We start from the raw sequence: 55,353 nt of genomic DNA, 5'->3' as shown, positions 1-55,353 counted from the left end.
GTACATGGCGACCGGTAGGGTCGTGGTGCCAGGCGTGGCGACGAAGACCGTCATGGTCAACTCGTCGAAACTCTGGATGAAGGCGAGCAGCCAACCACCGACCACGCCGGTGCGGATCCGCGGCAGGATCACCCGCCAGAAGGTCTGCAGCCGATTGGCGCCCAGGGATAGCGCCGCGTGTTCCGCGTCGCGTTCCAGGCCAATGGTGGACGCCAGCGTCAGGCGCAAGGCATAGGGCAGCACGACGATGACGTGGGTGATGCTTAGCGCCCACAGCGAGCCGCCTACCTGGGTGAGGGAAAAGAAGCGCAGGAAGGCGATCCCCAGCACCACCGAGGGAATCATCAGCGGCGACATCAGAAAGCCGGTGATCGCCCCGTGTCCGGGAAAGTCGTAGCGACTGATGGCCAGCGCCGCGGGGACCGCCAGCAGGGTGGCGACCGTCGCCGACACCAGGCCCAGCTTGAGCGACAGCCAGAAGGCGTCGACCATTTCCTGGTTGGCCCACAGCGCCTCAAACCAGCGCAGCGACAGGCCACCAGAGGGCAGCGAGATGAAGCCTTCGCCGGTAAAGGACACCGCCATCACCACCACCAGCGGCGCGACGATGAAGGCGATGAAGAGCGTATGAAAGGCAAGAGAGAAGAAACCGTTTCGGTACATGGCGATCACTCGAAGACGTGTTTGAAACGGCGCTCGGCCAACCGACTGCAGCCCACCACGATCACCAGGTTGGCGATCAGCAGCAGCACGGCGATGGCAGCGCCCAGCGGCCAGTTCAGCGAACCGAGGAACTCGTCGTAGGCGGCCGTGGCGACCACCTTGAGGCGACGTCCGCCGATGATCGCGGGGGTGGCGAAGGCCGAGGCCGCCAGAGCGAAGACGATGATCGAGCCCGAGAGGATTCCCGGCACGATCTGCGGCAGCACCACCCGCCTGAAGGTCGTCATCCGCGAGGCGCCCAGCGACAGGCCGGCCTGCTCCACCTGCAGATCGAGCTTTTGCAGGCTGGCCCAGACGGCGATCACCATGAAGGGCACCAGCACATGGGTCAGCGCCAGCACGACCCCGAACTGGGTGAACATCATGCGGATCGGAAAATCGATGATGCCCAGCGCCTGCAACGCCTGGTTGATCAGCCCGTTGTTGCCCAGCAGGATGGCCCACCCCAGGGTGCGCACGACGACCGAGATGAGCAGCGGACCGAGCACCACCAGCAGGAACAGCGACCGCCAGGGTGCGCGCATGCGGGCGATAATGAGGGTCTCCGGCACGCCGATCAGGACCGAGCAGACGGTGACGGCGAGCGCCATGCCGCCGGTGCGCAGGAAGATCTCGTGGAAATAATCGTCGCCGAACACCTCCAGGTAGTTGGCGAGCGAGTACACCGGGATCACGCCCTTCGTATCGCTGAACAGGTTCAACGACAGCATGGCCGTGAGCACCAGTGGGGCCGCCAGCAGGGTCAGGAACACGAGGAGCGCAGGCCCGGTCAGCAGCCAGGGGGCGCTGCCGACGCGCTCGGCATCATAGGTGGCCATGGGACACCTCCCGGCCGAGCAGCCGCAGGTCGTCGTCCAGCCAGGTCAGGCCCACCTGCTCCCCTTCCAGCGGCGGTGGCGCACCGAGGTTCGGTTGCGTCAGATTCACCGGCCCCAGGGGGCTCTCGACACCGATCAGCCAGAGGTTGCCCAGGAACACCCGCATGCGCACCGTGCCGCGCAAGCGCGCTTCGGCAGGATCGGTCAGGCGGATCTTTTCCGGACGCAGGTAGACGTTTACATCGCCGTCGAACTGATGCCCCTCATGAGGGACATGCAGCATCAGGCCATCGACCTTGACTTCGTAGCAGCGTGGCTTGCGGTTGTGGACGGCACCGGGGAAGGCATTGGTCTTGCCCAGGAAGCTCGAGGCGAAGGGCGACTGGGGTCGCTCGTAGGTCTCGAACGGCGAACCTATCTGCACGATGCGCCCGCCGTGCATCACCGCGATGCGATCGCTCATGGTCATCGCCTCCACCTGGTCGTGGGTGACCAGGATGGTGGTGATACCCAGGTCGCGCTGGATGGCGCGCAACTCGATGTGCATGTCCTCGCGCAACTTGGCGTCGAGGTTCGACATCGGCTCGTCCAGCAGCAACAGGTCCGGGCGGATCGCCAGCGCGCGGGCGATGGCCACCCGCTGACGCTGCCCGCCGGACAGGGCCTTGGGATAGCGCTCGCCCAGGCCCTGCAGCCGAACCATATCGAGCGCCGACTTCACTCGCTCCCCTCTGTCGCTACGCGACACGCCGCGCATCTCCAGGCCGAAGCTGACGTTCTCGGCCACGGTCATGTGGGGGAACAGGGCATAGCTCTGGAACACCATTCCCAGTCCGCGCTTCTCCGGGCGGACATGGGTGATGTCACGCCCGTCCAGCACGATGCGCCCGGCTGTGGGCTGCACGAAGCCGGCAACGCTCTGCAGCGTCGTGGTCTTGCCGCACCCCGAAGGGCCGAGCAAGGACAGAAATTCGCCTTTCTCTACCGCGAGGTCGAGCCCGGCGATGGCGGTGAAGTCACCATAGGTTTTGACGAGGCCGTCGAGGATCAGGAAAGCCATGGGCATGCCTCCGGCGCTCACGAGGGCGTGATCGCTGTTCGTCCAAGGGAGGTGGGAGCGACCGGTTTCTAGGGAAAAACCAGCCACTCGATCATTGAGCGAGTCGGAACCGGACGATGGCGAAATGGACTCACGGCTTGTTGCTGCAGCAGGTAGAGAAGTAACCCGAAGGCGCCCTCCTCTCCAGTTGCAATCCCGCTGTCACTTCATCGCCGTCTGGCCGATACGCCTTTTACCGCTCGATGGTCCTGTTCCAGCGCGTCGTCCACTCGGAACGCTTCTGGTTGATGGTGTCCCAATCGACCTTGAGCAGGCTGTCGACCTTTTCCTGTCCGTAGGGCATACGGTCAGCCAGTTCTGACGGCAGCTTCACCGTGCGATTCACCGGCGCGAAGCCGTTGCTTTCGGACTGAATCTTCTGGATTTCCGGCGACAGCACGTACTGAATGAATTGCTGGGAGAGTTCGGACTGCGCATTGGGCGTGACGGCGCAGGCGGCGACCTGGAGGGCTACGGCGCCCTCCTTCGGATAGATGAACTTGAGCGGAAAGCTGGTGTTCTGCAGCGCTACCGCACGGCCACTGCCGTACACCGCCATGAGCACATCACCGTTCTGCATCATCCCGTCCATCTCGCCCGGCGCACTCACCCAGGCCAGCACGTTTGGCGCGATCTTCTTCTCGAACACCGCGAAGCCCGGATCGATGTCTTTCTCGCCGCCGCCATTCAGCCGCGCCATCTCGATCAGCGAATGCAGGCCGTAGGTATTGGTGATCGGCGGCATGCCCAGCAGCTGCCGGTACTTCGGATCTTCAAGATCGGTCCAGGACGTCGGAGCCGCCCAACCGCGCTTCTTGAAGGCTTCTTCGTTGTAGCCGATCCCCGTGGCGACCATACCCACTGCCGTGGCCTCGGGACTCAGACGCGCCAGGGGATACAGGTCCTGATAGACAGGCGCATCCGTGAGCTTTTCGCAGAACCCTAGTTGCAGTGCCTGGTACATGGGGCCATCGTCCATCATGGCGACGTTGATCTGCTGCCGCCCTTTCTGCGCCTGCAACTTGGCCAGCGTTTCAGTCGAGTTGCCCGATACATACACGACCTTCACCCCATGCGCCTTTTCGAAGGCGGGAATGACGCGGGTCTTGTACATCTGCTCGGTTGAACCGCCGACGCCCGCGACATACAGCGTCGTTTCGGCGTGAGCGGGAAGCGTCATGCCGGTGCCGGCTGCGGCCAACAGCAGCGCGGACAGACCCTGACGCAAGGAGATGGATGAGGTACGGGCGAGATACGGACTGGTCACGGGCAATGCTCCCTTTTTTGCGTTGCGGCAGATCGAGAACGTCGTGAGGACACGACCGGAAGATCTAGGCATCCGCCTCCGAGGACATCGCGGTAACCGCCATTCGGAAACGCTTTCTTTTTATGGGGCCATTTGGCTTGTGACCGAGTATTGTCAGCCTAAACCCATAGGGTCAAATACGAAGGTACGGGTTAAGTATTCATATTTGATATGGAGAGCTCGGTTGAATCTCAGACAGATCGAGGCCTTTCGCAGCGTGATGCGTCTAGGCTCCATGACCGCGGCCGCCGAAGCCCTGCACACCTCGCAGCCCAACGTCAGCCGTCTGATCGCGCAGCTGGAGCTGAGTACCGGACTCAAATTGTTCGAGCGCGCCGGGGTAAGGCTAATACCCACAAAAGAAGGCAGCGCCTTCTTCCAGGAAGTGGAGCGGGCCTATGTGGGGCTGGATAGCCTGCGCCAATCGGCCAAGAACATCCGCAACCTTGGTACCGGCCGACTGCGTATCGCCGCTGTGCCGTCCACCGGACTCACGCTCATCCCACACGTTATCAAGGACTTCGTCGCGACCCGCCCAGAGTTGACCGTTTCCCTGCACATGAACGCCTCGCCCACCGTGGTGCAGTGGGTGCAGTCTCAATTTTGCGATCTAGGCGTAGTAGTCCAGCCCAGCGACGCCGGTCCTCTGGAAACGCTGCTCATCACCCGGCTCCGCGCCGTCTGCGTCCTGCCGCCAGGCCATCGCCTAGCGTCACGAGAGGTCATCAACGCTCAGGATCTCCACGGCGAGAACTTCGTCTCCCTCTGCCATGGCGACGGCACTCGCGAGCAGATGGACAGGGTCTTCGAACAGGCCGGTGTCGAACGCAAGCTCGCCGTGGAAGGCCAGTACAGCTCCATCACCTGCGAGATGGTCGCCGCCGGCATGGGCGCCGCCCTCATGAGCCCGAACGTCGCCCAAGACTTCTTGCACAAGGGCATCACCATCCACCGTTTCGAGCCTGAGCTGCTGTTTCCGGTCTACGTGGTTGCTCCCGCGGGGACAGGTCAAACGCCGCTGGCGACAGACTTTATTCAGGCATTACAAAAGCACTATGCAACGCACTATCCACACTGAGGGCTGATTTCAATACACCTCTACTCACCAGTGGGAGCATCTTGGTCGCCATCGTGAGTATCGCCAAGCGCACCAAGCTGCTTAACAAAACTCGTGTTGGTTTGCCATAAATAGTCAGCAGGATATGAGGCCATTCATTCGACTAGCTGCTGCTAATGACCTATTGCAGAGTTGGACGTCATAGACAGACCGAGGGAGGGACAGCTTTAAACCCCTTTCCCAACAGCTAGACGCTTGGTTCTGCGGCTGCACGCTCTTGCATGGGACAAAGGCCGATGGCCGCGGCACAAAAATAGTAGGCACAAAATCAAGTGTCCTTGAGTGGCTGACCCATACTGCAGTTGAGCTAGAGCGACCTAACGCTCGTGCTTCGAACATCGAAGTACGGCAAAGGCCCGCAATCCGCGCATAAGGATGCTCCAAAAGATGTTTGGCACCTGCCTCGCAGGCACTGGCCATTCTCAATGACGGTCATAACCTTTGCACACACACGAGGAGACCACATGGCTATCAATGCAGAACTCAAAGCTGAAATCTTGCGCCGCCTGTATCACTCGCATCCGGAAGGCCTGGGTAACGAAATTCTCGACAACCATCACGGCGAAGAGGCCGTCATGGATGTCCTTCAGGACCTGCAAGAACATGGACTTATCCAGAAAGGCCATCTGTCGGTAGACACTCAAGGACAGCGTGCTCTAACGCCGCCCATAAAGCTGACGTCTGCGGGGGCGGATGTAGCAAAGGACATTGAGTGATCAGAAGGGCCCAACCCTATCGTGGGCCCTTCTCCATCAAGCGTGCTCATTCAGCAAGAACGTCTGATCGAAAATGACTGGCCGCCTGATCGCTGCACGGGCTCTGGGATACTTCCTAACCTGGCATCGACGGCAGTTAGGCTTCAGCAGAGAAAAGAAGGTATCAGCAGACGCAGCGACACCGCGCCTCGGAGGCTTTTCTGCACTTTACGGACCTTCAAGATTTAGCAGGACTCATGCGCCTGGTCGACTTAGCTACCAGCCGGCAGCCTCATCTCAGACCCGGATTCTGGTTGGCCCCATGCGTGACCGCCTGGATATGAACACAACCACTGATAGATCTTATCTCAGCGCAGAAACGAAAAAGGCCCAAGCCACTAAGTGCTTGAGCCTTCTCGTTAATTTGGTCGGGACGGAGTGATTCGAACACTCGACCCCTTGCACCCCATGCAAGTGCGCTACCAGGCTGCGCTACGCCCCGACTGTGTTCCTCTAGGGAACGGCGTGCATCTTACTGCAACGCTTTGATTAGTGGAAGCTTTTTTTCACTTCTTCAGTACGACGAGGACTTCTTCGAGTTCGCTGATCATCTGGCGGATGAGCTGGTGGTACTGCGAACCCTCGTCGCGGGTCTCGTCGCCCTGGGTGAGACGCTGCCGCGCCCCGCCAATGGTGAAGCCTTCGTTGTACAGCAGCGAGCGGATCTGGCGGATCATCAGCACGTCGTGGCGCTGGTAGTAGCGCCGGTTGCCGCGGCGCTTCACCGGGTTCAGCTGGGGAAATTCCTGTTCCCAGTAGCGCAGCACGTGCGGCTTGACCAGGCAGAGATCGCTCACCTCACCGATGGTGAAGTAGCGCTTGCCCGGTATAACCGGCAGTTCGTCATTATGACTTGGTTCCAGCATAGGCCTCGACCCTGGCTTTGAGTTTCTGCCCGGGGCGGAAAGTCACCACACGGCGCGCCGTGATGGGTATCTCCTCCCCTGTCTTGGGATTGCGTCCGGGGCGCTGGCGCTTGTCGCGCAGGTCGAAGTTGCCGAAACCGGACAACTTGACCTGCTCGTTGCTTTCGAGCGCATGACGAATTTCTTCGAAGAACAGTTCGACCAATTCCTTGGCTTCACGTTTGTTCAGACCGAGCTCCTCAAACAGACGTTCGGCCATCTCAGCTTTCGTCAGGGCCCCCATGCGCTATTTCCTTAAGGTGGCGTTGAACCTTCTTTCCAGAGAAACGAGGATTTTCTGCGTCGTTTCGTTGACTTCTTCATCGGTTAATGTGCGCGATGGATGTTGCAAGGTCAAGCCGATGGCGACGCTTTTTCTATGTGGATCAATGCCTTTGCCTTGGTAGACGTCGAACAGACGCAGCTCCTTGAGGCCTTCTCCCGCGTTTTCGCGGATGTCAGCCAGGAGGTCGCCTGCGGCTACGGTTTCGTCCACCACCAGCGCCAGGTCACGCCGCACTTCGGGGAAGCGCGACAGCTCGCCGAAGCGCGGCAGTCTGCCGGTGGTCAGGGCATCCAACACCAGCTCGAAGAGGAACAGCGGACGATCCACGTCCAGTTCGCGTGCCACTTCCGGATGCAGGGCGCCCAGGTAGCCCACCGGCTGCCCTGCCCTTTCGATCAACGCGGTCTGCCCCGGGTGCAATGCCGGATGTTCGCCTGCGACGAAGCGGAAGTCAGTACCCGCACCCGACTGGGCCAGCAGCGCTTCGACATCGGCCTTGACGTCGAAGAAATCCACCGCCTCACGACCGGACGACCAGCTCTCCGGCAGACGCGAACCACAGACCGCGCCAGCCAGGACATTTTCCTGCACCAGGCCTTCCAGCTGACCGACGAATCTCAGCCCCGACTCGAACAGCCGGACGCGGTCCTGCTGACGGTTGAGGTTGTACTGCACGGCCTTGACCAGCCCCGGCCACAGCGACGAGCGCATGGCGGCCATGTCGGTGGAGATGGGATTGGCCAGCATCACCGGCTGAGCTTCAGGGGCGAACAGACGGAAGGTCTTTTCGTCGATGAAGCTGTAGGTGATGGCTTCCTGGTAACCGCGGGCCACCAGCAGGCGACGCAGTTGGCTCAGCTCGCCTTTGCTCTCGGGCAGGGGCTGCGGCGCCAGGCGTGCCTGGGGGAAGCGAATCGGCAGCTGGTTGTAGCCATAGAGGCGCGCCAGTTCTTCGATCAGGTCCACTTCGATGCTAATGTCGAAACGGTGGCTGGGTACGCCCACCTGCCAGCGACCGGCCTCCAGGCGGGCCACGGCCAGGCCGAGGCCGCTGAGCAGACGCTCGACCTGGGCGTCCTCCAGGGTCAGACCCAGGACGCGCTCGATGCGCTCGGCACGCAGCAGGATCGGCTCGACCTGTGGCAGGTGCTCGGCACTGACCGCCTCGATGACCGGACCCGGTTCGCCGCCCACGATGTCGAGCAGCAGACGGGTCGCTCGCTCCATGGCCTTGCGCGCCAGCTCGAAGTCTACGCCCCGCTCGAAGCGGTGGGAGGAATCGGTGTGCAGGCCATAGGAACGGGCCTTGCCGGCCACGGCGATGGTGTCGAAGAAGGCGCTTTCCAGGAACAGGTCACGGGTCCCGGCGGCCACACCGCTGTGCTCGCCCCCCATGACGCCGGCGATGGCCAGGGCGCGTTCGTGGTCGGCGATCACCAGGGTGTCGTTGCGCAGTTCGATGTCCTGGCCATCCAGTAGCACCAGGCGCTCGCCGGCATCGGCCAGGCGCACGCGGATGCCGCCCTTGATCTGGTCCAGATCGAAGGCATGCATGGGCTGGCCCAGTTCGAGCATCACGTAGTTGGTGACGTCGACGGCGGCGTCGATGCTGCGCACGCCGCTGCGGCGCAGGCGCTCGACCATCCAGTCCGGGGTCGGGCGGGACAGGTCGACGTTCTTGACCACGCGACCCAGGTAGCGCGGGCAAGCCTGGGGAGCCAGCACCTCGACCTCACGGGTCTCCTGGTGCGTAGGCGCTACGGCCTCGACCTGCAGCGGCTCCACTTGAGCGTTGTACAGGGCGCCCACTTCCCGAGCCAGACCGGCGATGGACAGGCAATCGCCACGGTTCGGGGTCAGGTCAACGTCGATGATGGCGTCGTCCAACTGCAGGTAGCTGCGGATGCTCTCGCCCACCGGCGCCGCGGCCGGCAGCTCCAGCAGACCGCTGTTGTCGTCGCTGATGTGCAGTTCGCTGGCCGAGCAGAGCATGCCGTGGGATTCCACGCCGCGCAGCTTGGCCTTCTTGATGGTGAAGTCGCCCGGCAGCGTGGCGCCGACGGTGGCGAAAGGCACCTTCAGGCCTGCGCGCACATTGGGCGCACCGCAGACCACCTGGAAGGATTCCTGACCGTTGCTGACCTGGCAGACGTTGAGCTTGTCGGCATCGGGATGGCGCTCGACGGAGACGACCTCGCCGACGATGACGCCCTGGAAGCGCCCGGCCGCCGCTTCGACGCCGTCCACCTCCAGGCCGGCCATGGACAGCCGGGCAACCAGATCCTCGTGCGTAGCCGCAGGGTTCACCCAGCTACGCAGCCATTGTTCACTGAATTTCATAGGACTCCCGTCTGGCAGCTAGCGGAATTGCGCCAGGAAGCGCAGATCGTTGTCGAAGAAGAGGCGCAGGTCGTTGACCCCGTAGCGCAGCATGGCCAGGCGCTCGGCGCCCATGCCGAAGGCGAAGCCCTGGTACTTCTCCGGATCGATGCCGGCCATGCGCAGGACATTGGGGTGCACCATGCCGCAGCCCAGCACCTCGAGCCAGCGCGAAGCCGGTTCGCCATCGCGACTCGGGCGGCGGATGTCCACCTCGGCCGACGGCTCGGTGAAGGGGAAGTAGGAGGGACGGAAGCGGACTTCCAGCTCTTCCTCGAAGAACTCGCGCAGGAAGGTCACCAGGGTGCTCTTGAGATCGGCGAAGCTGACTTCCTCGTCGATCACCAGGCCTTCGACCTGATGGAACATCGGCGAGTGGGTCTGATCACTGTCGCAACGGTAAACCCGACCCGGGCAGATGATGCGGATCGGCGGCTGCTGGCTCTCCATGGTGCGGATCTGCACCGGCGAGGTGTGGGTGCGCAGCAGCATGTTGGCGTTGAAGTAGAAAGTGTCGTGCATCGCCCGCGCCGGGTGGTGGCCGGGGATGTTGAGCGCTTCGAAGTTATGGTAGTCGTCTTCGATCTCGGGACCGGTGGCGACGCCATAGCCGATGTTGGCGAACAGGCGCTCGATGCGCTCCAGGGTGCGGGTGACCGGATGCAGGCCACCGGAGGCCTGACCACGCCCGGGCAGGGTCACGTCGATGCGTTCCGCGGCGAGGCGAGCGGCCAGGGCGGCCTGCTCCAGCGTCGCCTTGCGGCTGTTGATTGCGTCCTGGACACGTTCCTTGGCGGCGTTGATCAGCGCGCCAGCCTGGGGACGCTCCTCCGCCGTGAGGTGGCCCAGGGTCTTCATGATCTGGGTCAGTTCACCCTTCTTACCCAGGTAGTTGACCCGGAGCTGTTCCAGGGCATTGGTGTCTTCGGTGAGCCGCACGGCCTCCAGGGCTTGGGAGACCAGCGCATCCAGGTTTTCCATCTAGGGACTCCAGATACAAAATAGGGGAAGAGCTATGAGGCTCTTCCCCTATTGATAACGTTGCTTCGCGCCAGAGGCGCGAGATTGCCGGGGGGCTTAAGCCAGCGAAGCTTTAGCTTTCTCGACAATCGCAGCAAACGCCGCTTTTTCGTTCACGGCCAGATCGGCCAGTACCTTGCGGTCGATCTCGATGGCCGCTTTCTTCAAGCCGGCGATCAGACGGCTGTAGGACAGACCGTTGATACGAGCACCAGCGTTGATACGAGCGATCCACAGAGCGCGGAACTGACGCTTCTTCTGACGGCGGTCACGGTAGGCGTATTGGCCTGCCTTGATTACCGCTTGCTTAGCGACGCGGAAGACGCGCGAACGGGCACCGTAGTAGCCTTTTGCGAGCTTCAGGATTTTCTTGTGACGGCGACGAGCGATAACGCCACGCTTAACACGAGCCATGAGTAACTTCCTTTAAATTCTTAACCAGGATTAACGAAGGCGCAGCATGCGCTCGACCTTTTGGACGTCGGATGCATGCATCAGCGACGTACCGCGCAGCTGACGCTTACGCTTGGTGGTCATCTTGGTCAGAATGTGGCTCTTGAAAGCGTGCTTGTGCTTGATGCCACCAGCAGTTTTCACGAAGCGCTTTGCAGCGCCGCTTTTGGTTTTCATCTTTGGCATGTTCGGATACTCCGCATTGAGTGATTACGCATAACAGCAAGGCCTGCCAGTGCCCTGGTAGTTACTTTTTCTTCTTGGGGGCGATGACCATGATGAGTTGGCGTCCTTCCATCTTAGGATGCTGCTCAACGGCGCCGTGTTCGACGAGGTCAGCTTCGACCCGCTTCAACAGCTCCATGCCCAGCTCCTGGTGGGCCATCTCCCGGCCGCGGAATCTCAACGAGACCTTGGCTTTGTCCCCCTCGGTTAGGAAACGTACCAGGTTGCGTAGTTTTACCTGGTAATCCCCTTCTTCCGTCCCTGGACGAAACTTGATTTCTTTGACCTGAGCCTGCTTCTGGTTCTTCTTCGCCGCCGCGACTTGCTTCTTCTTCTCGAAGACGTGCTTGCCGTAGTCCATGATCCGGCAGACCGGAGGTAGGGCGTCGGCAGTGATTTCCACCAGATCCAGCTTGGCGTCTTCAGCAGCCTGCAGGGCCTCCTGGATGGAGACGATGCCTACTTGCTGACCATCGGCGCCAATAAGGCGAACTTCCCGGGCGGTGATATTTTCGTTGATCGGTGCCCGGGGGGCGGCTCGCTTGTCTTGTCTCATGTCACGCTGCTTGATAGTGATTACTCCGAATCTTGCCGGCCACGCCGGGAAACCGCTTGCGTGAGCAGCTCGCGGAAACGTTCGACGGGCATGGAGCCCAGGTCAACGCCCTCACGGGTACGCACGGCAACGGATCGTGTCTCAACCTCCCGGTCTCCAATAACCAGGAGATAGGGAACCTTGAGCAAAGTATGCTCGCGGATTTTAAAGCCGATCTTCTCGTTTCTCAAGTCGGCTTTGGCTCGGAAGCCCTCAGCGTTCAATTCGCCGACGACCTGCTGGGCAAAATCGGCCTGCTTGTCGGTGATATTGAGCACCACCGCCTGGGTCGGGGCGAGCCACGCCGGGAACAGACCGGCATAGTGCTCGATGAGCATGCCGATGAAGCGCTCGAAGGAACCGAGGATGGCGCGGTGCAGCATCACCGGACGCTGACGGCTGTTGTCCTCGGAGATGTAGCTGGCGTCGAGGCGCTCCGGCAGGTTGGGATCGTACTGCAGGGTACCACACTGCCAGTTACGGCCCAGGCAGTCCTTGAGGGTGAATTCGATCTTCGGTCCGTAGAAGGCGCCCTCGCCCGGCTGGTATTCCCACTCCAGACCCGAGGCATCCAGCGCATCCGCCAGGGCCTTCTCGGCGCGATCCCACAGCTCTTCGGAACCGACGCGCTTGGCCGGGCGCGTGGAGAGCTTCATGATCACGTCAGTGAAGCCGAAGTCGGCATAGACCTGCAGGGTCAGCTTGATGAAATCGGCCGCCTCCTTCTCCACCTGTTCTTCGGTGCAGAAGATATGGGCATCGTCCTGGGTGAAGCCGCGCACGCGCATGATGCCGTGCAGGGCGCCGGACGGCTCGTTGCGGTGGCAGGCACCGAACTCGGCCAGGCGCAGCGGCAGGTCGCGGTAGGACTTCAGACCCTGGTTGAACACCTGCACGTGGCAGGGGCAATTCATGGGCTTCACCGCGAAGTCGCGGTTTTCCGACGCCGTGGTGAACATGTTCTCGGCGTAGTTGGACCAGTGACCCGAGCGCTCCCACAGGATGCGATCGACCACCTGGGGCGTCTTGATCTCCTGGTAGCCGTGCTCGCGCTGGACCTTGCGCATGTACTGCTCGAGCACCTGGTAGACGGTCCAGCCGTTGGCGTGCCAGAACACCATGCCGGGCGCTTCTTCCTGCAGGTGGAAGAGATCGAGTTGCTTGCCGATGCGGCGATGGTCGCGCTTCTCGGCTTCCTCGATGCGCTGGATGTAGGCCGCCAGCTGCTTCTTGTCCGCCCAGGCGGTGCCATAGATGCGCTGCAGCTGCTCGTTCTTGGCGTCGCCACGCCAGTAGGCGCCGGACAGCTTGGTCAGCTTGAACGCCTTGAGGAAGCGAGTGTTGGGGACGTGCGGGCCCCGGCACATGTCGACGTATTCTTCGTGGTAGTACAGGCCCATGGCCTGCTCCTCGGGCATGTCATCGATCAGGCGCAGCTTGTACTCCTCACCCCGGGCCTTGAACACCTCGATGACCTCGGCGCGCGGCGTCATCTTCTTGATGACGTCGTAATCCTTGTCGATCAGCTCGCGCATCCGCGTCTCGATGGCCGAGAGGTCATCCAGGGTAAAGGGACGCTCGAAGGAGATGTCGTAGTAGAAGCCTTCGTCGATCACCGGGCCAATGACCATCTTGGCGGTCGGGAACAGCTGCTTGACCGCATGACCCACCAGGTGGGCGCAGGAGTGGCGGATGATCTCCAGACCGTCCTCGTCCTTGGCGGTGATGATCTGCAGGTTCGCATCCTGCCCGATGAGATCGCTGGCATCGCGCAGTTGGCCGTCGACACGACCGGCGATGGTGGCCTTGGCAAGACCGGCACCGATGGACTGGGCGACTTCGGCTACGGTGACGGGCTTGTCGAATGGACGTTGGCTACCGTCGGGGAGAGTAATGACAGGCATGGCGCCTCCTCAACTCAGTGGTGACCCATACCAAGGGCCACATGGTGGGATTGGCCAGTAAGCAGCCGCACCGCTGGAAATCCCGCCGCACAGTGGCAGGGCCGCAAGGCATTCCGGGCGACGCGAAAGGATCACTGGAAAGTTTGGGACGGAAATCCTTTCAGAAACTGAGACCTAGCGCAACCTCGCAAGGGGCTGTCGTCTCCCTAGCGCGCCGCGTCGGGATACTTCTTGAGGAACTGCTTCTGCATTTCCTGGCAGTTTTCCATCAGCGCCTGGCGATCCGCCGGCGAGGTGTCCGCGGCGTTGGCCCGCGCCAGGCACTGGTCGATGGCCTGTTGCTCGTTGGCGCGGCTGACCGGCGTCGCATTGTGGCGATAGACGTAGATGATGGAGCCGAAGACCACGACCGCGAACAGGATCGACAGCAGGATCAATCCCAGGCAACCACCCTTGCCGATCTGCCGGCCTTCACCACCCTGCGTCATCACTCGCTCCTCGCGGTAACGGGCCCTGCTCGCGCCTGGCGAAGCAACAAAGCCCCAAGAAAAAATCGTCCGCCAGTCTACGTGAAAACCCAGGGCCTCACGACCGAGGCAAGCGGTCACACCCCTACCCGAGAGCTCCGCAGAAGATCGACCCGGACTTCCGGAAAGTTCTACCGCGCCAAACAAACTCATGCCGGACTCGATCAAATATTTATCTTGATCAGGCACGGCAAGATCACCCGAATTCATCCACGCAAACTTGTTCAGCGGCTATTCAAGAAAAGCCCCGCCCTTATTAATTTGGTGTTAAGCGATACGACGGAGTATCGATTCCAGGCACTGCAGAACCTGGTTCTGGTACCTGAGCGATAGCCTTACTTCAATTGCATATCCGCTGGAGGCAGCAAATGAACGTCAAGAACACACTGGCAAAGAGCATGCTGGTCGTCGCCATCGTAGCCGCCTGCTCGTCTGCGGTCATCGCCGCGAACCAAGCCCCCTCGGCAAACGAGCTGGGCAGCTTCCAGGCCCTGTCCACCCAGGGGCAACGGGCCTTCACCGACATCTCTACCGCACGCCTGGAACTCTTCCAGGGGCAAACCAAGCAAGCGGTGTCCCACGTCAAGGACGCTCAACAGGCACTCAAACTTGCGCAGTCGGATAATACCGCATTGAAAAAAGCCGCAAGTGAATTGCAGGTCAAGGACAATCAGGGCAAGGCCGATACCAGTACTGCCGTAACGGCCTGGCTACCGATCTGGGGCGATACCGTGGTGCAGGACAGTTATATGGCCAGTCCGCAGAAAGTTAAGGCAGTGGCCGATGCCAATAACAAACTCAAACAGGGCGACGCCAAGGGTGCTGCAGAGACCTTGCGCCTGGCCGATGTGGACATCGATACGGCCATTGCCCTGGCACCGCTCAAGCAGACCATGACGGACGTCGACCAGGCGGCCAAGCAACTGGCCAGCGACAAGTTCTATGAGGCCAACCTGACGCTCAAGCAGGTTCAGGATGGCGTGCGCTATGCCTCGACGGCCCTGGACTTCACGGCGAACAAGCACGGCCTGCAGCCGGCAGGCTCCTTCACCGAGACCGTTACCCCAGGCAGCTGATGGCTTGGGACGCAAACAGGGTGATCGCAAGGTCGCCCTATTAAAAAACCGATGCCCAGCAAGTCCGCCTCGATCAGAGCGTGCAGAACGGGCAAACACGAAAAGGGCGACCGCTCGGATCGCCCTTTTCCATTACCTGTCACCGATGCAGATTTCGTTTGCCAGGCCCGACGGGGCCCAAACCCATACCCCTCCGGCAAAAGGCCCTGGTGAGACCTGCTCACAGTCGCTGGCGCCCAAGACATCAAGATGCCCAGACAGAGGCTGCCGCCGCAGGAGAGGCCATCGGTTTGTGGCTGCACCCAAGTCTGTCGGCGCGTTGAAGCTCCGCTCCACCCACGGATTCGCATCGGTCTTCACCCACCCTCCCTGCAGGCAGAGCTACCGGGTACTGCGATACCTCGACGCCAGGCGGCTGCCACCGCGCTCTGATCAGGCATGGCCGTCCAGCTCTACGCATACAGCCTTAAGTGCACGATTTTGCGCACTCTTGCTTAATCATGCATGATCAGCTAAGACTGGTATGAGGTGCGATCACCTCTACAGCCGCCTTATCTTGGAGCCGCCAATGCAACACGTGCAATTCGCCATCAGACAGCCTTCGGGAGCGATCGAGCAATGGGCAACTCGCGCAGGCTTTTTGATTGCAGGTTCTGCCATGGCCGCGTGGGCACCCCTGGTGCCCGTCGCCAAGGCCAGGATCGGCGCCGATGATTCGACGCTTGGCCTTCTACTGCTTTGCCTGGGCCTGGGATCCATCGTCGCGATGCCCATCGTCGGCATCCTTGCCAGCCGCCTAGGATGCCGCGCGGTTATCGCGGCCAGCTCGGTGGCTCTGGCCCTCGTGCTGCCGCTGCTTGCCGTCGCCGATTCGATTTTCGGCATGGCCCTAGCGCTGGCCCTGTTCGGAGCAAGCGTGGGCGCCCTGGACGTCGCGATCAACATTCAGGCCGTGATGGTCGAAAAGGACAGTAGTTGCAACATGATGTCCGGCTTCCACGGCCTGTTCAGTGTCGGCGGGATCGTCGGCGCTGGCGGCATGAGCGTTCTGCTGGGGGCTAGAATCCAACCGCTGATTGCGACCCTGGTGTTCAGCGTGCTGCTGATCGCTCTACTCGCGGCTTCAATCAAGGGTCTGCTGCCCTACGGCAATCATGACGCCGGGCATACCCCGCTGTTCACGCTGCCGCGCGGGATCGTCGCCTTCATCGGCCTGCTCTGTTTTCTGATCTTTCTCGGCGAAGGCGCGATCCTGGACTGGAGCGCCCTGTTCCTGATCGATGCGCATGACGTCGATCCGGCGCAGGCCGGCTTCGGCTATACGGTATTCGCGTTGGCGATGACCATTGGCCGCCTGATCGGCGACCGGATCGTGAAGGCACTGGGCGGCCTGAAGGTCGTCGTAGGCGGCGGTCTAGTCGCCGCGGCAGGCTTTCTGATGGCGGTTCTGGCACCTAGCCAGCCCTTTGCCTTCGCAGGCTTTCTACTCGTGGGCCTTGGAGCTTCCAACATCGTCCCCGTGCTCTTCAGTGCCGCCGGAAGGCAGACCCGGATGCCTGCAAGCCACGCCATCGCAGCGATTACCACCATCGGCTACGCCGGCATTCTCATCGGTCCGGCCGCGATCGGCTTCGTCGCGCAGCATTGGAGCCTGAGTGCAGCGCTGCTGCTGGTAGGTGGCGGAATGGCGTTCGTCGCGCTCACGTGGCCGATGACCGCCCGCCAGCCAGCCGCCTAATGCTTCGCCTTCCTGGGGGCGAAGACCCTAGCCCAGCGACACGCCGTGAGGGCCTGGCGGCCATTCAAGGACAGCGGGCGACGGCGGAATGGCCGAGCCGCACTATTGGTCATCGAATCCCAAATCGCCAGGACGGATCTGAAGCCCTGACCACTGGGCACTTTCCCAATCCATCCCCAAACGAAAAAAGGCGACCCTTTCGGATCGCCTTTTTTCTTACCCGCCAGCAGTGCGGGTTTTGTTTGGTAGGCACGATTGGATTCGAACCAACGACCCCCACCATGTCAAGGTGGTGCTCTAACCAACTGAGCTACGTGCCTGCTGTGGGTGCGCATTCTACAGCGCGGGACTTTAGCGTCAAGCCCTTTTTTCAGCTAAACGCCTGAAAACGTGAAATTTTTTTGAAAGCTAGGACACCCGCCGGGCTGGACGCCGCGGATAGAGCAGGATTGAAAGCCAGAGCGCGAGGGTTTCCACCGTCACCGCCAAGGCCAATCCCAGCCCTATCCCCCAGCCGATGGCTTCGGGGGTAAGCACTACCTGATAGCGATACTGCCGCAGGGTCTCGTCGCGCAGTTCGCTGTTGGGCGACACCAGGATGTGCCAGGCCCGCTGGTACCAGGGCCCCTGCAGCGCCTGCCATTCCTCGTTGAACAGCGCATTACGACGTATCAGGATGCCAAGGCTATCGGCATCGCTGCGAAATACCGGATCTTCACTGGCCTGATAGTGCGCCAGCAGACCCTCGAGACTGCCCTCGAAGTACTGCTGCGCGGTCTGCCTGAAGCCGCTCAGGGCCTGATCGGACTCCAGGCGATGGGCATCCACGCGCTGCTCGTAGTCGAGCATGAAGCCGGGAATCTGCACCCCTACCAGCAAGGCCAGGGTGAACAACAGCAGACGAATATAACTGCGCAGCATCGTGGAGTAGCTTCCTGTCTAGACGCGGCCCTGGCTGACGATCTCGCCATCCCACCAGAGATGCCATTCCCCCGGCTGGTGCAGGGTCCAGACCTCGTCGGAGGTCAATGGCTCGGTGGCGATGATAGTGACGACGTCGTTGGGCGTGGTCTCGGCCTTGAAATCGATGTGGACTTCCGCATCGCGCAACTGGGCCGGACCGAAGGGGGCGCGGCGGGTGATATGGGCGAGCTTTGTTGTGCAGAAGCTGAACAGCCAGTCGCCGTCGCTGAGCAGGCAGTTGAAGACGCCCTTCTTGCGAAAGCCATCACAGGCGTTCACCAGCTGCGGCAACAGCATCTCGACCGGGACGGGTTCGGGAAAGCGCTCGCGGACCTGATCCAGCAGGCTGCAAAAGGCCGTCTCGCTGTCGGTATCGCCCACCGGACGATAGAAACGCGGCTCGGGATGGAAATCCTGCAGCTGGCCGTTATGGGCGAAGCTCCAGTAGCGACCGCCCAGTTCCCGCACGAAGGGGTGGGTATTGGCCAGATTGACCGACCCCACGTTGGCGTGACGGATATGGCCGATCACCGTATGACTCTTGATCGGGTAGCCCTGGACCAGCTTGGCCACCTCGGAATCGGCGCCTGGCAGGGCATCCTTGAACAGGTGCAGACCCCTGCCCTCGTAGAAGGCCACGCCCCAGCCGTCCCGATGCGGACCGGTTCGGCCGCCGCGCTGCATGAGGCCCTGGAGACTGAAGACCAGATCCGTGGGCACGTTGGCACTCATGCCCAGCAATTCGCACATGTTCGTCCCTCCGGGGTGGCTGCCTGGTTCAACGGCGGCTGCAGCCGCTGCCCTTCGCCAGAATGCTGAAGGGGTCACGTCCTGGGCGCAAGCCTGGATTACAGACGGGGTTCGACGCGCTCGCTACGGCCCCGGGATTCGCGGCGCTCGACCGGGGCTGCCGGGGCCCGTGGAGCCACCGGCGATTCCGGTTGCGGATCATCCGTCGGCGCTGCTGCGGCGACCGGTGCCGGACGTGGATGGGAGCGACGGTACAGCCAGCGACAGAGGACGAAGATCAGGTAGAGCACCACGCCGATGGTGCCGGCAGCCGCCAGGTTGGCCACGGCCGACCAGGCGCTGTTGCCCACCTTGAACACCAGATCCAGCACCGTCACGGCGATCGCCGGGGCATAGAGGCCATGCTCGGCATCCACCAGGGCCGGCGTCACCAGCAGCACGGCCACCACCAGCCGGATGGGTTCGCGCAGCCAGCGCCAGAGCCAGCCGGTGGCCTTGAAAGACACCACCAACAGCAGCAGCGCGGCGATGGCGTAGACGGCCCAGGCGATCAGGTACTCTTGCTCGGTCATTGCGATCCATGGCGATAGCGGAAAGGAGAAGCCTATGATAGCGGTTTTGCCCCGCCCGCGTGCTCTTGCGCGGCGCCCAAGGAGCCCGCATGACCCAAGCCCCCACTGCCCGCCGCGCCCCCGGTGACGATCCCTACGTCTGGCTGGAGAGCCGTGACGCCCCCGAGGTGCTGGCGCACCTGGAAGCCGAGAACGCCTACCTGGAAGCCGAGCTGGCGCCCGAAGCGGCCCTGCGCGAACAGCTGTTCGAAGAGATCCGCGCGCGCATTCGCGAGACTGACCTGTCGCTGCCCATCCCCCGCGGCGACTATCTCTATTATCAGCGCACCCAGGCCGGCGACGAATACGGCCGCAACTATCGCTGCCGTCGCCCGGCCAATGGCGACCTGACGCCGGATCCGGCGACCGAGGAGCTGCTGTTCGACGGCAACGCCATCGCCGACGGCGGCTTTCTCTCGGTCGGCCGCTTCACCATCAGCCCGGACCAGACCCGGCTCGCCTACAGCCTCGACCAGGTCGGCGACGAGACCTACCGGCTCTACGTGAAGGAACTGGCCACCGGCGAGGTGACCGAACTGCCCTTCGAGGAGTGCGACGGCAGCCTGACCTGGGCCAATGACAGCCGCACCCTGTTCTTTGGCGAGCGTGACGAATCCCATCGTCCGCACAAGCTCTATCGCTACCACCTGGGCGATGCCGAGCCGCAACTGGTCTTCCACGAGACCGACGGGCGCTTCTTCCTCGGCTGCTATCGTTCGAGCTCCGAGCGCAAGCTGCTGCTCCTGTCGCACAGCAAGACCACCAGCGAAGCCTGGGTGCTGGACGCGGATCGGTCGGACGAGGCCTTTGTCTGCCTGGCGCCCCGCAAGGAAGGCCACGAGTATTTCCCCGACCATGGCGTCGATGGCTGGTACATCCGCAGCAATCAGGACGGCATCAACTTCGCGCTCTACCAGGCCGCCGAGGATAGCCCTACGCGCGCGCACTGGCAGCTGCTGGTGCCCCATGACCCGGCGGTGATGCTGGAGGATGCCAGCCTCGGCGCCCAGGCGCTGGTGCTGAGCCTGCGTACCGCCGGCCTGCCGATTCTGGAGGTGCGGCCCTACGGCCAGGCACCCTATCGCGTCGACCTGCCGGACGAGGTCTACAGCCTGGATGCCATGGACGTGCTGGAATTCGACAGCCCGGTCATGCGCCTGCGCTACGAGGCGCTCAATCGCCCCGCCGAGATCCGCGAACTGGACCTGGCCAGCGGTACTCAGCGGGTGCTCAAGCAGGTCCCGGTGGAAGGTCCGTTCGACGCCGATGCCTATGAAAGCCGCCGCCTGTGGGCCACCGCCGCCGATGGCACCCGTATCCCCATCAGCCTGGTCGGTCGTCGCGACCTGCCGCAGAGCGCCCCGCTGTACCTCTATGGCTACGGCGCCTACGGCCACAGCCTCGATCCCTGGTTCTCCCACGCCCGCCTGAGCCTGCTGGATCGCGGCGTGCGCTTCGCCATCGCCCATGTGCGCGGCGGCGGCGAGCTGGGTGAGGCCTGGTATCGCAGCGGCAAGCTGGAACACAAGCAGAACACCTTCGATGACTTCATCGCCTGCACCGAGCATCTGCTGGAACAGGGCCTGACGACCCCGCAACAGGTGGTCATCAGTGGGGGCAGCGCCGGCGGTCTGCTGATCGGCGCCGTGCTCAACCAGCGTCCGGACCTCTATGCCGCCGCCATCGCCGAAGTGCCCTTCGTCGACGTGCTCAACACCATGCTCAAGCCGGACCTGCCTTTGACCGTGACCGAGTACGACGAATGGGGCGATCCGAACGAGCCCGAGGTGCGCGCGCGCATCGCCAGCTACGCGCCCTACGAAAACGTGAAGGCCCAGGCCTATCCGGCCATCCTGGCGGTGGCCGGCTATCACGACACCCGGGTGCAGTACTGGGAAGCCGCCAAATGGGTGGCGCGACTGCGCGAGCGGCGGACCGATCAGGCGCCCCTGCTTCTGCTCAAGACCGAATTCGGCGCCGGCCATGGCGGCATGAGCGGGCGTTACCAGGCCTTGCGCGACGTGGCCCTGGAATATGCCTTCGTCTTCCGGGTACTGGACCTCACCGGCTAGGGAACGGCGGGGGCTCTGGGCAGGTCTTTTCCACAGCCAAAGGAGAATCTGCCATGCACCTAGATGCCCCCACTCCCACTCTCGCTCCTCCGCCTCGCGACGCTGCTGCCATCAAGGGCGTCGAACGCCTGGCCTCCGTGGCCGGCGGTGGTCTGCTGATCAGCCGCGGCCTGGCGCGTGGCGGTCTGCTCGGCCTGCTGACCGGCGCCACTGGCGCCTGGCTGCTGAACCGTGGCCTGCGCGGTCACTGCTCGATCAAGCGCACCCTGACCAAGGTGCGTTTCGAGCGCGACGTCCGCCGTTCGCTGGCCTGGCATTCGGCGGCCTCCCAGACCCGCCGGGTCGTCATCGCCCGCCCCCGCGATGAGCTCTATCGCTTCTGGCGCGACTTCTCCAATCTGCCAATCTTCATGCGCCATATCGAACGCGTGGACGTGCTCAACGACCGCTATTCCCACTGGGTGGTCAAGGCGCCCATGGGGCGTTTCGAATGGGACGCCGAAGTCACCGACGACGAACCGGGCCGGCTGATCGGCTGGCGCTCGTGCGGTTACGCCGGCCTGAACAACCTGGGTTGGGTCAGCTTCGCCGATGTGCCCGGTGGCACCGAGGTGACCGCGGTCATGGCCTACGAGCCGCCAGCCGGGCGCCTCGGCCATCTGTTCGCCCGCCTGCTGCGCCGCGACCCTGGCACTCGCATCGCCCAGGACCTGGCCGAGCTGAAGGTGCTGCTGGAACGCGCCCATGCGGTTGGCGATCGCTATGGCGCCGTCGAGCGCACCTCGCACATGGAGTCGCCGCTGGGCTAATGTCCTGCTGTACCGCGGCGTCTCGTCAGGACGCCGCTACCTTCCTCATGGCCATTCAGCCTCTAGCGACTTATCTCCCAACGACCCCTGAACCCGCTTTGCGACACCTCGGTGACAACCGGCGTGCGGCCTCTTGCGACGCCTAGAAAACCAATGTTAGATTTCGAACAACGGAGCTTTTAATGACAGCTCGATAACATTGCGGATCTACACCTTGACCAAGCCGCTGTTCTTCCAAGCCCTTGAAGGCGCCTTCGCCGACCTTACGCCCACCGGCAAACGCGTCGCGGGCTACCTGTTGGCCAATCCGGAAAAGCTGCCCTTCGAGACCGCCGACAGCATCGCCCAGCGCACCAACACCACCGGCATTTCCGTGGGCCGGCTGCTGCGCTCGCTGGGCTATCGCAACCTCGACGACGTCAAGCAGAGCCTGAGAGATGAAGGCCTGGAAGCCTGGCGCATCACCGACCGCTTCAGTGCCTTTCGCCAGCAGAGCGGACGCAGCGACGCCCTGGACCGCTCTCTGGCCGCAGAGCTCGCCGCCATCGAGGACGTCTACCAGCAGGCCCGCGGCCCGGTGTTCGAACAGGTGGTGCAGCAGCTGACCGGCGCGGACGCCGTGTTCATCGCCGGTATCCAGACCACCCGCGGGGTGCTCGGCAGTTTTCACAGCCTGCTGGAATACATCCGGCCCAAGGCCTTCTACGTCGACGGCCTGTCGGGCACCTACGCCGATATCTTCAACAGCGGCTTCGCCCAGCCCTACCTGGTGGTGGCCGACTTTCGCGCCTACTCCAGCGTGACCCGCAAGCTCTGCGAGAGCGCTCGCGATGCCGGGCTGCCCATGGCGCTGATCACCGACTACCACTGCCCCTGGGCGCGGGACTATCCCGCCGACCTGCTGCAACTGCGCCTGGAGGTTGGCCAGTTCTGGGACTCCCTGGCGCCGCTGGCCTGCCTGCTGAACCTGCTGGTGTCAGCGGTGGCGGATCGCTCGGGCGATGCCCTGGAACAGCGTCTGGCCAGCAACCGCGCCCTGCAGCAGCGCTTCGGGCAATTCGAATGAGCCCTGGCCCTCTTCTTCATCCCAAGGAAGCACCCCGTACCGTGAACCATCCAGAACTCGTCGAGATCGACGCCGACCACTACGGCGTCGCCATCCACCTGGTCTATGCGACCGCCGACAACCTGGCCGGCAAGGTGCTCTACCAGGACGCCCACTGCCTGCTGCATCGGGATGCCGCCGTCCGCCTGCAACGCGCCAGCGCGCTGGCGCAGCAGGCCGGTCTGCGCCTGCAGGTACTGGATGCCTACCGCCCGGCCTATGCCCAAGAGCTGCTGTGGCGGGTACTGCCGGACGCCCAGTACGTAAGCGATCCGGCGCAGGGGTCGCACCACAGTCGCGGCGTGGCCGTGGACGTGACCCTGCTCGACGAGGCCGGTGAACCGCTGGACATGGGTACCGGCTTCGACGACATGCGCGAGCTGTCGCACCTGTTCAATCCGGCGCTGCCCGCCGCCGCCCAGCGCAACCGCCTGCTGCTGCTGGGCATCATGCAGAGCGCCGGCTTCACCTTCATTCCCAGCGAGTGGTGGCACTTCGAACTGCCCGACGCCCGCCGCTATGCACTGATCGACTACCACCATCTCAGCCAGGAGGAGCTCGCCGCCCTGCTGAACTGATCCTGCCGGCGACCGGGTCATTCGAATCCGGCGCCGCGAGCCCTTCGCTCGACCGCCTTGCCCACTGCCGAAACACCCATAAACCCAAACAATCCGAGGTACCGGCATGTTCTCGTCTTCGCGCACCCACGTTTCATCGGCGTCCCGCGTGCTCGCCCTGGTTTCCCTGCTGGGCCTCGGCGCCTGGCAACCGGCCAGCGCCGCCACCGCGACCGACACCCTGGTCATCGGCAAGCCTGCGGATCTGCAGACCGTCGATCCGGGCGTGACCTTCGACAACAACGACTGGACCGTGACCTATCCGGCCTACCAGCGCCTGATGCGCTACAAGGTGGAAGACGGCAAGGGCAGCACCGACGTCGAGGGCGACCTGGCCAGCGGCTGGACCGTCTCTCCGGACAACCTGGTGTGGACCTTCACCCTGAAGCCCGGCAACAGGTTCGACGATGGCAGCGAGGTCACGGCCGAGGCGGTCAAGTTCTCCGTCGAGCGCCTGATGAAGCTCAAGCAGGGCCCGTCCAGCATCTTCCCGGCGGACATGGCTGTGACCGTGGTGGATCCGCAGACGATCAGATTCATCCTGCAGAAGCCCTTCGCGCCCTTCCTCTTCGCCCTGGCCCACGACGGCGCCAGCGTGATCAACCCCAAGGTGGCCGGCACCCACGGCAAGGACGTGGACGCCTGGCTGGCCGGCCACACAGCCGGCTCCGGCGCCTATCGCCTGGCCGCCTGGCAGAAGGGCCAGTCGCTGACCCTGGAGCCCAACCCGCACTACGCCGGCAAGGCGCCCACGCTCAAGCAGGTGGTGATACGCATCATCGCCGAACCATCGGTACGGCGCCTGCAACTGGAACAGGGTGACCTGGACATCATCGAGGACCTGCCCGAAGACCAGGTCAAGGCCCTGGCGCAGAAGTCCGGCTTCGTCACCACCGCCTACCCCTCGCTGCGGGTGACCTACCTCTACCTCAACAACAGGCGCGCGCCCCTGAACGACGTCAACGCGCGCAAAGCCGTGGTCGACTCCCTCGACTACCAGGGCATCGTCGAAGGCATCGCCATGGGCAAGGCCAAGCTCATGAACGGTCCGATCCCGGACGGCATGTGGGGGCATGATCCGAGCCTGCCAATGCCCAGGCAGGATTTGGAAGCCGCCCAGGCCGCCCTGGGCAAGGCGCCCAAGGTGCGGGAGCTGCAATTCCTCTACTCGGACAAGGATCCGGCCTGGGAGCCCATCGGCCTGACCCTGCAGGCAGGCCTGGGCACCCTTGGCGTCAACCTGAAGATGGAGAAGCTGGCCAACGCCACCTTCCGCGAACGCCTGGGCAAGGGCGACTTCGACGTCGCCATCGGCAACTGGAGTCCGGACTTCGCCGACCCCTACATGTTCATGAACTTCTGGTTCGACAGCACCAATGCGGGGCTGGCGGGCAACCGCGCCTTCTACAGCAATCCCAAGGTGGACCAGCTGCTGCGCGACGCCGCCAGCGTCAGTGACGTGGCCCAGCGCAAGGCGCTGTACCAGGAGGCCCAGAAGATCGTGGTGGGCGACGCCGCCTACGCCTACCTCTACCAGAAGGCCTACACAGTGCCGATGCGCGCCGCGGTCAAGGGGTACGTGTTCAACCCCATGCTCGAGCAGGTCTTCGATTTCGCTGCGATGTCCAAGTAAGGGCGACGGGTGCCGGCGCGCTCCGGCACCCGCCTCGCGAGGTATGCCATGGCCTTCTTCCACCTGCTGCGCAAGCAGCTGACCGATATCCTCATCGTGGTGATCGGGGTGTCCCTGATCACCTTCGTCATCTCCCACCTGATCCCGGGCGATCCGGCGCGGCTGATCGCCGGCGAGCGTGCCAGTGACGAGATCGTCGCCGGCATCCGTCAGCAGCTGGGCCTGGACCTGCCGCTCTACCAGCAATACTTCCGCTACATGGGGGACCTGCTACAGGGCGATCTGGGGCAGTCGATCCGCACCCATCGCCCGGTGCTGGAAGACCTCCGGCTGTTCTTCCCGGCCACCCTGGAGCTGGCCCTGGCGGCGCTGCTGCTGTCGATCCTCATCGGCGTGCCGCTGGGCGTGCTCTCGGCGGTCTACAACAACCGCTGGATCGATCACATCAGCCGTACCCTGGCGGTGGCCGGCATCTCCACCCCGGCCTTCTGGCTGGGCCTGGGGCTGATCGTGCTGTTCTACGGGCACCTCGGCTGGCTGCCGGGCGGCGGGCGCCTGGACCAGGGGCTAACACCACCGCCCGCGGTGACCGGCTTCTATCTGATCGACACCCTGCTGGCGGGGGATCTCACCGGCTTCGTCAGCGCGGCCAGGCACCTGTTGTTGCCGGCGGTGACCCTGGCCTTCGTCAACCTGGGCGTCATCACCCGGCAGATCCGCGGCGCCATGCTCGAACAGCTGGGCGAGGACTATATCCGCACCGCCCGCGCCTACGGTCTGTCGCAGACCACCGTGGTGCTGCGCCACGCGCTGCCCAACGCGCTTATTCCCTCGATCACGGTGATCGGCCTGGCCCTGGGCGACCTGCTCTATGGCGCGGTGCTCACTGAGACCGTGTTCGCCTGGCCGGGCATGGGCGCCTACGTCGTCAAGTCGATCCAGGCGCTGGATTTCCCGGCGGTCATGGGCTTCGCCATCGTGGTGTCCTTCATCTACGTCCTGCTCAACCGCTTCATCGACCTGCTCTACCGGCTGGTCGATCCCCGCATCGGCAAGGTGAACTAGCATGACGACCCTGACCGCCTCGCGCCCTGGCTGGCGCGAGCAGACCGCCTGGCTGGCCTGGCGCATCCGCCGCAATCCGCTGATGCTCACGGGGCTGGTGATCACCCTGCTGGTGCTGCTGTGCATGGTCGCCGCGCCCTGGCTGGCGCCCTATCAGCCCAACGCGCTGAAACTCACCGCCCGCCTGCAGGCACCCAGCGCCCTGCACTGGTTCGGCACCGACGAGGTGGGTCGCGACCTGCTCAGCCGGGTGATCTACGGCAGCCGCCAGTCGGTGGGCGTCGGCCTGTTCGTGGCCTTTGCCGCCTGCGCCATCGGCGGCCTGCTCGGCTGCCTGTCGGGCATCGTCGGCGGCGCCTTCGATCGCCTGATGATGCGCCTGATGGACATCATTCTCTCGGTGCCTTCGCTGGTGCTGATCATGGCCCTGGCTGCCGCCCTCGGACCGAGCCTGTTCAACGCCATGCTGGCCATCACCCTGGTGCGCATCCCCTTCTATGTGCGCCTGGCGCGCGGCCAGACCCTGAGCATCCGCCAGCTGGCCTACGTCCAGGCGGCGCGCACCTTCGGCGCCGGCAGATGGCACCTGGTGCACTGGCACGTGGCACGCAACGCCATGCCGCCGCTGCTGGTGCAATTCAGCCTGGACATCGGCAACGCCATCCTCATGGCCTCGGCACTGGGCTTCATCGGCCTCGGCGCCCAGCCGCCCACCGCGGAATGGGGCGTGATGGTCGCCAGCGGCCGCAATTTCATCCTCGACCAGTGGTGGTACTCGACCTTCCCGGGCCTGGCGATCCTGGTGACCGCCATCGGTTTCAACCTGCTGGGCGATGGCATCCGCGATCTGCTCGATCCTCGTCAAAAGGGCAAATGACATGGGCCAGCCCGTTCTGCACATCGACCAGCTGAATCTGGAATTCCTCGGCTTTCGCAGCAGCGCCAAGGCGCTCAACGGCGTCAGCCTGAGCGTGGCCCCCGGCGAGATCGTCGGCGTGGTGGGCGAGTCCGGCTCGGGCAAGTCGGTGACCGCCATGCTCACCCTCGGCCTCCTGCCACCCGGCAGCTACCGGGTCACCGGCGGCAGCGTCAATCTGGTGGGCCACGACATGCTCGCCTTGAGCGAACGCCAGCTGATGGAAGTGCGCGGCCGCGAGGCAGCGATGATCTTCCAGGAGCCGATGACCGCGCTCAATCCGACGCGGCGCATCGGTCGCCAGTTGCTGGACGTGATTCGCCGCCATACCGCGCTGGATGCCGCCCAGGCCCGCGCCAAGGCCATCGAGCTGCTCAAGGACATGCACATCGCCGATCCCGAGCAGATCCTCGAACGCTATCCCTTCGAGCTGTCCGGCGGCATGCGCCAGCGCATCATGATCGCCCTGGCCTTCTCCTGCGATCCGCAGCTACTGATCGCCGATGAGCCGACGACTGCGCTGGACGTCACGGTGCAGCGTCAGGTGCTGCTTCTGCTGCGCGAAAAGGCACGGGCTCGGGGCACCGCCATCCTGTTGATCACCCATGACATGGCCCTGGTCGCACAATTCTGCGATCGCGTCTATGTGATGTACGCCGGCGGCATCGTCGAACAGGGCGCTACCGCGGCGGTCATGCAGGCACCCCGGCATCCCTACACCCAGGGCCTGATGGCCTGCCTGCCGGAAAAGGCGGTGCCGGGCAGCGACCTGGCCAGCATCCCCGGACAGGTGCCCAACCTGGCCCAGCTGCCTGACGGCTGCAGCTTCAAGGATCGTTGCAGTCGGCGCCATGAGCGCTGCGAGACGCGCCCCGCGCTGCTGCCGACGGACACCCCCGATCACCTGAACGCCTGCTGGCTGCAGGCGGAGGACGCTCCGGCATGAACACCCTTTCTCCGCCTGCCGTACCGCTGATCGAGCTCAGCGGCGTCGAGGTTCGCTATCCGGTGGGCCGCGACTGGCTCGGGCGCACGAAGGGCCAGGCCCATGCCCTCAACGGCATCGACCTGCGGCTCTTTTCCGGCGAGACCCTGGGCGTGCTCGGCGAATCCGGCTGCGGCAAGAGCACCCTGGCCCAGGTCCTGATGGGGCTGGTGGAGCCGGTGAGCGGCTCCCTTCAGGGCACGGCCCGTGGCGAGCGCAACATCCAGATCGTCTTCCAGGACCCGCAGTCCTCGCTGGATCCGCGCCTGCCGGTATGGAAGCTGATCACCGAGCCGCTGGTGGTGCGGGGTCGCAGCTCCTCTGTCGAATTGCGCGCCCTGGCCGAGCGCCTGGCGGTGCAGGTCGGTATCCGTCCCGAATACCTGGATCGCTACCCGCACCAGTTCTCCGGCGGCCAGCGCCAGCGGATCGCCATCGCCCGGGCGCTGTCGTCGGATCCGGACGTCATCATTCTCGACGAGCCCACCTCGGCCCTGGACATCTCGGTGCAGGCCCAGATCCTCAACCTGCTGGCCCACCTGCAACGCGAACGCGGCCTGACCTTCGTGCTGATTTCCCACAACGTCTCGGTGGTGCGCCACCTGGCCGACCGGGTGGCGGTAATGTACCTGGGGCAGATCGTCGAGCTGGGGGCGGCGGCGGAGGTGCTGGAGCATCCCAGCCATCCCTATACCCGACTCCTGCTGGAGGCGGTGCCGCGGCTGGATCAGCCGCTCACGGGCAATGCCGCGGCGCAGCGCACCGAGTTGCCGGGCAACCGGGTGCTGCCGAGTGGCTGTTTCTTTCGGGATCGCTGTCCGCAGGCGGGCGCCGGTTGCGAGCGACCCCAGGCGCTACTGCCAGGTGAGTTGGCGGAGGTACGCTGCCATCGCGCAACGGGCCTGACCACACTGCGGCGAGCCAGCCCCGCGGTGGTCTGAAGCCGGGATCAGCCCGCGCGGAAGATCAGGTAGTCTTCCCAGTCGTCTTCGGCGACCTGGGTCTCGCTGAGCATGCGGCCGGACTGGGAGATGCCGGCCTTGTGCACCGCCTCGCGGTCGTCGCAGATCAGCGGGTGCCACTCGGGCAGATCCTTGCCTTCGGCCACCAGGCGATAGCCGCAGGTGGGCGGCAGCCAGGCGAACTGGTCGGCCTGGGCCGGGGTGAGCTGGATGCAGTCGGGGACGAAGCGGGTACGCTCGGCGTAGCGGCTGCACTGGCAGGTCTTGAGATCCAGCAGCTTGCAGGCGATGCGCGTGTAGTAGACGGCGCCGTCGTCCTCGTCTTCGAGTTTCTGCAGGCAGCACAGGCCACAGCCGTCGCACAGCGACTCCCATTCCTGGGCATCGAGCTGATCGAGGGTCTTGCGCTTCCAGAACGGCTGAGTGATGGCGGCCATGGCAGAGATCGTGGCAAGGAAAGGGGGCGCGCAGTCTAGTGCCGCACGCCGCGAGCGCCAAGCACCGTTCGCGCCCTTGTCGACTCCGCCCGACCGGATTACCGTGCCGGACTCCCCTTTCCTCCCGTGGTGAAGCCATGACCAGCAGCAGCCGTACGCCCCAGTATCCCGTCGATCCCCAGTTCGTCCAGCGCTGGTCGCCCCGCGCCTTCGACCCGGTCGCCATCGAGGAAGAAACCCTGCTCGGTTTCATCGAGGCCGCGCGCTGGGCGCCGTCGGCGTTCAACGCCCAGCCCTGGCGCTTCCTCTATGCACGACGCGACGACGCCCATTGGGCGCTGTTCCTGTCGCTGATCAGTGAATTCAACCGCGGCTGGGCGCAGCACGCCTCGGCGCTGGTGATCATCCTGTCGAAGACCACCCTGCTGCGCGCCAGCAGTGGCGAGGAAGTCCCCTTCCCCAGCCACAGCTTCGATGCCGGTGCGGCCTGGGCCTACCTGGCGCTGCAGGCGACCAATGCCGGCTGGCACGCCCACGGCATGGCGGGCATCGATCGCGAAGGCATCCAGCGTGAGCTGAAGGTGCCGGCAGCGTTCAAGGTCGAGTTGGCGGTGGCCATCGGCAGGCTGGGCGACAAGGCCAGCCTGCCGGAGTCCCTGCAGGGGCGCGAGTTGCCCAGTCCGCGCCTGACCGTCGAGGAGCTGGCGGTGGCCGGGCCCTATACCTTCGACTGAGCGGCCAGGTCGACGGCGCCGCGCAGGGACTGCCCCTGTTGCAGGCGCTGGAGGTTGTCGAGAAACAGCCGGACCGCCGCCGCCGGCGGCGTGGGCCCGGCGACATGGGCGGTGAGGTGCAGGTTGGGTGTCTGCCAGAAGGGATGCCCGGCCGGCAGCGGCTCCTGACGGAACACGTCCAGCACCGCCCCGGCCAGCTGCCCGCTCTCCAACGCGGCGATCAGCTCGGCGTCGACCACGCTGGTGCCGCGTCCGGCATTGATGAACAAGGCACCTGCCGGCAAGGCGGCGAAGAAGTCCGCATCGTAGAGATCCCGGGTGCTGCCGCTGTCCGGCAACAGATTGACCACGAAGTCCGCATCCCGCGCCGCCTGGCGCAGTTCCGCGAGCGGCACCACCCGGGCGAAGCCAGGCAGGGTCCGTGCGCTGCGGGCGACGCCGGTGAGGCTCATGCCGAACGGCGCGAACAGGCGGGCGATGTCCTGGCCGATGTCCCCCGCCCCGACCAGCAACAGGCGCCGCCCGGCCAGGGTGCCTGGCGCCCGGGTATCCCAGCGTCCTTCCCGCTGACTGAGCTGCCGCGCAGCCACCTGGCGCTCAAACTGCAGCAGATAGGTCAGGACGTATTCGCCGATGCTCTGGCCGAACAGGCCCACCGCCCTGCTGAAGCGATAGTCGCAGGGCAGATCCGCGGCCAGCAGCGGTGCGTAGCCGGCCCAGGTCGATTGCAGCCAGAGCGGCCTGCCGCCCGCGCGCAACAGGGCCGCGGCGCGATCGGGCTGGCCGAGCCAGTAGCACGGCTGCCGCGCCAGACGCACGGCCTCGGCCGGGTCCGCCGGTACCTGCAGGTCCAGCCCCGGCGCCCACTGGCGCCAGGCATCGACGTAGCCGGCCGGCGCGTCTTCCAGCAGCAGGACGGCGGTCATAGCGGATCGTTGAGCCGCAGCAGCTCCTCGGGCAGGTGCTCGAGGTAGTCATCGCGCTCCAGCTCCGGCGGCGGCATCTGCAGGTGATAGCCCTGCTTGGCGATGTTCTCGAGGACCTTGGCGACATCTTCCCGCGCCAGCTTGCGCTCCGGGGTCAGCACGAACTCGAAGGCCAGCGCCGGGGGGCCGAATGCCGTGAGCAGCCCCTCGGGGACAGGTTTCAGGCCTTTGAGCTTGTCGACATAGAGGTACATTTCCGGCTTGCGCGGGCTTCGGTAGATGGAGCAGAGCAATTTCATGGGGTGTCTTCCAGGGGCGCCGGCGGGGTGCGTTGCGCCTGCAGGTGATCGAGAAGGGCCTGGCCGAAGCGCTCGCGACGCCAACCGCGCAGATTCGCCGGTAACTGGTAGTCGCCATCGGGCCAGCCGGTGAGCAGCAGGGCTTCGAGCACCTTCTTGCGCAGCATCAGTTCCGGCGCCATGCCCAGGGCCTCGGCATCCCGTTCGCCGATGGCGCGCAAGGCCTTGAGTAGCGGCGACGCCTCGTGGGGCAAGGGTTCGGCCTGCAGCGCCGGCCATTGCTCAGCCGGGGTGGCCGCGCCTTCGGCAATCAGCGCCAGCAGGGTATCGCCGTCCTGGCGCACGGTGCGCGGGTGCATGTCGTCGATGCGCGCCAGGGCCTGCTTGTCGGTGGGCTGGAAACGCGCCAGCGGCCACAGCGAGCGTTCGCGCAGGACATGGTTGCGCGGCTGGTCACGCTCGCGGGCCTTGACCTCGCGCCAGTGGCAGAGCACCCGCAGCACCGCCAGCTGCTGGCGCGACAGGCGCCAGGCCAGCTTGACGTCGCGATAGGCTTCCCAGGGATCGCTGATACGGCGCAGATTGGCCACCAGCTCGGCGCCATCCTCCAGCAGCCAGGCACGCCGCTGTTCATCCAGGCGCGCGTCGAGATAGAGATAGACGTCGACCAGATAGGTCACGTCGGCCGCCGCGTAGCGCTCCTGCAGCGGCGTCAGGGGGCGTTGCAGCCAGTCGGAGCGGGTCTCGTCCTTGGGGATGTCGATCTTGAGCACTTCGGCGACCAGCCGCGAATAACCCATGGAATGGGCCAGTCCCAGATAGGCCGCCGCCAGCTGGGTGTCGTACAGCGGTTGCGGCAGGCTGCCGGTCAGGCGCAGCAACACTTCCAGGTCTTCGCTGCAGGCGTGCAGCACCTTGACCACCGCCGGGTCCTCCAGCAGCGCGGCGAAGGCTGTCCAGTCGCCGATGCACAGGGGATCGACCAGGTAGGCCTGTTGGCCGTCGCCGATCTGGATCAGGCCGGCCTTGGGATAGAAGGTGTCGACCCGCATGAATTCGGTGTCGAGGGCGATGAAGGGCAGGGTCTGGCAGCGCGCGCAGAGGGCGGCCAGCGCCGCGTCGTCGCGGATCCAGTGAGGGGCAGAAGTCAAGGGCGCACTCCGAACAGATGAGCCGACAGTATAAGCCACCCGGGCCGGTTCTTCGGTGCCGCTTGACGCCCCTGTCACACACGGGGAAGCGTGGCATTCAGCGGCTTTCCAGGCGGGTTCGTCGGATGAACGCCTGATGACCGACCCGAACCAAACGTGACCGAATAGTTTTTTTTGTATTCGCAAGCAGGGCCTGCTAAAAGCTGAGTGTGCGCAGGTACTCACTCGGACTTGGGAATCCGCGGAGGTAAGCGCTTCTCGCCTTTCAATGGAGCTGCAAGAGCATGAAAACAATAAAACTGACCCTACTTGCATTGGCCGTTTCGAGCGCTTCCGGCTATGCCCTGGCGAACGGTCTGGCTATCAACGAACAGAGTGTCAGCGGGATGGGTACCTCCTTCGCCGGACGCTCTTCCTCCGCGCAGGACGCCTCCACCATCTATGGCAACCCGGCTGGCATGTCGCGCCTGGGTCGCGAGGTGTCCCTGGGCGGCGCCTACATCCACGCCAAGGTCGACATCAAGGACGTGAACGCCCGTTATGCCAACGGTCAACAGGTGCCGGGTAGCAACGACGGCGACATGGTGCCCAACTCGGTGGTGCCCTTCGGCTACTTCGTGACGCCGGTGGATGACCGCCTGCACTTCGGTCTGGGCATGTACGTTCCGTATGCGCTGATCAGCAACTATGAGCATGCTTTCCAAGGCCGCTACCAGGGCCAGGCGAGCAAGGTGGAAGTCATCACCATCCAGCCCACCGTCAGCTACAAGATCACCGACAAGGTCTCCATCGGCTTCGGCCCCACCATCAACCGTCTTGAAGGCAAGCTCAACAGCAACCTGAACGCTGGCGCGTTCGGTGGCGGCGATGCCCAGGTGAAAATCAAGGGCGACGATACTGCCTATGGCTTTAACGTCGGCGTACTCGCCGACCTCACCGATGACCTGACCTTCGGCCTGACCTATCACTCCAAGGTCAGCTACAAGCTCAAGGGCCACACCGAGGTCACCGACGCGGCAAGTGCAAACCCTACCTTCAACGCCATCCTGGGACGGCTTAATGGCAAATATGACGCCAACCTCAACATTACTCTCCCGGAAAGTAGCGACGCCTCCTTTACCTATCGCCTGAATAACGACTGGACGCTCTACGCTGGGGCTACTTGGACTCGCTGGAGTCGCTTGGACGCCATCACCGTCGAGAACGAAGGCACCCCCACCCTGCCGGTGCTAGGCAACCGCCTTGGCGAAATCACCGAAGAATTCAACTGGAAGGACACCTGGTCTTACGCGGTGGGTGCCTCCTATCAGTTGAATCCCCAGTGGGTGCTGCGCGCAGGCATGGCGCTTGACCCCTCGCCAGTGGACAACGCCGATCGCAACGTGCGCGTCCCGGTCGGCGATCGCAAGACCTTCTCCTTGGGCGCCGGCTGGTCTCCGACCAAGGAGATGACCATCGATGTCGCCTACGCGTACCTGTGGGAAGACAACGTCAAAGTCAACCGCGCCCCCGATGCCCTGCGTGGTGGCTATAACGCCAAGTACGACAACAGCGCCCACGGTCTGGGCGCCCAGCTGACCTACCGCTTCTAGGCGTCAGGGTCCGCTACCGAAGCCGCCGCCAGGCGGCTTCGTGCTTTCCGGGACCGGGATCGCGCATCAGCTATCCGCGGCGGCGAATAGCCGCGATCCTGGTCTACGCCCTGAGCCCCCAGTAACCCTGCTCCTGCTCCGCGTACCAGCGCTGGAAATCGTCCAGCGACAGGGCGCCGGCCACCAGCTGGCCCTGGATCTGGTCGCAGCCGAGATCGGTGAGGACCTGCAGGGCCTGGCGGGTCTCCACGCCTTCGGCCACCACCCGCAGCCCGCGCAACTGGCCGAGCTGGACCAGCAGCCTGATCACCTCCTGATCGCCGGGCAGCTGGCAGTGCTCGATGAATTGCCGATCGATCTTCAGCTCGTCGATGGGAAAGCTGCTCAGGCAGGCCAGCGAGGAATGCCCGGCGCCGAAATCGTCCAGCGACAATTCGAAGCCCATGGCCTTGAGCTGGCGCAGGCAGTCGAGCACCTGCACCGGATTGCTCATGGCGCGGGATTCGGTGATCTCCAGGCAGAAGCCGGCGGCGACGGCACCGGTCTCGTCCAGCAGCCGGCCGATGCGGGCGATGAAGGCCGGGTGCTCCAGGTCCAGCAGCGACAGATTGACGTTGAGCTTGAGGGCGCCCAGCTGCCGCTCGCGCTGTAGGCGCATGCAGCGCTCCAGCACCCAGAGGGTGATGTCGCAGATCTTGCGACTCTGCTCCGCGATGCCGACGAAGGCGTCCGGCTTGAGCAGGCCCAGTTCCGGATGCTGCCAGCGGATCAGGACCTCGGCGCCTTCCACGCGGCCGTCGGGTAGCGCGATCTTGGGTTGCAGATAGAGGCGCAGCTGATCGTGGTCCACGGCCAGGTCCAGGGCGTCGAGCATGGCGATGCCCTGCTGCCGCTGGCGTTCCTGGTCCGGATCGTGGAAGGCGAAGGGCAGCTGGCGCCGGCGCGCATCCTGCAGCGCGGTCTCGGCGTTGGCCAGCAGGGCCTCGGCGCTGGCGCCATGTTCGGGGTAGCAGGCGATACCGAAGGTGATGCGCAGCGACACCCGCTGGTTGCCGCTGACGAAGGGTTTTTCCACCAGGTTGCGCAGCGACAGCAGCGCCGCCTCCGCCGAGGCGTCGTCGAACCAGGGCAGCAGCAGGACGAAGGTGTCGGCGCCGATCCGCGCCACGCCATTCTCTTCCGGCGCCGCGACCCTCAGCCGACGCGCCAGGTGGCGCAGGATCTTGTCGCCACCTTCCTGGCCGAGCAGTTCGTTGATGTTGCGGAAGTTGGCCACGTCCAGTAGCAGCACGGCGAAACGCCCGGCCGCGGCATGCTCGATGCGCTGGCGAATCTCCAGGACCAGCCGCACCTGGTTGGGCAGGCGGGTAAGCATGTCGCGAAACGCCAGTTGGCTGATGCGCCGCTCGCGCGCGGCCAGGGCGGCGCCCATCTGATTCATGGCACGGCCCAGCCGACCGACCGGATCGCGGCCTTCCTTGAGGCCCAGCTGATAGTCGCCATCGGCGATACGTTCGGTGGCCTGACCCAGGCGGACCAGATAGCGATTGAGTGCGCCCGCCAAGATCCGGCTGACCAGAGCGCCCATCGCGAAGATGATCGCCCCTATGAGCAGCGAATCCAGCAGAGCCGACTGCTCCGCCGCTGCTATTCCTTCCATGAACATGTCCGCCCCTATGACGACTGCTTGCCCGTCCTGTCCTGGAATGGCCAGGAACAGGGAACGGAAACTGCCAAAGTTATCCTGGTATTCCGCGAAACGCGGTTGATGATCGGCAAACACCGCTGCGAGTTCCGGGGGTGCCTGATCGTAGAGCTGGCGATAGTCGCCAAAGTAGCCAACGCGGATTTCCTCCTCGTTGGCCGAATCCATGATGAAGCGAAAGCTCGCGCCTTCCTTGACGAAGGCATAGAGCGAGGCCAGTCCGGCCTTGCGGGCATAGCGATCCAGGGTGATCAGGGTTCGCTGGTAGCGATCGGGATCGGCCTGGGCCGGATCCTGCAATTGGGCGAGATAGTCCTCGCCGAGAATTTCCGGCAGCGCCAGGGCCGCGCTCATCAAGCGATAGTCGATGCTCTGGCTGCTGGCTTCGCGCGCCTGGTGGTAGCTGTGCAGCGTGAACAGCAGGGTGCCCAGGGCATCCACCAGGATGAACGCCAGAAAGAACTTGGCGAACAGGCTGCGTGGCTTGAGGCGGAGCCGCGACGCGGGGGCGACTTCCCGGGGCGAGGCGGCGCTGTGAGGCGCATCGAGCATTGGGGCTCCTTGTCCAACTGACGACGACTCCCCCTGGACCCGCTCGTGCCGAGGCGGTTTCGCTGGGCGCTCAACCAGGCGCCTTCTTAACGGTTTAACCGACGTCGTTCAAGGACCGCGGTCGCAAAACCCCGGGTGTCTCACGCTTGGGCCGATTTTTCAGCCCAACGTCAGGGCCAGCGCGACCAGCACCCCGGTCTCGGTGAATTCCAGCAGGGCTCCGGCGGTATCGCCGGTGGTACCGCCGAGACGCTGGCGCAAGGCGCGGCGCACGAGCAGCGCGACCACTGCGGTCACCAGCAGTGCGGTCCAGCCCTGGGACAGCAGGAGGATGGCTAGCGCACCCAGCAGCAGCACCCGGGTCAATGTCGTCCGCGGCAGGTGGCGACTGAGCACATCGCCCAGACCGCCAGGGCGTACATAGGGGGTGGTCAGCAACAGCCAGGGCAGCGCCAGGCGACCGGCCAAGGGCGCCAGCCACAGACAGCCCGGCGCGTGCGGCAGGAGCACCACCAGGGCGCTCCACTTGAGCAGCAGGGTCAGCAGCAGCGCCAGCACGCCCATGGGTCCGCAGGCTGGATCCTTCATGATGGCCAGGGTCCGCTCGCAGTCGCCATAGCCGCCGATCCAGGCATCCACGGTGTCGGCCAGGCCATCCAGATGCAGGCCGCCGGTGAGGATCACCCAGCCGGCCAGCACCAGGGCCGCCTGCAGGAAGACGCCGCCCGCGGCGCCCAGCCAGGCGATCAGACTGAGGAGCGCGCCCAGCAGCAGGCCGACCGCCGGATACCAGAGCACCGAGCGGCCGACGGCCTCGGCTGGCGGCATGCCGGGCAGCCGGACCGGCAGGCGGGTCAGAAACTGCACCGCGATCAGCAGGGGTAGCGGCATCAGCCTTCCTCCAGCGCCAGTGGCTGCAGGGTCGCGTAGGGCGCCTCGACCTGCAGCAGGTCCCTGGGTGGCAGGCCCCGCTGGCGGGCCAGCAGCAGGCGGATGACGCCGCCATGGGTGACGATCAGACTGCGCCGGCCCTGCAGCCGGGGCCGCCAGCGCGTCACCGCCCCCAGGACCCGTTCGGCGAAGGCCGCCACAGGCTCGCCCTCGGGCAGGGTATAGGCATAGGGATCGGCCCAGAACCGGCCCAGCGCTTCCGCCTGGTCCTGCATGAGCTCCGCGGCGCTACGACCTTCCCAGGCGCCGAAATCCAGTTCGCGCAGATCCGCTTCCAGCACCAGCTCGGCGCCCTGCTCCGCCGCCAGCCACTCGGCGAAGCGCGCGCAGCGCTGTTGCGGCGACGTCAGGATCAGCTCGAAAGGCGGCTGCGCGGCGACGGCGGCGCGCAACTGCGCCCAGCCCTGCTCCGCCAGCGGCGGATCGAGGCGTCCGCGAAAGCCTTCGGGGCCTTCGGTGACGCCATGGCGCAGCAGCCAGCAGTCAGTCATGGGCGCGGCTGGAGACACTGGCTTCGGCAAAGGTCGCCATCTCGCTGTGCAGGCGGCAAGATAGTTGCAGCAGCGGCACGGCCAGCGCCGCACCGCTGCCTTCGCCCAGGCGCAGGCCAAGATCGAGCAGCGGCTCGCCGCCCAGCGCCAGCAGCACAGCGGCATGGCCGGGCTCGGCGCCACAGTGGGCGAACAGCAGCCAGTCGCGGGTATCGGGTTGCAGGCGCTGGGCGCAGAGCGCCGCCACCGAGCAGATGAAGCCGTCGATCAGGGTCGGCAGGCCCTGCTGGGCACAGGCCAGATAGGCACCGGTCAGGGCGGCCAGCTCGAAACCCCCCAGGCGGCGCAGCAGCTCGTAGGGATCTTCCAGGGCGTCGCCATGACGCAGCAGAGCGCGCTGGATGACCGCCACCTTGCGCGCCACCCCGTCGGCGTCCAGGCCGGTACCGGGCCCGGCCAGGGCCAGCGGCGAGGTATCCAGCAGCACGCTGGCAATGGCGCTGGCGGCGGTGGTGTTGCCGATGCCCATCTCGCCGCCAATGAACAGATCGGCGCCACCGGCGCAGGCGCGCAGGACGGCGTCGCGTCCGGCCTGCAGCGCGGCCTGGCACTGGTCATGGGTCATGGCCGGGGTCAGGGTGAAGTTGGCGGTACCGCGCCCCAGGGGCAGGTCGATGATCCCGGGCAGGGCTTCCAGCGGCGTGACGGTACCCAGGTTGATGACTTCCAGGGCGGCGTCCAGTTGCCGGGCGAGCACGCTGATGGCCGCCCCGCCACGCACGAAGTTGCGCACCATCTCGGCGGTCACGGACTGCGGATAGGCCGAGACGCCCTCTTCCACCACCCCATGATCACCGGCGAAGACGGCGATGGCGGTACGCTGCAGCAGTGGCCGCGGCGTGCCCTGCAGGGCCGCCAGCTGGATGGCCAGCACTTCCAGATCGCCGAGCGAACCGCTCGGCTTGGTCAATACCGCCTGCCGCTGGCGCGCGGCTTCGGCGGCGGCGGTATCGGGTTGGCGGCAGGGTCCTTGCCACCAGGGCATGCTCATAGCGGGGTTCCTTTGAGGGTCAGGGGGAGACCGGCGACGGTCAGCACCACGCGCTCGCAGCGCGCGGCCAGGGCCTGGTGCAACTCGCCGGCGGCATCGACATAGCGGCGCGTCAACTCGCCCAGCGGGACGACGCCCAGACCGGTTTCGTTGCTGACGAAGATGAGGTGGCCGGGCAACTGCGGCACGACCTCGAGCAGCTCCGCGCAAGCCCTGTCGAGGCGCCGGGGATCGTCGAGCAAGAGCAGATTGGTCAGCCAGAGGGTCAGGCAGTCCACCAGCAGGCAGGCATCCGCCGCCGCCAGGGCCGCCAGGCGTTCGGCCAGCGCCAGGGGTTCTTCCACCAGCGCCCAGTGCGCCGGCCGGCGGGCGGCATGGCGTTCGATGCGCCGGGCCAGTTCGGCGTCGCTGCCGCCGGCGGTAGCGATATAGGTGACGGCAAGGCCGGACTCGGCGGCCAGGCGCTCGGCCAGGGCGCTCTTGCCGGAGCGAGCGCCACCGAGGATGAATTCGCGCATCTAGAGCTCGCAGAGGGCGCGCAGGCGCCCGGTGTCCAGGTGGTGTTCGACCAGATCGGCCAGGCGCTCCAGATCGCGCTCGCGCAGGGCGTGGTAGTCCAGCTGCTGCGGTTCGGCCAGGCCCGCCCAACGCAGCAGGGCGACGCTGGCGGCGGGCGATTCGAACAGGCCGTGCAGGTAGGTGCCCAGCACCTGGCCGTCGTCGCTGAGGCTGCCATCCACGCGGTCATCGGCGAAGCGCAGCACCGGCCGCTCCAGGGCGGGGCCCTGGCTGACACCGGCATGGATCTCGTAGCCGGCCACCTCGGCGTCGCCATCACACAGCCAGCCGCGTACGTTACGCAGCTGCTTTTCCGCCGCCAATTCGGTGGTCATGGCCAGGAGGCCCAGACCGGCGCTGTCGCCCGGCGCGCCTTCCAGCCCGAGGGGATCGGCGATCCTCTCGCCGAGCATCTGGAAGCCACCACAGATGCCCAGCACCCGCCCGCCGTATCTCAGGTGGCGAGCGATGGCCGCGTCCCAGCCCTGGGCGCGCAGGAAGGCCAGGTCGCTGCGCACGCTCTTGGAGCCGCCGAGGATGATCAGGTCGGCGGCGGGCAGCGCCTCGCCCTGGCGGACGAACAGCAGTTCCACCTGGGGATGCAGGCGCAGGGGATCGAAATCGGTGTGGTTGCTCAACCGCGGCATCACCGGCACCGCCACCCGCAGGCGCGGTCCCTGCTTGGCGATCTGGCCGGTGGCCAGGCGATCCTCGGCTTCCAGATGCAGGTCGTGCAGATAGGGCAGCACGCCGAGCACCGGTTTGCCGGTGCGGGCTTCGAGCCAGTCCAGCCCGGGTTGCAGCAGCGCCAGGTCACCGCGGAAGCGGTTGATGATGAAGCCGGCGACGCGCGCCTGTTCGCTGGGCTCGAGCAGGTCGAGGGTGCCGACCAGATGGGCGAAGACGCCACCCCGGTCGATGTCCGCCACCAGCAGCACTGGGCAATCCACCGCCTCGGCGAAGCCCATGTTGGCGATGTCGCCCTGGCGCAGGTTGATCTCGGCCGGCGAACCGGCGCCTTCCACCAGCACCACCCGATAGCCCGCCGCGAGGCGGGCATGGGAAGCCAGCACCGCCTCCCGGGCGATCGGCTTGTAGGCGTGATAGGCCTTGGCATCCATGCTGGTGACGGCGCGACCGTGGATGATCACCTGGGCCCCGACATCGGTATTGGGCTTGAGCAGCACCGGATTCATGTCGGTATGGGGTACCAGGCCACAGGCCTGGGCCTGGACCGCCTGGGCCCGGCCGATCTCGCCGCCATCGGCGGTCACGGCGCTGTTGAGCGCCATGTTCTGCGGCTTGAAGGGCACCACGGCCACGCCCTGGCGATAGAGCCAGCGGCACAGGGCGGCCACCAGGGTGCTCTTGCCGGCGTCGGAGGTGGTGCCCTGCACCATCAGCGTACTCATAGGGGACTCCGATAGCTGGCGAGGCCCTGGTCCAGGCGCTGCCAGCCGGACTCGTCACCGGGCAGGCCGAGTCTCAGGGCGCCAAGCGCGGGAAACAGACGGGTCAGGATGCCCTGCAGGGCCAGGTGTTCGTGCAGATCCGCGACATCCGCGCGCTGCAGCAATTGAAAGAGGGCGCAGCCACCGCTGGGCGTCAGGGCGTGCCGGACGAGCACCGCGGCCAGGCGTTCACCGGCCCCAAGCAGGGCCTCGCGCTGACGCTGCTGGGCCGGCTGATCGGCCAGCAGTTGCCGGGCGAGATGACGACTGGGGCCGTTCACCGTCCAGGGACCCAGTTGCTCGTCCAGTTGCGCCAGCAGGCTCGGCGCCGCCAGCACGAAGCCCAGGCGCATCCCGGCCAGCCCGAAGAACTTGCCAAAGGAGCGCAGCACGATCAGCCCGGGCAGATCGCTGAAGGGCGCAAGACTCGCCGCCGGGGTGGGATCCATGAAGGCCTCGTCCACCACCAGCCAGCCACCTCGACGTTCGAGTCGGGCGTGCCAGTCCAGCAGCCGGGCCGGCGACAGGCGCTCGCCCGTGGGATTGTTGGGATTGACCACCACCACCACGTCCAGCTGGTCGAGGTGGGTCGCGATCCGGCCTTCGTCCCACTCCAGCACCTCGTGCCCGGCGCGACGCCAGGCCAGGGCGTGTTCGGCATAACAGGGCGCCAGCACCGCGACCCGCGCGGGTACGCGCAGGGTCGGCAGCGCCTGGATGGCGGCCTGAGAGCCGGCCACCGGCAGCACCGCGCTGGCCCGGTAACAGGCACAGGCGGCCTCCACCAGGCCGTCATCGGGCTCCGGCAGCCGTGCCCAGGCGCTGGCCGGAATCTCCGGCAGCGGCCAGGGCCAGGGGGCCAGACCGGTGGACAGGTCCAGCCAGTCGCCCAGGGGAATGTCATAGGTGCGCGCCGCGCGCCGCAGTCGACCGCCGTGCTCAAGCAAGCAGCAGTCCTCCCAGGGCGATCAGCGCGGTCCACAACCAGGCGCCACGGCGCACCAGTTTCAGGGCGCGGGTGATGGCCAGGAAGGTCGGCGCCGGACCGCGGCCCAGCACCGGGCGCTCGTGCCATTCGCCGTGGTAGCGAGCCGGGCCGCCCAGGCTCACGCCTAGGGCGCCGGCACCGGCCGCCATCACCGGACCGGCGTTGGGGCTGTCCCACAGCGGTGCCTGGGTGCGCCAGCTTTCGATGGCGCTCCAGAAGCGGCCGAGACCGGCATAGGTCAGGGCCACCAGGCGCGCAGGAATATAGTTGAGGACATCGTCCAGCCGCGCCGCGGCCCAGCCGAAACGCTCCAGGCGCGGCGTGCGATAGCCCCACATGGCGTCCAGGGTATTGGCCAGGCGATAGAGCACCACACCCGGGGCACCCAGCAGGGCGAACCAGAACAGCGCGGCGAAGACGGCATCGCTGCCATTCTCCAGCACCGATTCGGTGGCGGCGCGGGCCACGGCGGTCTCGTCCAGCTCGCTGGTCTCGCGGCTGACCAGGTAGCCGACCCCGCGCCGTGCCTCGGGCAGATTGTTGCGTTGCAGGGCGCGGGCCACCGGCTCGGCGTGCTCGCCGAGGCTACGCAGTCCCACGGCCAGATACAGCGCCAGGGGCTGGATGATCCAGGCCAGCCAGTCGAGCTGGCAGAGCAAGGCGGTGAGCAGCACCCAGGGCAGCACGGCCAGGCTCCAGGCCACAACGCCATGGCTGCGCCAGCCACGGCCACCGGGATTGAAGCGGGCTTCGAGGCTGTCGGCCAGGCGCCCGAACAGCACCAGGGGGTGGGCGCGGCGGGGTTCGCCGAACAGCAGGTCGAGCAGCATGCCGCTGACGACCGCGAAGGCCAGCATCATGGTTTCTGGCCCCAGCGATTCTCGAAGATCAGCTCCTCCAGCGGCCGCCCCTGGCGCCAGCCCTCCTCTTCCAGCATCGGGCGCGGATAGAAGGCTTCCACCGGTCCCAGGCAGAGGATGGCTGCCGGCTGCGCGCCTTCCGGCATCTCCAGCAGGCTGCGCACAGCTTCCGGCTCGAACAGCGACACCCAGCCCATGCCCAGGCCTTCGCAGCGCGCCGCCAGCCAGAGATTCTGGATGGCGCAGGACAGCGAGGCCAGGTCCATCTCCGGCAGGGTACGGCGGCCGAAGACATGGGCTTCGCGGCCGTCCATGAGCGCGGCCACCAGCACCTCGGCGCAATCGAGGATGCCCTGCACCTTGAGTTTCATGAAGTCGTCGCTGCGCTCGCCAAGGGCGTCGGCGGTGGCGCAGCGCTCTTCTTCCACCAGCTCGTGCAAGCGCTGACGCAGGGCCGGATCGCTGATGCGCAAGAAGCGCCAGGGCTGCATCAGCCCGACGCTGGGCGCCTGGTGGGCGGCACCGAGCAGGCGGGCCAGTTGCTCGGGGGGCACCTCGCCACCGCAGAAGTGGCGCATGTCGCGGCGCTCGGCGATGGCTCGGTAGACGGCGGCTTGTTCGGCGGGGGTATAGGAGGTCGTGGTCACGGCTTGAGCATCGCGGCGGCCGCGGCGGGTGCCGACGGCATGTAGAAGTGAATATAGCTGGCGGTGAGGCGACCGTCGCGGTAGACCGCCTCGGCCACCGCCTTGCCGTTGGGGCACAGTCCGCGCGCCCAGGGCACCTCGGGTGACTCCAGGGCCGAGTGATGATAGGTGTGGCCACGCAGGGTGCCCTGCTCGAACTCCACCGACTGCAAGGCCAGGGCGGTGAGGCGTGCCTGCATCCGCGCGCTGCCCGGCAGCAGTCCGAGCAGGCTGGCGGATTCGCCGGCCTTGTCGGTCAGTTCGTCGAGCAGATAGAGCATGCCGCCGCACTCGGCGAGGATCGGTTTGCCGGCCGCATGGTGGGCGCGAATGGCCGCGCGCATGCCCAGGTTGTTGGACAGCGTCTGCAGGTGCAGCTCGGGATAGCCGCCGGGCAGATAGAGGCTGTCCACCGCCGGCAGCGCCGTGTCGGTGAGCACGGAAAAGAACTGCAGCTCGGCGCCCAGGGCGCGCAGCAGATCGAGATTGGCCTGGTAGATGAAGGCCAGCGCCGCATCCCGGGCCACGCCGATCCGCACCCCCGCCAGCAGCGGCTCGACCACGGTCGCCGGCGGTGCGGCAAAGGCCACCGGCGGCGGCACTTCGAGGGTGGAACTGGCGCCCAGAGCATCAGCCGCCATGTCGAGACGACGATCCAGGTCGGTGACCTCGTCGGCCTGGATCAGCCCCAGGTGACGACTGGGCAACTCGATGCCGGCATCGCGCGGCAGGCTGCCAAAGAAGGTCATGCCCGCCGGCAGGCTGCCGCGGATCAGCTGCGTCTGCCGCGGACTGCCACTGCGATTGGCCAGGACCCCGGCGAAGGGCAGGCCCGGCCGGTAGTGGGCCAGGCCATAGGCCAGGGCGCCAAAGGTCTGCGCCAGGCCGGCGGCGTCGATCACTCCCAGCACCGGTACGCCAAAGCGCTCGGCCAGGTCGGCCGCCGAGGGCTGGCCGTCGAACAGGCCCATGACGCCTTCGATGAGGATGAGATCGGCCTCCCCCGCCGCTTCCCACAGCAGGCGCCGGCTCTCGGCCTCGCCGATCATCCACAGATCGAGCTGGTAGACGGGTGCGCCGCTGGCGCGGGCGAGGATCATCGGATCGAGAAAGTCCGGACCGCACTTGAACACCCGTACCCGCCGCCCCTGGCGGGCGTGCAACCGGGCCAGGGCGGCGGTGACGCTGGTCTTGCCCTGACCGGAGGCCGGGGCGGCGATCAGCAGCGCCGGGCAATGCCGCGTCTCGCCTACCATTCGATACCCTGCTGGGCGCGGACGCCGGCCTGGAAGGCATGCTTGACCAGACTCATGTCGGTCACGGTATCGGCGGCCTCGACCAGCGCCGGCGGCGCACCGCGCCCGGTCACCACCACGTGCTGGTGCGCCGGGCGCCCGGCCAGATCGGCCAGCACCTGGTCGACGTCCAGGTAGCCGTGCTTGAAGGCGATGTTGAGTTCGTCCAGCAGCACCAGGCCGATGGCCGGATCGCGCAGCAGCTCCACCGCCACCGCCCAGGCCGCCGCCGCCGACTGCAGGTCACGGGCACGGTCCTGGGTATCCCAGGTGAAGCCCTCGCCCATGACGTGGTAACGCACCTCGTCCGGGAAGCGCCTGAAGAAAAGTTGCTCGCCGGTGTCACGGCGGCCCTTGATGAATTGCACCACGCCCACCTTCATGCCGTGGCCGAGGGCGCGCGCCGCCATGCCGAAGGCCGAGCTACTCTTGCCCTTGCCGATGCCGGTGTGGACCAGCAGCAGACCGCGCTCGTCCTGGGCTTCGGCGATGCGGGCGTCGATCACCGCCTTCTTGCGCACCATGCGCGCGCGGTGGCGCTCGTCGCGCTCGGGGCTGGTCGAATCGGGGGTATCGGTCATGGGCGGTTCTCCGGGTGCGGGCGTGGCGGAGAAACGGGCAGAGACGCCGCCCGCGCAAGGCAGGTGGCGACGCCGCGCGACGCCCTCCGCATCGCCGAGATGAACGCAAGCGTGGCCGGTCTCCGGGCTGGTGAGCCGATGCCCTGGAGGCATCCGCTGCGCCCCTTCCCGGCCAGGGCCAGTGGGTATCGCGCAGCTACTGCTCAACTACCGTTGCGGGGGCAGCGCCGGCTCGACCGGCTTCCCTGTTTCACCCCGGCCAGGCGGGGCACCACGTGCAAGGGCGCAGGGTACGGACTACCCGGGAGAGCGTCAATCGATCGCACCGGCCGAACTCGGCGCCAGCCGACCGGGTCCACCCTAGATACCCCTCACCAGGAGCTACCGAATGAACGATGACACCCTCGCGGCCTGCATCAGGGCCTGTCTCGATTGCGCCGCCGCCTGTGAAACCTGTGCCAGCGCCTGCCTGGGCGAAGCCAATCTGGACATGATGCGCGACTGCGTCCGCCTGGACCGCGACTGCGCCGACGCCTGCCGCCTGGCCGCCACCTTCATGCAGCGCGATAGCGACCGCATCGCCGAAGCATGCGCCCTGTGCCTGGCCACCTGCCGCGCCTGCGCCGCCGAATGCGGCAAGCACAAGGCCGATCACTGCCAGGCCTGCGCCCGGGCCTGCGAAGCCTGCGCCGACGCTTGCGCGGCCATGGCGGCCTGAGCAGGTCCTTCCGCCACTGCGCGCTCCGGTCGCAGGCAAAACGGCCCGGCCGACCCACCGCTGGAGCGGTCGGCATTGGCATTACCCGTCGACGCCAGGGATAATGCCCGCCCTTTAATCGATATCCAGGCCTTCGCCATGACCGATACCAACCAAGATCCCCGTTTGAGCCGCATGAAGCGTCGCCTGCGCAAGAAGCAGTACCTGGGCGAATTCCAGGAGCTGGCCTTTGAAATCAAGGTGAGCTTCAAGAACGAACTCAGCGAAGACGACCTGGACACCTTCCTGGGCGACTTCATCGACTACGTCGAAGAGCGCAAGCTGGACTACATCGGCGGCTTCGACAATGCCTGGGTCGAAGGCACCATCATGGCCAACAAGCGCTACACCTCGCCCACCGCGGAAGACCGTACTGCCCTGCTGGACTGGCTCAAGGCCCGCGCCGAAGTCGGTGAAGCCAACGCCTCCGAGCTGCACGACGCCTGGCACCACGACGGCGAAGTCTAAGAGACTGTTCGAAGGCTGCTGCGCGTCGGCCAAACTGCGTTGAAAATGGCTTCGGAATGCTCATTTACCACTCGTAAACTCCGCTTCCTCAGCCATTTTCGCCTTGTTTGGCTCTAGCTCGCGAGCCTTGGAACAGCCTCTGACTAGCCTTCGCCGGATAGCTTGGCGCCCGTTGCGGTCGTAAAGGGGAATCCGTTGGAAACCAGGTCCTCATGACGACCCTCCTGCAAATCTCCGATACCCACTTCGGCACCGAGCAACCCGCCGTGGTCGCGGCTCTGGAAGCCCATGTCCGCGAACACGGCGCCGATGTCCTCATCCTCTCCGGGGACATCACCCAGCGCGCCCGGCGCGAACAATTCGCCGCCGCCAAGACCTTTGTCGAACGCCTGGAAAGCCATGGCATTCCACAAACCCTGGTCATCCCGGGCAATCACGACCTGCCACTGTACAATATCTTCGCGCGTTTCCTGACGCCCTATGGCAACTATCGCCGCCATTTCGGCCAGGATCTGGAGCCCAGTTTCGAAAACGACGAGCTGTTGCTGGTCGGGCTCAACACCACCGCCCCGCAACGCCACAAGGATGGCGCGGTCAGCAGCGAGCAGATCGAGCGCGTGGCCGAGCGTCTGCGCCGCGCCGGTCCTGGCAAGCTGCGCATTGTCATCGCCCACCAGCCCTTCGGCGCCCTCGAACTCAGTGACCTGAGCAATCTGCAACACAACGCCGATCACGCCCTGGCCACCTGGGCCGCCGCCGGACTGGATCTGGTGATGGGGGGGCATATCCACCTGCCCTATGTGCTGCCGCTGAGTCGCCAGTACCCCACCCTGCCCCGCGAGGTCTGGATCGTCCAGGCCGGCACTGCCCTCTCGTCTCGCGTGCGCGGCACCTCGCCCAACTCCTTCAATCGCCTGCTGGTCGGCGAAGGGGCGGAAAAGACCGTGGACGTGGAACGCTGGGACTTCCAGGGCGATCGTTTCGTCGTCGGCGAGCGCCACGAACTGCGCTGGCAGGCTGCTCAGGACGCCCTGGCGAAACGCTGAGGCGTCCGGCCGGGGGCGCCGATGCGCGCTCCTGCGCACTTCCAGCAATGGAAATTGATTCAAGCTGTTGAAACGGCTGGCAGGCCACAGGCGCCACGTAGTCTTAGGACTTTCGGCAAGAGTGGCCTCCCATGGAATCCCTGACGCAATCGCTGCTTGGCTTTATCGAAACCCACCAGGCCTGGGCGCCGCTGCTGGTCGGCCTGCTCGCCTTTGGCGAATCCCTGGTGCTGCTGGGCGTCTTCATTCCGGCCACGGCCCTGCTGCTGGTGGTCGGCGGCCTGGCCGGCTCCGGGGTGCTCGCGCCGGTGCCGCTGGTGCTGGCCGCCATCGTCGGCGCCATCCTCGGCGACATCTGCTCCTACATCATCGGCCGCTGGCTCGGTCCCAGTATCGTCCACCGCCCGCCCTTTCGGCGCTATCGCAAGCAGGTGGCCAGGACCCGGCTGTTCTTTCGCCGCTATGGCTTCTTCGCGGTATTCGGCGGACGCTTCCTGACCATGATCCGCAACACCGTGCCCCTGGTGGCCGGGATGATGGCGATGAACCAGCTGCGCTTCCAGTCGGCCAATGTGCTCTCGGCCATCGTCTGGGCGCCGCTGATGATGGGCCCGGGTTATCTGGCGGCCAAGGGCGCCAACCACTTCAGCTTCGCCGGCAACGAGTCGCTGTGGATCGGCGCGGCGATCGTCGCCGTGCTGGGCGCCGGCGCCGCGCTGTTCTTCAAGCAGCGGCTGAAACGCGCCTAGCGACGGGCGGCCAGCGCCTCGCGCAGACGCTGGCGATTCAGCGGTACCTCGCGCAGGCGCAAACCGGTCGCCGCCGCCACGGCATTGGCGATGGCCGGGGGGATGGCGGCGGTAGTGGCCTCCCCCGCCCCTACCGCCGGTTCTTCCGGGCGATCGATCAATTCCAGTTCCAGCTCGGGCAACTCGTTGAAGGTCAGCGGCGGATAGGCACCCCACTCCAGGCTGGTCACTCCCTGGTGATCGAAACGCACCGCCTGCTTGAGGGTCCGGGCGATGCCCTGGACCACGCAGCCTTCCAGCTGATTGCGCAGGCCGTCCGGATTGACGATCAGACCGCAGTCATGGGCCACCACCACCCGGGTGACCCGGATCCCCGTCGCCTCGCTCACCGCCACCTCGACCACAGCGGCCACATAGGCGTTTTCGTTTTCGTAGTGCAGGAAGGCCAGACCCTGCCCTTTCGCCAGGGCACCGTCCCAGACCTTTTCCTGCCTGGCGGGTAGCTGCCAACCGGCCTTGGCGGTGGCGACCTGCAGCACCGCCCGCGCGCGAGGGTCCTGCAGATAGCGCAGGCGGAATTCCAGCGGATCGACCCCGGCCGCCAGGGCCAGCTCGTCCATGAAGGACTCGTTGGCGAAGGTATTGCCGACCGCTCCCAGGGCGCGCAGGGCAGAGGGTCGCAGTGGCGAATCCCCGGCTTCCAGCCAGTGGGTCGCCACCTGGACGTTGAGCAGGTCGTAGTCCAGCGGCGCATTGCGATTGCCACCACCCCGCCCACCCTTGAGCGGCAGGTTGTAGGCCAGCTGCCCGGCGAGCAGGGCAGCCTTGCCGGTCTGGCCATTGGGTCGGGTCAGGTGGGTGGGCGTCCAGTTGGCGAAGCGCCAGGCCAGCAGATCGCCGGCCGCGCCCAGGCCACCGGCCAGGCGCAGCAGCATGGCCGGGCCCTTGGGATTCCAGCCGTGCTCGTCGGCGCGACTCCACTGCACCCGCACCGGACGGCCGCACAGCCTGGACAGCAGCGCCGCATCGGCCGCCGCGTCATCGGCGCCGTTATGGCCATAGCAACCCGAAGCCTGCTGATAGATGACATGGATACTGTCTTCCGGCAGCGCCAGCAGATCCGCCAGTGCCGCCCGGAGCGGGTAGACGCCCTGGGTACCGCTCCAGACCGTGGCGCCGTCGGCACGCACGTCCGCCACCGCGCAGGAGGGACCGATGGAGTCATGGTTTTGATAAGGCCAGCGATACTCGGCGTCCAGCCGCTGCGCGGCATTCTCCAATTCGCCTTCAACGTCACCGGCCTCCTGCTGGATGTCGGCCGGTCCGGCCTTGGCTTCCAGCCGGGCATAGAGTTCGCCCGGCAGCGGCAGGTCCGGCACCAGGCTCCAGTCCACCCGCAGCGCCGCCGCGCCCTGTCGCGCCAGCCAGGGCTGCTCGGCCACCACCGCGACGAAGGCGCCTTCGTACACCAGCTGCGCGCCAGCCGGCAGCGCGCTGGCATCGATACCACGAAGGCTCACCCCCGCCAACCGCGCCGAACCGGTGCAGGGTGGCCGTACCATGCAGCCGTGCAGCATGCCGGGCAGGCGCAGGTCATGGACATAGTCGAAGCTGCCGAACAGCTTGGCGGGGATGTCCTCGCGCGGCACCGAGGTGCCGACCAGGCGGTAATCCTTGACGGCGCGGGTACGCACGGCCTGATTGACCAGCCGCCCCAGGGGCCGTCCGCCCACCAGCTCGCCATAGCTGACAGAGCGTCCGGTGGGATCGCCGCGATAGACCACGCGACCCTCCACCGTGTCCACCACCGCCAGATCCAACCCCAGGCGCCGCGATCCCTCCAGAAACAGGAATTGCCGCGCACTGGCGGCGGCCTTGCGCAACTGGGCGCCACCCACCTGCAGACTCTTGCTGCCGGCGGTGATGCCCTGGTCCGGGGTCAGCCGGGTATCGCCCTGGATCAGCCGGGTAGCGGCAAAGGCCACGCAAAGCTCCTCGGCCACGATCTGCCGCAGCGCCGTGCCGACCCCGGTACCCAGTTCCACCTTGCCGCTGTAGACGGTGACCTGGCCCTGGGCATCCACCGCCAGCCAGGCATCCAGCTGGCGCTGATCGAGGGTCTTGGCCAGGTCCACCGGGTCAGCCGGTGCAGGCAGCACCTGGGCGGCGACCGGCCGCTGCAGGCTGAAGCCCAGCAGCAGCACTGCGCTGCCGCCGAGAAAGGCACGGCGTGACAGCGTCATGCCGGAGCCTGCCCGTCGCGCAGGAGCACCGCCGCCCGCTTGACCGCACGCAGGATGCGATAGTGAGTACCGCAGCCACAGAAGTTGGCCGCCAGCGCCTGGCGGATCTGCGCGTCGCTGGGATCGGGCACGCGTTCGAGCAGCGCACGGGCGGTCATCACCATGCCGGGGATGCAATAGCCGCACTGCGCCGCCTGTTCCTCGATAAAGGCCTGCTGCAACGCGTGCGGCGCCTCAGGCGTACCCAGGCCTTCCAGGGTCAGCAACTCGCGACCGGCAAAGGAGACTGCCGGCAGCAGGCAGGCACGCACCGGCTTGCCATCCGCCAGCACCGTACAGGCGCCACACTCGCCCAGGCCGCAGCCGAACTTCGGACCCTTGAAACCCAGTTCGTCACGCAAGGCCTCCAGCAAGGGCATGCGCGGATCGACGTCGAGTTGTCGCTGCTCGCCATTGACCTTCAATTCGATGGCCGCCACCGCTATTTCTCTCCTTCGCGCGCGGCCGCCACGTCCGCAGGACGGATGTCGGCGGCGTGGCCGCCAAAGCGGCGGCCGATGTAGGTGGCCAGATCGGCCAGTTGCTGATCGCTGAGCACGTCCCGATAGGCTGGCATGAAGGCATGCTCGGTCCGCCCCTGGCGATCGAGGCCGTCGAGCAGGACGCGTACGAGATTGGTCCCGGCCGGATCGCGCACCGCCGAATAGTTGCTAAAGGAGCGCGGATAGGGACCGGCCGGCCCCCTGTCGTCCGGGGCATGACAGCTGGCGCAGGCGGATTGCAGCAAGGCCGCGCTTTCCGCCTCGGCAGCGGTGAGCGGCCCGGTTTCCCCGGGCGGCTGCACCTCGGCCCGCGCCGGCACCGCTCCGGGCTGCGCCGGCAGGGTCCGCAGATAGGCGATCAGGGCGCCGAGGTCCGCGTCGTTCAGATGGCGGGTACCGCCGCTCACCACCTCGGCCATGGGCCCCGCCGCCACGGCTTCGCCGCGCTGATGCCCTTCGCGCAGATAGCTGGCCAGCTTGGCATCACTCCAGCCGCCAAGGCCGCGGGGATCCGCGGTGAGATTCCAGGCAGTCCAGCCTTGCTGGGTCGCGCCGGCATAGGCCCGGCCGCTGTCGAGACCCTGGCTCCAGGTCCGCGGCGTATGGCACTCCTGACAGTGTCCCACCGCCTCCGCCAGGTAGGCGCCCCGCCCCACCTGAGCGTCCGTCACGGCGGGCAGTGGGCCCTGACGGAAGTTCAGCAATTTCCAGCCACGGATCAGCGCGCGCTGATCGAAGGGAAAACGCAGCGCGTTGGCCGGCGGTGCATAGGGTACGGGGCGCTGGACCTGCAGATAGGCGAAGATGGCCGCGATGTCCTCGTCGCTCAAGCGGGTAAAGGCCGTATAGGGAAAGGCGGGATAGAGCTGCTCACCCTCGCGCCCGATGCCTTCATGCAAGGCCCGGCGAAAGTCCTCTGCCGTCCAGTCACCCAGCCCGTGCTCGCGATCCGGGGTGATGTTGCTCGAATAGAGACGCCCGAAAGGCGTTTCGAAGGCGGCGCCCCCGGCGAAAGGCGCGCCATCGGGACGGGTATGGCAGCCCTGGCAATTGCCCAGGCGGGTCAGATATTCGCCACGCGCCAGGTTCGCCTCGTCGGCGCGGGCTAGCGCGCTGGTGGACAGGAGCAGCATCCCCGCCAGCAGGGGCAGGGCCAGGGATCTCATCAGCTCTCCTCGTGAAGTCGAACCGGACTGGCCGATTCCGCCGTGGCTTTGCCGTCATCCTAATCGTAGCGGCAAGCCGCCGTGGCGCTCGGCCCCGGAGGTGAGATACAGGCGACAGTTTCGGCCCGCACCTTGACGGCGGCCTTTACATTCCCACTCCGATCCGGCTGCGTCCTGATGCGAGCCTGGAGCGCTGCCTGCCTCGGACCCTGATTACCGTCACTCCGAACAGGAAGGAAACCACCCAAGATGCAAATTCCATAGGGGTGGTATTACTCAGCGCTTGGGCACGAAGCCATCGGGCTTGGCCGCCAGCCAGTCGACGAACTGGCGAATGCGCGCATCGCTGAGCAGCAATTCGCGGCTGTTGTATTCCAGCGCCAGGGTCTTTTCGTCGAAGGTCTGGTGGATATGGTTGTGGCAGGGTCGGCAGACCCAGAGGGTGGCGGTGATCCGGCTGATGCGGTCGAATCTCTTGCGCACGTAGGCCTTGTCGTGCAGCGAGCGAGGAATCAGATGATGGCGGGTGAGCGGCGCCGCCCGACCGCACAGCTCGCAGCGAGCCGGCTGGGGCGGCAGACGTATCGCCTGGGGCATGATGGGCTCCACACGGGCTGGATGCCCATTCGAGCCGCCCGGGCGGAACGGGGTTCAATAGCCGCCGGCGAGACTCGGCGTGACCAGCACCCGCTTGGCCTGCAGGTAGCTGTTCTGCCAGTAGGGCTTGGCCAGGCTGTCCAGGCGCACGGTACCGCCGGTACGTGGCGCATGGACGAAACGCCCTTCCCCGACATAGATGCCGGCATGGCTGACCTGACGACCACCGGCCGTGGCGAAGAAGATCAGATCACCGGGCTGCAGGGCGTTGCGCGCCACATTGGGCGAGCCGAGGGTGATCATCTCGCGCGTCGAGCGCGGCAGGGCCACGCCAGCCGCATCGCGATAGACGTAGCCGATCAGACCGCTGCAGTCGAATCCACCCGCCGGGGTGTTGCCGCCGTACCGATAGGGCGTGCCGACCAGGCCGATGGCCCGAAAGAGTACATCGTTGGCCGCCTGGGCCTGGCTTTCCAGCACGGGACGGGAGACGACCGGGGAGACCGGTGCGGGGGCCTGGGGCGGCCTGCCGGCACAGGCGGCCAGCAGTACAAAGGCGCAATACAATCCGAGGCGAGCCGCATGCGGCATTGGAGACATCCTTAGTTATCCATCGATCACCATCGGCCTGCCACGCAGACTCGACGGGTCCTCGAAGCGCACCGGCGAAGATCGCGGCGATACGCCTCAGCGCAATACGCGCTTGCCTTCCAGGAAACTCACCTTCCAGTACTGGTCGTTCAGGCTGTCCACCCGCACCCCGCCGCTACGACGACTGGAGGAATGGATGAACTTGCCTTCGCCCATGTAGATACCGGTGTGACTGACCCGGCCACGGCCGTTGCTATTGAACAGCAACAGGTCGCCAGGTTCCAGGTCATTCTTGCTGACTACCGGTACTTCGAGATCGATGATCTCGCGGGTGGAACGCGGCAGGGTCATACCGGCGCGCTCACGAAAGACGTAATTGACGAAACCGCTGCAATCGAAACCGGCCAGGGTGCTGCCGCCGCGGCGATAGGGTGTCCCCACCAGCTGAGTGGCACGATTGAGGATCTGGTCCGCCAGACTCGGCAGCGCCTGGCGCGGGCCGACCTCGCGCTCCCAGTCGAGCTGATGCGGCGACTGGGTATGAGGGAAGACCGGACGTTGCTGAGCACCCTCGGCCTCCACGGGCGCGGAGCCATTGCCAGCGCCACCCAGGCCATGCAGCGAAGCGGTCTGGAACGTCCGGGAGGGAGTGGACGAATCCTGGGTAGCGATGGTGTCGGGACTTTGCGGCGCACTCGCACAGGCGGCGAGCAGACAGACAAAAGACAGGGGCACGAGGGGTGCGAGGCGGTTCCTTGGCATGGGCACGACCGTGTCGTTTTTTCAAAGTTTCGACACCTTGCCGACGTGGATCACAGATGGCAAGTTTTTTTAGCCTTCGATGTGACTCAAAAGCCGAGGAAGGACGTCTACGGCCCTTTTTTTGAGCTGAACGGTCGCCAGGCCGCTCAGCGACGAGCGGTCCGGGTTGATCTCGATGAGGTCGCCACCCTGCGCCAGGGTCTGTCCGATCGGCGCCTGGATATAGCCGAAGGCAGCCGTGGTGCCGACCGCGATCACCAGGTCGAATCCCTCCTCCACCGCCTCCTGCAGACGCTGCAACTCGGTGCCCGGCAAGGCTTCCTCGAACAGCACCACGGGTGGCCGCAGAATGCCGCCGCAAGAGGGACAACGCGGCGGCAACGGACCGGCCAGGTAATCCTGAGCCGCCTCGACGGCCTGCGCGCAACTCATGCAGGCGAGCGGCTCCAGTTGTCCGTGGATCTCGATCAGCCGCTCCGCTGGAAAACCCGACTGCCGATGAAAGCCGTCGATGTTCTGTGTCACCACCCAACTGCCGGGATGTCGAACGCCGAAATCGGTGATCGCCTGGTGCGCCGCATTGGGCACGGCCGCGGCGCAGGCCCGGCCAAGTTGCGCCAGGTAGCGCCAGCAGAGCTCCGGACGCTGCCGGAGCATGCTGCCCGACAGCGCCGCCTCGATGGGGATGCCTTCCTCGGTGAGGCCGTTGT

At 65.7% G+C, this 55,353-nt stretch carries 57 protein-coding genes, 2 tRNA genes and 1 riboswitch (2 of these 60 cut by a window edge); of the genes, 19 read left to right on the top strand and 40 right to left on the bottom strand.

What is annotated here, in order from left to right; all coding sequences use genetic code 11:
- From PVZ77_RS14875 to PVZ77_RS14860, 4 genes are all read right to left on the bottom strand, one after another.
- Positions 1-663: the 5' portion of an ABC transporter permease gene (locus PVZ77_RS14875; protein WP_273809199.1), read on the bottom strand. It extends 135 nt beyond the left edge of the window; the window shows 663 of its 798 coding nt (coding positions 1-663); it begins with the start codon at positions 661-663; its stop codon lies beyond the left edge, outside the window.
- A gap of 5 nt (positions 664-668) precedes the next feature.
- A complete protein-coding gene (locus PVZ77_RS14870; RefSeq protein ID WP_108581394.1) occupies positions 669-1,541 on the bottom strand; it encodes an ABC transporter permease in 873 nt (290 codons plus the stop codon).
- Positions 1,528-2,601 carry an ABC transporter ATP-binding protein gene (locus PVZ77_RS14865; protein ID WP_273809198.1) on the bottom strand — a complete coding sequence of 358 codons (1,074 nt, stop codon included), beginning with the start codon at positions 2,599-2,601 and terminating at the stop codon, positions 1,528-1,530. The genes PVZ77_RS14870 and PVZ77_RS14865 overlap by 14 nt, the downstream gene beginning before the upstream one ends.
- Positions 2,602-2,833: 232 nt before the next feature.
- On the bottom strand, positions 2,834-3,907 hold the full coding sequence (locus PVZ77_RS14860; protein WP_273809196.1) for an ABC transporter substrate-binding protein: 1,074 nt from the start codon (positions 3,905-3,907) through the stop codon (positions 2,834-2,836).
- Positions 3,908-4,130: 223 nt separating this feature from the next.
- Between PVZ77_RS14860 and PVZ77_RS14855 the strand changes: the two genes are divergently transcribed.
- Positions 4,131-5,024 carry a LysR substrate-binding domain-containing protein gene (locus PVZ77_RS14855; protein WP_273809195.1) on the top strand — a complete coding sequence of 298 codons (894 nt, stop codon included), beginning with the start codon at positions 4,131-4,133 and terminating at the stop codon, positions 5,022-5,024.
- Between the two features lie 503 nt (positions 5,025-5,527).
- Positions 5,528-5,779 (top strand): hypothetical protein, encoded by a 252-nt coding sequence (locus PVZ77_RS14850; RefSeq protein WP_273809194.1) that lies wholly within the window; start codon positions 5,528-5,530, stop codon positions 5,777-5,779.
- A gap of 404 nt (positions 5,780-6,183) precedes the next feature.
- On the opposite strand, the gene PVZ77_RS14845 is transcribed toward PVZ77_RS14850, so the two are convergent.
- The 10 genes from PVZ77_RS14845 to PVZ77_RS14800 all read right to left on the bottom strand — a co-directional run bounded on the left by PVZ77_RS14845 (position 6,184) and on the right by PVZ77_RS14800 (position 14,073).
- Positions 6,184-6,260 (bottom strand) — tRNA-Pro (locus tag PVZ77_RS14845).
- 64 nt (positions 6,261-6,324) lie between these two features.
- Complete coding sequence (locus PVZ77_RS14840) at positions 6,325-6,684, bottom strand: MerR family transcriptional regulator (protein ID WP_007159195.1); 360 nt, start codon at positions 6,682-6,684, stop codon at positions 6,325-6,327.
- Positions 6,665-6,967 (bottom strand): integration host factor subunit alpha, encoded by a 303-nt coding sequence (ihfA, locus tag PVZ77_RS14835; RefSeq protein ID WP_007159196.1) that lies wholly within the window; start codon positions 6,965-6,967, stop codon positions 6,665-6,667. The genes PVZ77_RS14840 and ihfA overlap by 20 nt, the downstream gene beginning before the upstream one ends.
- Positions 6,968-6,970: 3 nt before the next feature.
- Positions 6,971-9,349, bottom strand: a complete 2,379-nt coding sequence (gene pheT / locus PVZ77_RS14830) for a phenylalanine--tRNA ligase subunit beta (protein ID WP_273809192.1) — start codon at positions 9,347-9,349, stop codon at positions 6,971-6,973.
- A gap of 18 nt (positions 9,350-9,367) precedes the next feature.
- Positions 9,368-10,369: a phenylalanine--tRNA ligase subunit alpha gene (gene pheS / locus PVZ77_RS14825; RefSeq protein ID WP_007159198.1), complete on the bottom strand. Its 1,002-nt coding sequence runs from the start codon at positions 10,367-10,369 to the stop codon at positions 9,368-9,370.
- 96 nt (positions 10,370-10,465) lie between these two features.
- Positions 10,466-10,822, bottom strand: a complete 357-nt coding sequence (rplT, locus tag PVZ77_RS14820; protein WP_007159199.1) for a 50S ribosomal protein L20 — start codon at positions 10,820-10,822, stop codon at positions 10,466-10,468.
- 30 nt (positions 10,823-10,852) lie between these two features.
- Positions 10,853-11,047 carry a 50S ribosomal protein L35 gene (gene rpmI / locus PVZ77_RS14815; RefSeq protein ID WP_007159200.1) on the bottom strand — a complete coding sequence of 65 codons (195 nt, stop codon included), beginning with the start codon at positions 11,045-11,047 and terminating at the stop codon, positions 10,853-10,855.
- A gap of 61 nt (positions 11,048-11,108) precedes the next feature.
- A complete protein-coding gene (infC, locus tag PVZ77_RS14810) occupies positions 11,109-11,642 on the bottom strand; it encodes a translation initiation factor IF-3 (RefSeq protein WP_158891979.1) in 534 nt (177 codons plus the stop codon).
- 20 nt (positions 11,643-11,662) lie between these two features.
- Positions 11,663-13,585: a threonine--tRNA ligase gene (gene thrS, locus PVZ77_RS14805; RefSeq protein WP_273809189.1), complete on the bottom strand. Its 1,923-nt coding sequence runs from the start codon at positions 13,583-13,585 to the stop codon at positions 11,663-11,665.
- 206 nt (positions 13,586-13,791) lie between these two features.
- Positions 13,792-14,073 (bottom strand): hypothetical protein, encoded by a 282-nt coding sequence (locus PVZ77_RS14800; protein WP_158891983.1) that lies wholly within the window; start codon positions 14,071-14,073, stop codon positions 13,792-13,794.
- Between the two features lie 407 nt (positions 14,074-14,480).
- Here PVZ77_RS14800 and PVZ77_RS14795 point away from each other — a divergent pair, with 407 nt between their 5' ends.
- A complete protein-coding gene (locus tag PVZ77_RS14795) occupies positions 14,481-15,188 on the top strand; it encodes a YfdX family protein (RefSeq protein ID WP_273809187.1) in 708 nt (235 codons plus the stop codon).
- Positions 15,189-15,756: 568 nt separating this feature from the next.
- Positions 15,757-16,926 (top strand): MFS transporter, encoded by a 1,170-nt coding sequence (locus PVZ77_RS14790; RefSeq protein ID WP_273809185.1) that lies wholly within the window; start codon positions 15,757-15,759, stop codon positions 16,924-16,926.
- A gap of 243 nt (positions 16,927-17,169) precedes the next feature.
- Here the strand turns inward: PVZ77_RS14790 and PVZ77_RS14785 are convergent.
- The 4 genes from PVZ77_RS14785 to PVZ77_RS14770 all read right to left on the bottom strand — a co-directional run bounded on the left by PVZ77_RS14785 (position 17,170) and on the right by PVZ77_RS14770 (position 19,211).
- Positions 17,170-17,246: transfer RNA gene (locus PVZ77_RS14785), tRNA-Val, on the bottom strand.
- 88 nt (positions 17,247-17,334) lie between these two features.
- Entirely contained in the window at positions 17,335-17,847 is a 513-nt protein-coding gene (locus PVZ77_RS14780; protein ID WP_273809184.1) for a DUF2937 family protein, read from the bottom strand.
- An 18-nt stretch (positions 17,848-17,865) separates the two neighbouring features.
- Positions 17,866-18,639, bottom strand: coding sequence for a class II glutamine amidotransferase (locus PVZ77_RS14775; protein WP_027596905.1), 774 nt, complete (start codon positions 18,637-18,639; stop codon positions 17,866-17,868).
- 98 nt (positions 18,640-18,737) lie between these two features.
- Positions 18,738-19,211, bottom strand: coding sequence for an MFS transporter (locus tag PVZ77_RS14770; protein ID WP_273809181.1), 474 nt, complete (start codon positions 19,209-19,211; stop codon positions 18,738-18,740).
- Positions 19,212-19,300: 89 nt separating this feature from the next.
- On the opposite strand from PVZ77_RS14770, the gene PVZ77_RS14765 reads away from it, so the two are divergent.
- The 9 genes from PVZ77_RS14765 to PVZ77_RS14725 all read left to right on the top strand — a co-directional run bounded on the left by PVZ77_RS14765 (position 19,301) and on the right by PVZ77_RS14725 (position 29,393).
- Positions 19,301-21,322 carry a S9 family peptidase gene (locus PVZ77_RS14765; protein WP_273809180.1) on the top strand — a complete coding sequence of 674 codons (2,022 nt, stop codon included), beginning with the start codon at positions 19,301-19,303 and terminating at the stop codon, positions 21,320-21,322.
- 53 nt (positions 21,323-21,375) lie between these two features.
- Positions 21,376-22,131 carry an SRPBCC family protein gene (locus tag PVZ77_RS14760; RefSeq protein WP_273809179.1) on the top strand — a complete coding sequence of 252 codons (756 nt, stop codon included), beginning with the start codon at positions 21,376-21,378 and terminating at the stop codon, positions 22,129-22,131.
- Positions 22,132-22,345: 214 nt separating this feature from the next.
- Positions 22,346-23,197: a MurR/RpiR family transcriptional regulator gene (locus PVZ77_RS14755; protein ID WP_273809177.1), complete on the top strand. Its 852-nt coding sequence runs from the start codon at positions 22,346-22,348 to the stop codon at positions 23,195-23,197.
- Between the two features lie 41 nt (positions 23,198-23,238).
- Positions 23,239-23,814: a D-alanyl-D-alanine dipeptidase gene (gene ddpX / locus PVZ77_RS14750; RefSeq protein ID WP_273809176.1), complete on the top strand. Its 576-nt coding sequence runs from the start codon at positions 23,239-23,241 to the stop codon at positions 23,812-23,814.
- A 106-nt stretch (positions 23,815-23,920) separates the two neighbouring features.
- On the top strand, positions 23,921-25,486 hold the full coding sequence (locus PVZ77_RS14745) for an ABC transporter substrate-binding protein (protein WP_273809175.1): 1,566 nt from the start codon (positions 23,921-23,923) through the stop codon (positions 25,484-25,486).
- A 48-nt stretch (positions 25,487-25,534) separates the two neighbouring features.
- Entirely contained in the window at positions 25,535-26,551 is a 1,017-nt protein-coding gene (locus tag PVZ77_RS14740; RefSeq protein WP_273809173.1) for an ABC transporter permease, read from the top strand.
- A 1-nt stretch (position 26,552) separates the two neighbouring features.
- Positions 26,553-27,428 (top strand): D,D-dipeptide ABC transporter permease, encoded by an 876-nt coding sequence (gene ddpC / locus PVZ77_RS14735; RefSeq protein ID WP_273809170.1) that lies wholly within the window; start codon positions 26,553-26,555, stop codon positions 27,426-27,428.
- Position 27,429: 1 nt separating this feature from the next.
- Entirely contained in the window at positions 27,430-28,413 is a 984-nt protein-coding gene (locus PVZ77_RS14730; RefSeq protein WP_273809169.1) for an ABC transporter ATP-binding protein, read from the top strand.
- On the top strand, positions 28,410-29,393 hold the full coding sequence (locus PVZ77_RS14725; RefSeq protein WP_273809167.1) for an oligopeptide/dipeptide ABC transporter ATP-binding protein: 984 nt from the start codon (positions 28,410-28,412) through the stop codon (positions 29,391-29,393). The genes PVZ77_RS14730 and PVZ77_RS14725 overlap by 4 nt, the downstream gene beginning before the upstream one ends.
- Before the next feature lie 8 nt (positions 29,394-29,401).
- Here PVZ77_RS14725 and PVZ77_RS14720 read toward each other — a convergent pair whose 3' ends face one another.
- The gene (locus PVZ77_RS14720; protein ID WP_058762427.1) at positions 29,402-29,851 is read right to left on the bottom strand and encodes a YcgN family cysteine cluster protein; all 450 of its coding nucleotides are present in this window, start codon (positions 29,849-29,851) and stop codon (positions 29,402-29,404) included.
- A gap of 137 nt (positions 29,852-29,988) precedes the next feature.
- Between PVZ77_RS14720 and PVZ77_RS14715 the strand changes: the two genes are divergently transcribed.
- Entirely contained in the window at positions 29,989-30,585 is a 597-nt protein-coding gene (locus tag PVZ77_RS14715; protein ID WP_273809159.1) for a nitroreductase family protein, read from the top strand.
- On the opposite strand, the gene PVZ77_RS14710 is transcribed toward PVZ77_RS14715, so the two are convergent.
- Genes PVZ77_RS14710 through rnd form a run of 3 tightly spaced genes read right to left on the bottom strand, consistent with a single transcriptional unit; the run spans position 30,570 to position 32,961 of the window.
- Positions 30,570-31,511 (bottom strand): D-2-hydroxyacid dehydrogenase, encoded by a 942-nt coding sequence (locus PVZ77_RS14710; RefSeq protein WP_273809157.1) that lies wholly within the window; start codon positions 31,509-31,511, stop codon positions 30,570-30,572. The two genes, PVZ77_RS14715 and PVZ77_RS14710, sit on opposite strands and share 16 nt — an antisense overlap.
- Entirely contained in the window at positions 31,508-31,810 is a 303-nt protein-coding gene (locus PVZ77_RS14705; RefSeq protein WP_273809156.1) for a YcgL domain-containing protein, read from the bottom strand. The genes PVZ77_RS14710 and PVZ77_RS14705 overlap by 4 nt, the downstream gene beginning before the upstream one ends.
- The gene (gene rnd / locus PVZ77_RS14700) at positions 31,807-32,961 is read right to left on the bottom strand and encodes a ribonuclease D (RefSeq protein ID WP_273809155.1); all 1,155 of its coding nucleotides are present in this window, start codon (positions 32,959-32,961) and stop codon (positions 31,807-31,809) included. The genes PVZ77_RS14705 and rnd overlap by 4 nt, the downstream gene beginning before the upstream one ends.
- Before the next feature lie 284 nt (positions 32,962-33,245).
- Between rnd and PVZ77_RS14695 the strand changes: the two genes are divergently transcribed.
- A complete protein-coding gene (locus tag PVZ77_RS14695) occupies positions 33,246-34,553 on the top strand; it encodes an OmpP1/FadL family transporter (RefSeq protein ID WP_273809153.1) in 1,308 nt (435 codons plus the stop codon).
- 103 nt (positions 34,554-34,656) lie between these two features.
- On the opposite strand, the gene PVZ77_RS14690 is transcribed toward PVZ77_RS14695, so the two are convergent.
- From PVZ77_RS14690 to cobO, 11 genes are all read right to left on the bottom strand, one after another.
- Positions 34,657-36,810 carry a putative bifunctional diguanylate cyclase/phosphodiesterase gene (locus PVZ77_RS14690; RefSeq protein WP_273809151.1) on the bottom strand — a complete coding sequence of 718 codons (2,154 nt, stop codon included), beginning with the start codon at positions 36,808-36,810 and terminating at the stop codon, positions 34,657-34,659.
- A 159-nt stretch (positions 36,811-36,969) separates the two neighbouring features.
- On the bottom strand, positions 36,970-37,701 hold the full coding sequence (locus PVZ77_RS14685) for an adenosylcobinamide-GDP ribazoletransferase (protein ID WP_273809149.1): 732 nt from the start codon (positions 37,699-37,701) through the stop codon (positions 36,970-36,972).
- The gene (locus PVZ77_RS14680; protein ID WP_273809147.1) at positions 37,701-38,252 is read right to left on the bottom strand and encodes a histidine phosphatase family protein; all 552 of its coding nucleotides are present in this window, start codon (positions 38,250-38,252) and stop codon (positions 37,701-37,703) included. Before PVZ77_RS14680 ends, PVZ77_RS14685 begins: the two co-directional genes overlap by 1 nt.
- On the bottom strand, positions 38,245-39,303 hold the full coding sequence (gene cobT, locus PVZ77_RS14675) for a nicotinate-nucleotide--dimethylbenzimidazole phosphoribosyltransferase (protein ID WP_273809144.1): 1,059 nt from the start codon (positions 39,301-39,303) through the stop codon (positions 38,245-38,247). Before cobT ends, PVZ77_RS14680 begins: the two co-directional genes overlap by 8 nt.
- The gene (gene cobU, locus PVZ77_RS14670) at positions 39,300-39,821 is read right to left on the bottom strand and encodes a bifunctional adenosylcobinamide kinase/adenosylcobinamide-phosphate guanylyltransferase (RefSeq protein ID WP_273809143.1); all 522 of its coding nucleotides are present in this window, start codon (positions 39,819-39,821) and stop codon (positions 39,300-39,302) included. The genes cobT and cobU overlap by 4 nt, the downstream gene beginning before the upstream one ends.
- On the bottom strand, positions 39,822-41,273 hold the full coding sequence (locus PVZ77_RS14665) for a cobyric acid synthase (protein ID WP_273809142.1): 1,452 nt from the start codon (positions 41,271-41,273) through the stop codon (positions 39,822-39,824).
- Positions 41,270-42,259, bottom strand: coding sequence for a threonine-phosphate decarboxylase CobD (gene cobD, locus PVZ77_RS14660; RefSeq protein ID WP_273809140.1), 990 nt, complete (start codon positions 42,257-42,259; stop codon positions 41,270-41,272). Before cobD ends, PVZ77_RS14665 begins: the two co-directional genes overlap by 4 nt.
- Complete coding sequence (cbiB, locus tag PVZ77_RS14655; RefSeq protein ID WP_273809138.1) at positions 42,252-43,160, bottom strand: adenosylcobinamide-phosphate synthase CbiB; 909 nt, start codon at positions 43,158-43,160, stop codon at positions 42,252-42,254. The genes cobD and cbiB overlap by 8 nt, the downstream gene beginning before the upstream one ends.
- Positions 43,157-43,807 carry a 5,6-dimethylbenzimidazole synthase gene (gene bluB / locus PVZ77_RS14650; protein WP_273809137.1) on the bottom strand — a complete coding sequence of 217 codons (651 nt, stop codon included), beginning with the start codon at positions 43,805-43,807 and terminating at the stop codon, positions 43,157-43,159. Before bluB ends, cbiB begins: the two co-directional genes overlap by 4 nt.
- Entirely contained in the window at positions 43,804-45,102 is a 1,299-nt protein-coding gene (locus tag PVZ77_RS14645) for a cobyrinate a,c-diamide synthase (protein ID WP_273809136.1), read from the bottom strand. The genes bluB and PVZ77_RS14645 overlap by 4 nt, the downstream gene beginning before the upstream one ends.
- Positions 45,096-45,722 carry a cob(I)yrinic acid a,c-diamide adenosyltransferase gene (cobO, locus tag PVZ77_RS14640; RefSeq protein ID WP_183630813.1) on the bottom strand — a complete coding sequence of 209 codons (627 nt, stop codon included), beginning with the start codon at positions 45,720-45,722 and terminating at the stop codon, positions 45,096-45,098. Before cobO ends, PVZ77_RS14645 begins: the two co-directional genes overlap by 7 nt.
- Before the next feature lie 96 nt (positions 45,723-45,818).
- Positions 45,819-46,013: riboswitch (cobalamin riboswitch) on the bottom strand.
- Positions 46,014-46,110: 97 nt separating this feature from the next.
- Between cobO and PVZ77_RS14635 the strand changes: the two genes are divergently transcribed.
- From PVZ77_RS14635 to PVZ77_RS14620, 4 genes are all read left to right on the top strand, one after another.
- Positions 46,111-46,440: a four-helix bundle copper-binding protein gene (locus tag PVZ77_RS14635; RefSeq protein ID WP_273809134.1), complete on the top strand. Its 330-nt coding sequence runs from the start codon at positions 46,111-46,113 to the stop codon at positions 46,438-46,440.
- A 138-nt stretch (positions 46,441-46,578) separates the two neighbouring features.
- On the top strand, positions 46,579-46,947 hold the full coding sequence (locus PVZ77_RS14630; RefSeq protein WP_007159230.1) for a YggL family protein: 369 nt from the start codon (positions 46,579-46,581) through the stop codon (positions 46,945-46,947).
- Positions 46,948-47,159: 212 nt separating this feature from the next.
- Positions 47,160-47,993 carry a metallophosphoesterase family protein gene (locus tag PVZ77_RS14625; protein WP_273809132.1) on the top strand — a complete coding sequence of 278 codons (834 nt, stop codon included), beginning with the start codon at positions 47,160-47,162 and terminating at the stop codon, positions 47,991-47,993.
- A gap of 131 nt (positions 47,994-48,124) precedes the next feature.
- Entirely contained in the window at positions 48,125-48,742 is a 618-nt protein-coding gene (locus PVZ77_RS14620) for a DedA family protein (protein WP_273809131.1), read from the top strand.
- On the opposite strand, the gene PVZ77_RS14615 is transcribed toward PVZ77_RS14620, so the two are convergent.
- From PVZ77_RS14615 to PVZ77_RS14585, 7 genes are all read right to left on the bottom strand, one after another.
- Positions 48,739-50,985, bottom strand: a complete 2,247-nt coding sequence (locus PVZ77_RS14615; protein ID WP_273809130.1) for a molybdopterin cofactor-binding domain-containing protein — start codon at positions 50,983-50,985, stop codon at positions 48,739-48,741. The two genes, PVZ77_RS14620 and PVZ77_RS14615, sit on opposite strands and share 4 nt — an antisense overlap.
- Entirely contained in the window at positions 50,982-51,464 is a 483-nt protein-coding gene (locus PVZ77_RS14610) for a (2Fe-2S)-binding protein (protein WP_273809129.1), read from the bottom strand. Before PVZ77_RS14610 ends, PVZ77_RS14615 begins: the two co-directional genes overlap by 4 nt.
- Before the next feature lie 2 nt (positions 51,465-51,466).
- Entirely contained in the window at positions 51,467-52,693 is a 1,227-nt protein-coding gene (locus PVZ77_RS14605) for a cytochrome c (protein WP_273809128.1), read from the bottom strand.
- A 276-nt stretch (positions 52,694-52,969) separates the two neighbouring features.
- The gene (locus PVZ77_RS14600) at positions 52,970-53,290 is read right to left on the bottom strand and encodes a hypothetical protein (RefSeq protein WP_273809127.1); all 321 of its coding nucleotides are present in this window, start codon (positions 53,288-53,290) and stop codon (positions 52,970-52,972) included.
- 54 nt (positions 53,291-53,344) lie between these two features.
- Complete coding sequence (locus PVZ77_RS14595; protein ID WP_273809126.1) at positions 53,345-53,881, bottom strand: C40 family peptidase; 537 nt, start codon at positions 53,879-53,881, stop codon at positions 53,345-53,347.
- 96 nt (positions 53,882-53,977) lie between these two features.
- A complete protein-coding gene (locus tag PVZ77_RS14590; RefSeq protein WP_405046231.1) occupies positions 53,978-54,616 on the bottom strand; it encodes a C40 family peptidase in 639 nt (212 codons plus the stop codon).
- A gap of 96 nt (positions 54,617-54,712) precedes the next feature.
- Positions 54,713-55,353: the 3' portion of an SIR2 family NAD-dependent protein deacylase gene (locus PVZ77_RS14585; protein ID WP_273809124.1), read on the bottom strand. 124 nt of this gene lie beyond the right edge of the window; the window shows 641 of its 765 coding nt (coding positions 125-765); its start codon lies beyond the right edge, outside the window; its stop codon occupies positions 54,713-54,715.

It is taken from the genome of Pseudomonas sp. SHLD1 (assembly GCF_028640935.1).
GTDB lineage: Bacteria > Pseudomonadota > Gammaproteobacteria > Pseudomonadales > Pseudomonadaceae > Chryseomonas > Chryseomonas aestiva.
The sequence above is the reverse complement of the archived record's forward strand: the minus strand, read 5'-3'. Positions and strand labels throughout refer to the sequence as shown.

Coding starts and splice junctions, on each gene's coding strand:
- PVZ77_RS14680 (WP_273809147.1), bottom strand. CDS start 38,252: ATGACTGACTGCTGGCTGCTGCGCCATGGCGTCACCGAAGGCCCCGAA.
- PVZ77_RS14665 (WP_273809142.1), bottom strand. CDS start 41,273: ATGAGTACGCTGATGGTGCAGGGCACCACCTCCGACGCCGGCAAGAGC.
- rpmI (WP_007159200.1), bottom strand. CDS start 11,047: ATGCCAAAGATGAAAACCAAAAGCGGCGCTGCAAAGCGCTTCGTGAAA.
- PVZ77_RS14780 (WP_273809184.1), bottom strand. CDS start 17,847: ATGCTGCGCAGTTATATTCGTCTGCTGTTGTTCACCCTGGCCTTGCTG.
- PVZ77_RS14790 (WP_273809185.1), top strand. CDS start 15,757: ATGCAACACGTGCAATTCGCCATCAGACAGCCTTCGGGAGCGATCGAG.
- PVZ77_RS14725 (WP_273809167.1), top strand. CDS start 28,410: ATGAACACCCTTTCTCCGCCTGCCGTACCGCTGATCGAGCTCAGCGGC.
- rplT (WP_007159199.1), bottom strand. CDS start 10,822: ATGGCTCGTGTTAAGCGTGGCGTTATCGCTCGTCGCCGTCACAAGAAA.
- PVZ77_RS14765 (WP_273809180.1), top strand. CDS start 19,301: ATGACCCAAGCCCCCACTGCCCGCCGCGCCCCCGGTGACGATCCCTAC.
- PVZ77_RS14690 (WP_273809151.1), bottom strand. CDS start 36,810: ATGCTCGATGCGCCTCACAGCGCCGCCTCGCCCCGGGAAGTCGCCCCC.
- PVZ77_RS14605 (WP_273809128.1), bottom strand. CDS start 52,693: ATGAGATCCCTGGCCCTGCCCCTGCTGGCGGGGATGCTGCTCCTGTCC.
- PVZ77_RS14800 (WP_158891983.1), bottom strand. CDS start 14,073: ATGACGCAGGGTGGTGAAGGCCGGCAGATCGGCAAGGGTGGTTGCCTG.
- PVZ77_RS14770 (WP_273809181.1), bottom strand. CDS start 19,211: ATGACCGAGCAAGAGTACCTGATCGCCTGGGCCGTCTACGCCATCGCC.
- PVZ77_RS14705 (WP_273809156.1), bottom strand. CDS start 31,810: ATGAAATTGCTCTGCTCCATCTACCGAAGCCCGCGCAAGCCGGAAATG.
- PVZ77_RS14630 (WP_007159230.1), top strand. CDS start 46,579: ATGACCGATACCAACCAAGATCCCCGTTTGAGCCGCATGAAGCGTCGC.
- cobT (WP_273809144.1), bottom strand. CDS start 39,303: ATGAGCATGCCCTGGTGGCAAGGACCCTGCCGCCAACCCGATACCGCC.
- PVZ77_RS14645 (WP_273809136.1), bottom strand. CDS start 45,102: ATGGTAGGCGAGACGCGGCATTGCCCGGCGCTGCTGATCGCCGCCCCG.
- cobO (WP_183630813.1), bottom strand. CDS start 45,722: ATGACCGATACCCCCGATTCGACCAGCCCCGAGCGCGACGAGCGCCAC.
- PVZ77_RS14620 (WP_273809131.1), top strand. CDS start 48,125: ATGGAATCCCTGACGCAATCGCTGCTTGGCTTTATCGAAACCCACCAG.
- thrS (WP_273809189.1), bottom strand. CDS start 13,585: ATGCCTGTCATTACTCTCCCCGACGGTAGCCAACGTCCATTCGACAAG.
- cbiB (WP_273809138.1), bottom strand. CDS start 43,160: ATGATGCTGGCCTTCGCGGTCGTCAGCGGCATGCTGCTCGACCTGCTG.
- PVZ77_RS14730 (WP_273809169.1), top strand. CDS start 27,430: ATGGGCCAGCCCGTTCTGCACATCGACCAGCTGAATCTGGAATTCCTC.
- PVZ77_RS14865 (WP_273809198.1), bottom strand. CDS start 2,601: ATGGCTTTCCTGATCCTCGACGGCCTCGTCAAAACCTATGGTGACTTC.
- PVZ77_RS14715 (WP_273809159.1), top strand. CDS start 29,989: ATGACCAGCAGCAGCCGTACGCCCCAGTATCCCGTCGATCCCCAGTTC.
- pheT (WP_273809192.1), bottom strand. CDS start 9,349: ATGAAATTCAGTGAACAATGGCTGCGTAGCTGGGTGAACCCTGCGGCT.
- infC (WP_158891979.1), bottom strand. CDS start 11,642: ATGAGACAAGACAAGCGAGCCGCCCCCCGGGCACCGATCAACGAAAAT.
- PVZ77_RS14695 (WP_273809153.1), top strand. CDS start 33,246: ATGAAAACAATAAAACTGACCCTACTTGCATTGGCCGTTTCGAGCGCT.
- ddpC (WP_273809170.1), top strand. CDS start 26,553: ATGACGACCCTGACCGCCTCGCGCCCTGGCTGGCGCGAGCAGACCGCC.
- PVZ77_RS14775 (WP_027596905.1), bottom strand. CDS start 18,639: ATGTGCGAATTGCTGGGCATGAGTGCCAACGTGCCCACGGATCTGGTC.
- ihfA (WP_007159196.1), bottom strand. CDS start 6,967: ATGGGGGCCCTGACGAAAGCTGAGATGGCCGAACGTCTGTTTGAGGAG.
- PVZ77_RS14840 (WP_007159195.1), bottom strand. CDS start 6,684: ATGCTGGAACCAAGTCATAATGACGAACTGCCGGTTATACCGGGCAAG.
- PVZ77_RS14745 (WP_273809175.1), top strand. CDS start 23,921: ATGTTCTCGTCTTCGCGCACCCACGTTTCATCGGCGTCCCGCGTGCTC.
- cobU (WP_273809143.1), bottom strand. CDS start 39,821: ATGCGCGAATTCATCCTCGGTGGCGCTCGCTCCGGCAAGAGCGCCCTG.
- PVZ77_RS14635 (WP_273809134.1), top strand. CDS start 46,111: ATGAACGATGACACCCTCGCGGCCTGCATCAGGGCCTGTCTCGATTGC.
- PVZ77_RS14685 (WP_273809149.1), bottom strand. CDS start 37,701: ATGCCGCTACCCCTGCTGATCGCGGTGCAGTTTCTGACCCGCCTGCCG.
- pheS (WP_007159198.1), bottom strand. CDS start 10,369: ATGGAAAACCTGGATGCGCTGGTCTCCCAAGCCCTGGAGGCCGTGCGG.
- PVZ77_RS14760 (WP_273809179.1), top strand. CDS start 21,376: ATGCACCTAGATGCCCCCACTCCCACTCTCGCTCCTCCGCCTCGCGAC.
- PVZ77_RS14600 (WP_273809127.1), bottom strand. CDS start 53,290: ATGCCCCAGGCGATACGTCTGCCGCCCCAGCCGGCTCGCTGCGAGCTG.
- PVZ77_RS14615 (WP_273809130.1), bottom strand. CDS start 50,985: ATGACGCTGTCACGCCGTGCCTTTCTCGGCGGCAGCGCAGTGCTGCTG.
- PVZ77_RS14795 (WP_273809187.1), top strand. CDS start 14,481: ATGAACGTCAAGAACACACTGGCAAAGAGCATGCTGGTCGTCGCCATC.
- PVZ77_RS14870 (WP_108581394.1), bottom strand. CDS start 1,541: ATGGCCACCTATGATGCCGAGCGCGTCGGCAGCGCCCCCTGGCTGCTG.
- PVZ77_RS14710 (WP_273809157.1), bottom strand. CDS start 31,511: ATGACCGCCGTCCTGCTGCTGGAAGACGCGCCGGCCGGCTACGTCGAT.
- PVZ77_RS14595 (WP_273809126.1), bottom strand. CDS start 53,881: ATGCCGCATGCGGCTCGCCTCGGATTGTATTGCGCCTTTGTACTGCTG.
- PVZ77_RS14720 (WP_058762427.1), bottom strand. CDS start 29,851: ATGGCCGCCATCACTCAGCCGTTCTGGAAGCGCAAGACCCTCGATCAG.
- PVZ77_RS14850 (WP_273809194.1), top strand. CDS start 5,528: ATGGCTATCAATGCAGAACTCAAAGCTGAAATCTTGCGCCGCCTGTAT.
- PVZ77_RS14740 (WP_273809173.1), top strand. CDS start 25,535: ATGGCCTTCTTCCACCTGCTGCGCAAGCAGCTGACCGATATCCTCATC.
- PVZ77_RS14625 (WP_273809132.1), top strand. CDS start 47,160: ATGACGACCCTCCTGCAAATCTCCGATACCCACTTCGGCACCGAGCAA.